Consider the following 56,516-nt stretch of genomic DNA (forward strand, 5'->3'; position numbering starts at 1 on the left):
GACTGAAGGACGCCCAGGCGCTCTTTGCGCGCAAGGCCGATGATGTCACCGACGAGATCTACGCGATGGAGCGCAAGGTCGAGGACCGGACGTAGTCTGCCACCTTGTCCGCGGACGTTTGCCCAAAACCGAACCCGTCACGCAGCCTGATTGCGCTTCTGTTTCGGGGGATAGCCGAAACGCCGCGAAAACGCCCTGGAAAACGCGGCCGGACTGGAAAACCCGCATAGCGTCGCAACCGACTTGACCTGCCGGCCGGATTCAAGCTCCGCCCGTGCGATGTCGAGACGCCAGTTGGAGAGGTAACCCATCGGTGTTGCACCGACGAGTTCCTTGAACGTCACCGCAAACTGTGTTCGAGACATGCCGGCCGTTTCTGCAAGCCGTTCGAGCGTCCAGGATTCTTCCGGTGCCTCGTGGATCGCGACCAGAGCGGCGGCGATACGCGGATGCGCAAGACCGTTCAGGAGCCCGGTATCCGCTTTGCCCTCCTCCATGGCATGACGCAACAAACGGATCACCACGACCTCGCACAGGCGCTGGAAGGCCGCCTGGCCTCCACATCTGGGCGTGGTTGCCTCTTCGATCAGCGGGGTCACCACCGCGGTGAGGTACGGTTCTTCCGAAAGCGGGACGGAAATGCAGGCAGGCAAGGCATTGATCAACTGCCTGCCGATCCCCGAGATGGAAATATGGGCTGCAACAAGCGGCGTTTCCCCGCTCAAAGGTGCGATCTCCGGGTAGGCCTGGTCTTCTTCAGACATCGACGGACAGAAGATCAGCCGGTTGGCACCGCTGGGATCGGCGTAGATCACGAGATTGGCAAACCCGTTGGCGGGCTGATCCACCAGCGCATTTTCCACATGAACCCTCAGACGATCTATCAGCGAGGACAGCCGGTCGAGCTTTCCGCTGAACGAAGTTCGATAGGCAACCGGCAAATTCGTACTCCTGATCATCTTTTTAGGATGTTTATTCTCGTTGCGTTCGCTATTTTAAGCTCATCAAAAGGCAAAAGTGAAGCCTTGCCACCAAAGTCATGAGGAAAAAATGCTAATTCCACGTCAACAGGTACCCGCCCTGACGGTAGACACGCTTGGCTCGGGCGCCTTCGACCTTGCAGCCGACGGAGCCGATTTTGCGACACTCGTCGTGTTTTACCGCGGTCTCCACTGCCCGATCTGCGCAACATATCTGAAAGAACTCGGCCGCCTGACCCCGGACTTCGCGGAAAAGGGCGTCAAAACCATTGCGATCTCGTCCGACGACAAGGACAGGGCACAGCAGATGGCCGACAAGGTCGGACACGAAGCCCTTCGTTTCGGTTATGGCCTGCCGCTCACCGTGGCACGGGAATGGGGCCTTTACGTCTCCACCAGTCGCGGCACCACCTCCATCGGGATCGAAGAGCCGGCCCTGTTCTCCGAACCCGGCGTCTTTCTCGTGAAAGGTGACGGCAGCCTCTACTTTGCTTCCGTCCAGACAATGCCGTTCGTGCGCCCGCATTTCCAGGAAATGATCGGTGCGCTCGATTTCGTGCAGAAGAACGACTACCCGGCCCGCGGCGAATATACCGGCGCGGTCTGAGGGTCGTGCTTCCGGGCCGGGATCCCACTCCCGGCCTGGGGCGATCCCCTTTGCGGTTGACGGCCGCACGCGATTATACTCCCTGCGTCCTCGTTCCCGGTGCATGGAGACAGAAATGCGGAACGCCCATATCCTCCCTTCAGTCCCCCGCCCTTTGATCAAAACGCCCCGCGCATGAACGAGATCGACCGTGTCCGGGACTTTTACGATCGCACCGTCGAAGACGAATGGCTCCGGCTGGAAAAGAACTGGCTCGAATACGGCGTCACCAGTGCCTTTCTGAGCCGCTTTCTGCCGGCAAAGGCGCACATTCTCGACTGCGGGTCCGGACCGGGCCGCTATGCGCTCGACCTGACAGCCGCCGGCCACAGTGTCGATCTGCGCGATCTTTCACCGGAAAACATTGCCCGCGCCCGGGAGGAAGCGCATAAACGGGGCCTGACGTACAACGCGGCACAAGCTGGCGATGCGCGCGACCTGTCAGACCTGCCCGATGCCAGATATGACGCCGTTCTGGTACTCGGGCCCCTCTACCATCTGACCTTGGAAGACGACCGCAACCGCGTCATCTCCGAGACGGTCAGGGTCCTGAAACCCGGGGGCATCGCCGCCTTCGCCTTCATTTCGCGGTTCGCCGCCGCCCACTACCAGCTGAAGACCGATCCCGCGGCCATCGGCAAGCGCCGCGCCGTGATCGACGAGTTTCTGTACGAGCGTCGGCACAGGCTGGCACCCGAAACCGATTTTTTCGTCGACGCGCATTTCGTCGACCCTTCGGAAGTCGCGTCGGTCTTCCACGGAACGGGGCTGGAACAGCGTGCACTCTTCGGCGCCGAGAGCATGATGGCGCAAAGCGAGTGGCGGCTTGCCGATCTGCCGGTTGCAGCGCGGCAGCAATGGCTCGATTTCGCGGTATCCGTGGCCGAAACACCCGCCGCGCTGTACGGCAGCGAACACGTCGTGTTCATCAGCGTGAAACGCGGCTGAACAAGGTCAAATAAGCGGCCCTGCATCAAGCGGAATTAACCGTCAGCGCATTTACGTCCGATTTCAGTTAAACTTTTAGTTATATTGTCACTGTCTATCTTTACAACCCCATCACAACCCATTAATCTACGCGAAGTTGTTTCTGATTTCCTTTTATGCCGACAAATCTCAGCAAAAAATGCGTGATTCCGATGGAACTAAACGATGAAGTGATTGTTGTTTTTAAAAAAATTCTTGAGTCTCAAGGAATTAATACCAGAAAGCACGAATATATTATGCAGACCGATAGCCACATTGATACGAGTAAAGAGTTGACGGCTGAACGTTTACTTCTGCGCATCATGAAACTTGAGCATACGGTCCAGGAGCTCAGGCAGGAAAACACGTTCAAGGACAAGGAAATCAAGCGGCTCGAAGGCCAGATGCGTGACTGGCAGCAAGTCACTTTGAAGCTGCAGTCAAGGGTCGCCAAGCGCGTCTGATACCTTCTCCGTTCGCCGGTCTTTTTCTCCCTGGTGGCGCCTGTCCTTCCCGGCACCTGGATGTGGCGCGTTTCCCGCAAACAAAGTTCGTCGTTCCCCTCCCCTTTCCGGACGCAATCTGCTAAACGGCGGCAACATTGCGCGACCGCGGCTGCCCGGTCCAACCAGGGCGGCCCCAAGAAACTGGAACGACATGATCCCGAACGACATTAAGATCACGCCCGACCTGATTGCCTCTCACGGGCTGAAGCCGGATGAATACGAGCGTATCCTTGAACTGATCGGGCGCGAGCCGACCTTTACCGAACTCGGCATCTTCTCGGCGATGTGGAACGAGCACTGCTCCTACAAGTCTTCCAAGAAATGGCTGAAAACCTTGCCAACCGAAGGCCCACGCGTTCTGCAGGGACCCGGTGAAAATGCGGGCGTCGTCGATATCGGTGATGGCCAGACCGTCGTCTTCAAGATGGAAAGCCACAATCACCCGTCCTACATCGAACCCTACCAGGGAGCTGCAACGGGTGTCGGCGGCATCCTGCGCGACGTGTTCACAATGGGCGCCCGTCCCGTTGCCGCCATGAATGCGCTGCGATTCGGAGAACCCGATCATCCGCGCACGCGCCATCTCGTGTCCGGTGTCGTTTCCGGCGTCGGCGGCTACGGAAACTCCTTCGGCGTTCCGACCGTCGGCGGAGAAGTTGAATTCCACGCCCGCTACAACGGCAACTGTCTCGTCAACGCCTTTGCGGCCGGCCTTGCAAATGCGAATGCGATCTTCCTGTCCAAGGCGGAAGGCGTTGGCCTCCCCGTCGTCTATCTCGGCGCGAAAACCGGCCGGGACGGCGTCGGCGGCGCGACGATGGCGTCTGCCGAATTCGACGATACGATCGAGGAAAAGCGCCCGACGGTTCAGGTCGGCGACCCCTTCACCGAAAAGTGCCTGCTCGAGGCCTGCCTTGAACTCATGGATACCGGCGCCGTCATCGCCATTCAGGACATGGGCGCAGCCGGGCTCACCTGCTCCGCAGTCGAGATGGGCGCGAAGGGTGATCTGGGCATCGAGCTAGACCTCGACAAGGTGCCTGTTCGCGAAGAACGCATGAGCGCCTACGAAATGATGCTTTCGGAAAGCCAGGAGCGCATGCTGATGGTCCTGCGTCCGGCCATGGAGCAGGAAGCCGAAGCGATCTTCCGCAAATGGGGCCTCGATTTCGCGATTGTCGGCGTCACCACGGACACGCTGCGCTTTGTCGTCAAGCATCAGGGCGACGTCGTTGCCGACCTGCCGATCAAGGATCTGGGCGACGAAGCTCCCGAATACGACCGTCCCTGGGCCGAACCGGTGAAACTGCCGCTGCTATCGGCCGCCGACGTTGAAGAACCGGGCGACTACGCCGAAGCTCTGACCACATTGCTGGGCGGCGCCAACGGGTCCTCTCGGCGCTGGGTCTATGAGCAGTATGACACGCTGATCCAGAGCAACACGGCAGCCTCCCCTGGCGGCGATGCCGGCGTGATCCGTGTCGACGGCACACGCAAGGGTCTCGCCTTTTCCGTTGACGTCACGCCCCGCTATTGCGAGGCGGACCCGTTCGAAGGCGGCAAGCAGGCCGTTGCCGAGGTCTGGCGCAATCTGACCGCCGTCGGCTCGGAGCCGCTGGCTGCAACGGACAACCTGAATTTCGGCAACCCGGAAAAGCCGGAAATCATGGGTCAGTTTGTCGGCTGCATTAAGGGAATCGGCGAGGCCTGCCGCGCTCTGGATTTCCCGATCGTCTCCGGAAACGTCTCGCTCTACAACGAAACCCACGGCGAAGCGATCCTGCCGACGCCCGCGATCGGCGGGGTGGGGCTTCTTCCGGACGTGACCGTCCGCGCCGGAGCCTCCTTCGCAAATGAAGGTGACGCCGTGCTGCTTGTCGGCGGTTTCGGCACCCATCTTGGAGCCACGCAGTATCTTGCCGAGGTGCTGGGCCGCGAAGAAGGCGCGCCGCCACCCGTCGATCTTGCCGCCGAAAAGCGCCGCGGGACGATCGTGCGCCAGCTCATCGGAGCGGCACGGCTGACGGGCGTTCACGATGTTTCCTCCGGCGGGCTCGCCGTTGCATTGGCGGAAATGGCGATTGCCGGCGGCATCGGGGCGACGGTCAAGGTCGAGGGTCCCGCGCATGCGGCGCTTTTCGGGGAAGACCAGGGACGTTATGTGCTGACGGTTTCCCGGGACCGGGTCGATGCGGTTCTCGAAGACCTGCTGGACGCCGGAATCGACGCCCAGCAAATCGGCAAAACAGGTGGTCAGGATTTGACTGTTGAGGGCATTCTCACCATATCCGTTGCAAACTTGAAAAAAGCACACGAAGATTGGTTCCCGAACTACATGGCAGGCGCTTGAGCCGTTTGCCTTTCAGGAGCTTGACATGAGGACTGATGCACGATGCCGATGAACGCGAACGAGATCGAAACCCTGATCAAGGAGGCGCTGCCCGACGCTCAGGTGGAGATCCGGGATTTGGCCGGCGACGGAGATCACTACGCGGCAAATGTCGTGTCGGAGCATTTTCGCGGCAAGAGCCGCGTTCAGCAGCATCAGATGGTTTACGAGGCCCTGAAGGGCAATATGGGCGGCGCGCTGCATGCGCTTGCGCTGCAGACCAAGGCACCCGATTGAACTGAGAGGTATTCGTCAATTCGGGGCATTTCCTGCCCTTCCCCTTGAATTTCCGGCGTTTCGAAACACATATGCGGACAAAGTAAGGGAAATCGAATGGTTTGGCTTCTTCTCGCGGTGTTGCTCGTCATGGTCCTGATGGAACTGCGCATCTGGAGAGCGGTGGCAAAACTGATCTATCGGACCGGCCGTGACCGCCTCACGCCCGCCAATCAAAAGGACTGACATCCATGAGCATCCAGGACTGGATCAAGAACGAAGTCGACACCAACGATGTGGTGCTGTTCATGAAGGGCACGCCGAACTTCCCGCAATGCGGGTTCTCCGGCCAGGTCGTTCAGATCCTCGATTATGTCGGCGCGCCCTACAAGGGCATCAACGTTCTGGAAGACGATGAACTGCGTCACGGAATCAAGGAATTCACCAACTGGCCGACGATTCCGCAACTCTACATCAAGGGCGAATTCATCGGCGGCTGCGACATCATCCGTGAAATGTTCCAGAACCAGGAACTCCAGGGCATGCTCTCCGACAAGGGCATCGAAACGACGCAACAGCCCGCCTGATCCGGATTCAATATCTGAACTGACGACGTCAAGGGGCGGTTTTTCCGCCCCTTTTTGCGGTTGAACACCGTCCCAACAACTTTCCATCGTCGCCCCGGACGAACACCGTGAGATCCGGGGCCGGTGAGTCCCGGCGTGCCGATGGGTAACCGAAACAGCGACGAGTCAGTGCCTCCCCGATCCCGGCTCTGCGCTTCGCTCCGTCCGGGATGACGATGAACGAAAAGGCGCAACCCAGGGCCCGCGGCAATCACCCCCTCCTTCGTTACCCCGGGCGAACGATGTGAGACCCGGTGCTCACTCGCCTGTCTGCGCGCGCATGAGATGACACGGACCTCCTCTTTGCTTTTTTGATCGCTCTGCAAACGAGTAGGTCCCGGCTCTGCGCCCCGCTTGGCCGGGATGACGACGAACGAAAAGGCGAAACCCAGGGCCCGCAGCAATCACCCCCTCCTTCGTCACCCCGGGCGAACACCGTGAGATCCGGGGCCGGTGAGCCCGAAGGTGATCGGGAAGACAAACAAGAAAAATTCCTGTTATCCAAAGCAAACCCGAATCAAATCTGGCCGAAATCGGGCGCGGGCTCGGCAAATCTTGGCGAATCACCTAACATGAACCCTAGGTGAATGCGGATTTCAGGGTAAGTATAGGTGCGTTCCGCCATTCTCCGTCCATATCGAAAGGTCCGGCATGATGCCGACCGGGAAATGGGATCGGGGACAATGAACAAGTTTGCAATCGCAACCACCTCTACCTTCGTGATCGCTCTGGCCGGACTCGGCATCGTCCTGTCCGACAGCCCGGCGACCGACCGCGAGTTGCGGCGTGTCGACTGCCAGGCGATAACGATGTTCACGCCCGCGCAGAACAAAAGTCCGGAAGATCTTTGCGCCAACTATGGCGGTGTTGCCGAAACGGGCACCGAGCCGAGCAAGTCCGGACTGGTCATCCTGGTTCGCAATCAGCCGATGGGTGGTTTCGCGGGGGAAAACACGGTGCGCTGATCCGCGGCCATACAGAACCGCTTAATCCTTCCCCTTGGAACCCGTCTTGATCGCAAAGGATTCCAGGGGCTCCGCGACATTGTGCAGATCGAGACTGCCGAGCGCTTCCAGGGCAAAGCCGGATTCGCGTGCAACCTCCCCGGATGCGACGATTTCCTTCCCGTTGACCTTGCCATGCTCACCCAGACGCGCTGCCAGGTTCGCGGCGCTGCCGATGACCGTGAAATCCAGCCGTTCCTTTGATCCCACATTGCCGTAGGTCACATCTCCATAGGCAATGCCGATGGCGCAGGAGAGCGGCATGCCGCCATTCTCCTTGCATGGTTCGGCCAGGGCCTTGACGATTTCATCGGCGCTGGCCGCGGCCTGGCGGCAGGCCTGTGCATGACCGGCGCCAGCCGGAAAAATCGCCAGAACCGCATCGCCGATGAACTTGAGCACTTCGCCCTCATGCGCATTGACGATATCCGTCGCGGTTTCGAAAAACTGGTTCAGCACCGCGACGTAGTCATCGCGCCCAAGTTCGGTTTCGAGCCGCGTCGAGTGCCTGAGGTCGCAGAACAGGATCGCGGCATCGATCACGTCGCCATCGCCGCGGCGGATCTCACCGCCCAGAACGCGCGCGCCTGTGCGTTTGCCGAGGTAGGTCTCCAGCAGCGTCGTCGCGTTCGAAGTCAGCGCGAACACTTCGAACAGGCGGCTGATCAGCGCGGAACACTCGAAAATCAGTCCCAGATTTGCGGTCGTGAACCCGTTCGGATGATCGGAGGCAAGTGTCAGCACGTTGATCCGGCCATCTGAGAACGGCAGAGGCATCGCGACGTAGTCCGTCACCCCCTGTTCCTTCAGATCTTCCATGATCGGAAAGTCGAACTCGTCCGGATTGGTGTCGAGTTTCTGGCGGATACCGCCCAGCCCGTTTGCGACGTGCTGAAACGGACTGTCCCTGAAAACGGGACTTTCCAGGATCTCGTAGGACGGGTAGCGGCTGGTCACCTCGTCCTCGCCGCGGACCCAGATGCAGTTCTGCCCGGCCACCATCGGATGCAGCGACCAGATCAGGATGCTCATCCGGCTGACGGCTATTCCGTCGGCAACCAGCTTGTTGCCCAGTGCGGCGAGCAACTCTTCGGGGGTCTTGGCGAGCCAGGCCTCGCGCAGCAGCCAGTCGACGACAGGCCCGGAGATGTTGCCGGTCGGCATTTCGGCGACCGGGTCTCCGTCGTGGTCGATACTGGTGGTGACACCGGGCATGAAACCGACGCATCCATCAACCGCCTGCCCTTCGGGCAACGCCTTGGGATAGTGCCAGGCCCCGTATTGGATCGTCTCGCCGCCCACCGTCACGTGGCTGTAGGAGGCTGTTCCCTTGAAAGGACAGAAGGTCTTGTGCGCGGGCGCGGGCTCCAGATCGGCGAGCACGTCCTCGAACGGGAAATAGACAACCGGCGACAGCCGGGTCTCGTACATCACCCGGGCTTTCCTGGAACGCGCGACAATATGGGTGCCGCGCCGGGCGATCACCTCGCCGGACAGCTGTTCGACCACGATGCCGTAGTCATTCGAAGTCTGTTGAACGCGAACGGTCATTGACCATGAGATAGGTGAGCGGACAGGAACTGTCCAGACAAACGTGTCTCGCGGACGCGCGCCAAATCCCCACAGACGCCAGGCTATTGGTCCTCGAACCACGCGTTCCAGGCGGGCCAGTTGTCGACCAGGTTCGCGATCATGGCATATCCGGTCCCGTCGCAGTGGATCCTGTCGCCCCGTGTCAGGCTGGCCATGTAGTCTCGGTTGGCAAGCAGGGGCGTCTGCAGGTCGAAATAGGGAACCTCGAGCGTTTCCGCCAGCGTCTTGAACCGCGCGTTGAGTGCTGCCGCGTCCTTTTGAAAGAATGACACCTCCAGGCCTTCGCTCGGATGCATCGGGGAACAGGCTTCATTTGCAGGCGGCAGCCCGACCCACAGCGTCGGATAGGCCTCGGCGACTTCCTTCACGAAGGCCTCGGCTTCCTCGACGGAGGCATCTTCTTCGATCTGACGGCCGCTCCCGGTGATGTCGCCAATGTCGTTCATTCCGAATTGAAGAACCACCCTGTTGTCCGCGCCTTCCGGAAACCGGGCTTCGCAATCCCGCCGCCAGCGCGCGTGGATCTGGGACGTCGTTTCAGCGCGGATTCCGAGATCATAGAAGGACAGCTGCATGTCCCGGGTGAACCGGCGTTCGCACAAGCGCCCGATCCACCCCAGACAGCGTTCGTCGCCGGTCCCGTTGACGTAGCTGTCACCGACGAAGCAGATACGCAGATCGCGCATAAAGTCCTCCCAGAATTCAGAAAGACTAACCTCGCCCGATAAGTGCGGCAGGTCCAGCCCCGTTTCATCAAGGAAACCACGCCTGAACAGCAACGCCCCACTTGCGTGATCCACACCGTCAGGATTTCCGGTCAGTTTGACGAAACAAAGGTAACCGGTCTCGACGGTTCACCGGACCGGTGAACACAGCGGCTGATCACCAGTGCTCGGTGCCGGGAGCCCCCTTCGGCACTCCCCTGAGATTCGCCGTGATCCATCCGCCGTAGAAGTTGCCTGCCTGGGCGTCGACGGTCAGGTCACCGACCTGGCAGCCGTCCATCTTGTCCGCATAAAAGGCCAGGTGATGCCGGATCTGCACAAAGGTCCGCGTCGGCTCGTCGTAGCACCAGGCCGCCTTCCTGCTGACACGGTTCCCGACCCGCACATCAAAATAGCGCGCAAAGCCTTTCCATTCACAAAAGCTCCTGCCGGATGCCGGCACCAGGTCACAGACAACGTCTTCCGGCGGGATGTAGTAGGTGGGAGGATGATGCGTCTCCAGGACCCGGTAGGCCCGGAAACTGTCCACGATCAACGTGTCGGCAAAGACGATGCGGATCCGCTGCGGCACGGCCTCGACGAGCGGCGGCCGCGGATAGGACTGCACGTTTTCAACCGGCAGTGCGGGACCATCGCTGCTCATACGAACCTCGCAAGAACATAGGCGGCTGCGGCGATGTGGGCGAGCGTGATCAGAACGGACAGGCCGTGCAGGATCTTGAACCGTCCCTTGCTGCCCTCATCCGTCGCCTTGTTGATCGCCGGCATCAGGACCTGGCGTGTCGGGATGGTCGAAAGCGCGACCGCCGCCATGATCGATGCCGACACAAGGTCTCCGGAAAACAGACATAGCGCCGCAAGCGCCGAAACGCCGAGAACAAACAGATAGAAATACGGAAAGGCGCGCCGGATGGTGGGACTGGCGACGTCCGGCGGCAGGGCCGTGAACACGAAGGCTGCAAACCCGAACGCGTAAAGGACCATGCCCCCGAACAGCAGCGCACACAAAAGAAGTGCAAGTGTTTCCATCAATCAGCTTCCCTTTTTCGCGCGATGTGTCTGCCCTTGAAAGACGCGGTGCCGTCATGCCTCCGCACGGCACGGCCTGCCGCTGCCAGGCGCGGCAGCATGTAAGGCACCTGCGCACGGTAAAGCGCAAACCGCGCGCCGTAGACTGCTTGAAATCTCCGCTCCTTTAGCCTTGGGGCGAAGACGCAATAGGCTGTCAGGACCGTCGCGAGCACCAGTTGATCGGGGGTCCACACGGGCACCGCCCACAGTGTCAGCGCGAAGGCAACATAGATCGGTTGGCGTATCAGCCGGAACAGTCCCTTGTCCGGCATGTCGGGAAAGACGGGTCTGACTTTCGCCATGAGCGACATCCAACCCAGCGCTCCGGATTGGACCTCCGCCCCGGCATCGAAACTCGCCTTCATGAGGAGCAGCCAGGCGGCACCGTAGGCAGCGCTGGAAAACCAGAAAAGCACCCCTTCCGCCTGCCACCAGACAATCCCGGACGGTGTCCAGAGCGCGAACAGCGCGAGCAACTGTGCCGAGGCAATCGTGGCATAGGTCGTTGTCGACAAAACGCTGCCGTGAGGCCCCGGCACGAGGCGCTCCAGCAGTCGGCGGCCAGGCCCGGTCAAAAGGAAGGAATGCACGAGGGGAAACTGGAGGATCAACATAAGATTGACGAGCGCAGCCCAGGGCCAGGCAACCGTCCCGAAGCCGAGTTGCATGCCGCTGAACATGACGGTCATCATCGCGATCACCGCCATCGCAAAGACAAGATGACAGAGCACGCCGGAGAAAAGCGCAAGCAAGATGCGCGCGCGGCCCGGTGCGGGCTTGACTGCCCCCAGAACAAGCCGTGTGAGACCGGCGATGCGCGGATCATCAAGCATTCAGCTCCCCCAGCAGATCCTCTGCAATCGCCTTGCCGCTCATCCAGGCCGCTTCCACACGGGCATCGAGACACCAGTCACCGCCGAGATACAGCGTACCGGCCACATTGCGGCAGAACGGTTTGCCGAGCGGTTCCTCGACCTGCGCATAGCGCCAGCGGTGTGCACGTCTGTGCAGCACGCTCGACGGGTCCACCCGCAAGACACCGCAGAGACGCAGCAGCATTTCCTGCGCAACGTCTTCCGGCTCACGCTCCAGGTTCCTCTCGCTCCATTCGGCACTGGCCTGAACGACCCAGCTGTTCGTATCGGGCCGCTCCGGTTTGGAGCTGTTGAGCGCGATCCAGGCAAGATAGCTGTCTGGCGCGGAACGGCTCGTAAAGGGAATGTCATGCTGATCCGCAAAGGTCACCATCAGCGTCCAGCAGGGCGACATGCGGACACCGGCAACCGCCTTCGACAGCGGATGCTCCTCGCCGATCAGGTCGACCGTCTGCGGTTGCGGAGCCGTGATGATGATCCGGTCAAACTCAAGAACGCTGTCCAGATTGGTCGCCGCGCGCCAGTTGCCTTTGCCGGCGCTGAGTTCCGTAACGCGCGTGTTGCGCCTGATATCGAGCCCTTCGGCGAGCGCCTTGGCGATAGCGTTCATCGACGGGGTCCCGACAATGATCTCGCGGTCCATGCCTGACCAGACCGCGGCCGCACCTTCCCTGCTCAGGCTTGCAATCACGTCGCGAAAGTCGAGGCTTCTGGCAGTGATGAATTGCGCGCCGTGGTCAAACTGGAACCCCTCATCGGTCCGGCGCGTGGCAACGCGCCCGCCGACACCGCGCCCCTTCTCCAGGAGGACGGGAGTGTATCCGTGCTTTTGCAGAATGCGCGCGCAGGAGAGCCCGGCGATACCCGCGCCAATAATCCCGATCGCGTTTCTTTCCATCAGCGCACCGCCAACGCCGATTGCAAGGCAGCGTTGCGGCAAAGACGCGCCACGGGACGCGTTGCAATTGCGATCGTACGGGATCCGGATGACTTCATGGCACCACCAACCTGATTGCTTGTGTTGGTGTTACGCCTCACAAGCCGAATTGGATGGCGGCAATCGGACGCAGAAAAGCGCGCATGCAGCGAACCGGCGATCCGGTCGGCTTCACCCGGTGATCGCCTTTAGTTCCAGAAAGTCCTCGAGACCGAATTCGCCGTATTCGCGGCCATTGCCGGATTGCTTGTAGCCGCCGAACGGAACGTCCCAGTCCGGGCTCGCGCCATTGATATAGACGCTGCCTGCCCTGAGTTGCCGGGAGACGCGTCCAGCCCGTTCCGGGTCACCGGTCTGGATATAGGCGGCGAGGCCATAGGGCGTGTCGTTGGCCATCTGAATGGCTTCTTCTTCAGTTTCGAACGGGATCATCACCAGGACGGGTCCGAAGATTTCGTTGCGGGCGATCGACATCTGGTTGGTGACGCCTGCGAAGACCGTGGGCTTGACGAAATACCCCGTCTCGTAGCCTTCCGGCTTTCCCGGACCGCCCGCCACCAGCCGCGCACCGTCTGCGACACCGCGTTCGATATGCCCCTGGATGCGTTCATACTGGAGTTCGCTGATCACCGGTCCGATGTGGTCGCCGGGCTCGGACGGGTCGCCGACCCTGGTTTCCGGCGCGATTTTCTCCGCAAGCGCCACGACCTGCTCATAAACGCTGTTTTCGACGAGCAGCCGCGTCGGCGCATCACAGGACTGCCCCGTGTTGGAAAAGCAGCTTTCCAGCGAGAAGCGGACCGCCGTCTCCAGATCCGCATCCGCGAATACAAGGTTTGGTGATTTTCCGCCAAGTTCCAGGGCGACACGTTTGACGGTCGGTGCCGCGCTCTGCGTCACCGCGACCCCGGCCCGGGTCGACCCGGTGAAGGACATCATGTCGATACCCGGATGCGCGGACATCGCCGCCCCGACCCCGGGCCCATCTCCGTTGACGAGATTGAAGACACCGGCCGGACAACCGGCCTCATCCAGGATCTCCGCAAACAGCAATCCGGAAAGCGGGGCGATTTCGCTCGGTTTCAGCACCATCGTGCACCCTGCCGCGAGCGCGGGAGCGACCTTGGCGGCAATCTGGTTGATTGGCCAGTTCCACGGGGTGATGAGACCGCAGACACCGATCGGCTCATGTCTGAGAACGCTGCCGCCCCGCGGGCTCGGACGCTCGAACCGGTGCGACGTCAGAGCCTCCAGGGTCGCCTGCAAGTGCCCCGTACCGGCGGGTGTCTGCTGTTCGCGCACGAAGTCCGCCGGTGCTCCCATTTCCAGCCGGATGGCCTCGTCCATGTCCGCAGACCGGCGCTCATAGATGTCGATGATCCGCTGCAACAACGACGCCCGTTCTGCAACGCTTGTCCCTGACCAGGAAACGAAGGCGCGCTTTGCGGCCGCGACCGCGCGCTCGACGTCTGCAGCGGCACCGAGAGAGATGACGGCGACAGGCTTCTCGGTCGCCGGGTTGATCACCGCAAGGTCCCTCGCCTCTGCCGGATCAACCCATTTGCCGTCGATATAGAACTGCCGCTTTTCGATCATCAGCCTGCCGCTTTCCGCAAAAACTCTTCGCTCCCGGTGCCGCGAGTCGGCACGACCTCATATCCGGCTTCTTCAGGCTCGTCGTCAAGCATTTCCGCGGGGAAGCCCGGTGCGGTTATGTCCAGCCCCGTCGCGTCTTCAAGCCGTCGTATGATGTTGGGCGAGAGTTCCCTCGGTCCGTAGCGCCCGATGGCGTCGGCAAACAGCGTGTTGAGCAGCGGAGACAATTCCAGCGGCACGTCATGCGCGTCGGCGATCGACTGGAAGAGGCCGATATCCTTGGCCACCAGGTCCATGGTGAAGGAAATGTCGCGGGACCCGTTCAGGATCACCTGGCTCTCGGTCTCGTGGACAAAGGAATTTCCGGAAGAAATGCGGATCGCCTCGTAGGAGGTGTTCAGGTCCATGCCGGCCGCCTTGCACGTGACCAGCGCCTCGGCAAGCGAGACGAGGTTGGCGGTGGCAAGGTAGTTGGTCACCACCTTCAGGACGGAGGCGCTGCCGATCCCGCCTGTGTGCAGGACGCGCCGGCCGAGCACCGTCAGAAGCGGCAGGACCTTTTCAAACGTATCCCTTTCGCACCCGGCGAAGATGGAGATGTTCCCGGTCGCCGCGCGGTGGCATCCCCCCGAAACCGGGCATTCGATCGCCTCGCCGCCCCGGGCAATGACAAGATCGGCGAGACGACGCGTTTCGCCGGCATCGGTGGTCGACATTTCCGCCCAGACCGTGCCGGGTCCGATGCCCTGAAGAATCCCATCCGGGCCTTCGACAACAGTGGCACAGGCCGCCGGGCTCGGCAGGCACGTGATGACAATGTCGCAGGTTTCCGCCAGTTGCTTCGGACTGTCACCCCGCTTTGCGCCCGAGGCCACAAACTGTTCCATGAGATCACCGTTCAGATCCAGAACCGTGAGAGCGTGGCCGTTGCGCAGGATGCTGCCCGCAAGTTTGCCGCCGACATTGCCCAGACCGATGAAGCCGATATGCATGTTCTGCTCCTTGCCGTGTTGAAGTGCACTCAGCAAGCAGGTTGCGCCACCCCCAACCAAAAGAGAAACGATATAATCAGTGGACATTGCCTGTAATTTTTTATCAAATAACGCATGCAAGCCCTCCCGAACCTGCTCTGGCTCAGAAGTTTCGAAGCTGCCAGCCGCCTGCGCAGCTTCACCGCGGCGGGCAACGAACTCGGACTGACGCAGGCTGCGATCAGCACGCACATAAGCGCGCTCGAAACCCAGCTCGGACATCAGCTGCTTGAACGTACGACACGCAAGATCGAATTGACCGCGAGCGGCAGGGCCTATTTGCCGGCCGTACGCAAGGCGTTCCAGGAATTGGCGGTCTCGACCGAAGGCCTCTTCGGCAACCGGACGACCGGTTCCGTGACCATCCGTGCCCCCATTTCCGAAGGCGTGCTGCTGATCGCGCCCGCATTGCCGGCTTTTCGCGAAACGCACCCGGACATCGAGATCCGGCTCCTGTCCGCGATCTGGGCAAATACGGTGCTTGAGACCGGCATTGATATCGAAATCCGCCTCGGCGACGGCAACTGGCCCGGCATGCGTGCAGACTCCCTGGGTACGGAGTTCATTGTCCCCGTTTGCCACCCGGACCTAAAAACAAAGATTAACAAACCATCAGATCTTATTGAAATTGATAGAATTCACACGCTTGGATTTGACGACCACTGGTCTCGCTATTTCGACGCTGTCGGCCTTGACACTCCTCCGGACACCTCGACAATCACTGTCGACACGTCACTGACTGCGGTGGAACTGGCGGCCGCGCAAAGCGGAGTCGCATTGCTGCTGGAACGCGTCGCCATGAGCCTTGTCGCGAGCGGCCGGCTCGTCATCCCGTTCGAGGCGAAGATACCTTCCGTCCAGACCCACTACCTGCTGCAGCGTGACGCGGACCGGCCCCGCAAACCGGCTGCCCGAACCGTCGAGAACTGGCTGCGAAGGCTGTTTGCCGGGAACGGGTAGACCTAGGGCACGTCACCTGCCCGCGATCACTCGGCGGCAAACAGCTTTGCCGTCATGGCGAGACTGGCGCCGCAGGGTTCTTCCGCCTCTCCGGCCTCGTCCCCTGCCGCGCGATCCGACGGGCGCAGATTGACGAAGTCGTAGAGGGCACGATCGAGCAAATGCGAAGGACGCGTACGGCCGAGTGCTCTCGCCATGACACCAAGGCGGCCCGGTGACTGCTTTTCCCAGCCCTGCAGCATCCGCTTCACCTCTTCGCGCTGCAGCCCGTCCTGGGAGCCGCACAGGTTGCACGGTATGATCGGAAACTGCATGCCCGAGGCGAACTTCGCGATGTCGCGCTCGGCGCAATAGGCAAGCGGACGCAGGACCAGCAGATCGCCTTCATCATTGACAAGCTTCGGCGGCATGGACGCCAGACGGCCACCGTGGAAAAGGTTCATGAAGAAGGTTTCGAGAATGTCTTCCCGGTGATGACCGAGAACGATTGCCTCGCAGCCCTGCTCGCGGGCGATGCGGTAGAGAATGCCGCGCCGCAGACGCGAGCACAGCGAACAATAGGTCTGATGTGCAGGGATCTTGTCGGTCACGATGGAGTAGGTATCCTCGCGCACGATGATGTGCTCGATCCCGTTTTCCTCGAAGAACTTCGGCAGAATATCGGTCGGGAACCCCGGCTGCGCCTGGTCCAGGTTGCAGGCGACCAGATCCACCGGCAGCAATCCGCGCCAGTGGAGTTCGATCAGCACCGCCAGCAGCGTGTAGCTGTCCTTGCCGCCGGACAGGCAAACCAGCCACTTGGGTCTTTTCTGCTGCGAGGCATCCTTGGGCAGCATGCCGAAATCGTCTATCGCCTCGCGCGCCTGCCGCAGCAGACGCTTGCGCAGCTTCTTGAACTCCACGCTGGACGGCACGTTTCGCAGGAGCGCCGGCACATCCGTGGTGTTGGTATCGGTTATGTCATTCATCGCAAGGGCCCGGGCAGCAGGACGTGTCAGGTGTCGCGCTGATTTAGCCGAACAGGCCGGACTTGAAAAGACCTGTCCGAAGGCAGGCCTTCTCTTGTGCGATGGGTGATGCCGGCGGCACCGCCTTGCTGTGGGTCCGGGCAGCGCCGCCTTCTCGGCTCAGACCGCGCGGTAACGCTGGGCGACGGTGTCGAAGGCAAAACGCGTGTCGACACCCCTGATCTCGGCGATCAGGTCGAAATTGTCGCTTCCGGTGGATGAATAGCCTTCATCGACGAAAATGCGGCCAAGAGCGTCCGACGCGATACTGCCCCACCAGCGATACCGCGACCCGCCAACGGGACCCGCGATTTCGACCGCCTGGCCGGCAAGCGACGAGACCCGGAACAGGATCGCCATTTTCGACAGGATGCCGTCCGCATCGGCCCGCAGCGGCTGCGCCGACACAAGCGCCTGCTGCATAACGAAGGTCGAATGGGCAGCCACCAGCTGCGGGCTGATATCAATCAGTGCGCGCACTTCCAGAGGCCGCCAACGTTCGACCTCGCGGCGGAAGGCGACGGAACGCCGATTGCCGCCGACGCCGAAGAGCGCACCCGCAAGCGCCGGAATGTCAGGCCTGTTGCCGATACGCTGCGTTGCCGGACGTCCGGGCGCATCCTGCTGCGGACTGCCGGTCGTGCGAAGCGCGTTTCTGAGCTCGTCAGGCGTGAACACGGGCCTGTTTCTGGCACGCGCCATGCCCTGCACGCAGGCAAGCGCACCGGTGACGATCGGCGATGCACTTGATGTTCCGGAGAACGTATCCGTGTACCAGAGATCCTCGTCGGTGCCGCCCTGCAGATCGCCGTAGCCGCAGGTCGTGACCTCCCGGCCCCAGCCCTGCGCGTCCACAAGTGCACCGTAGTTGGAGAAGCCCAGCCGCGACCGGTCGGGCCCGTGGTTGCGGCCATGGGTACCGGGAGGCGGCGCACCCGCCCCCACGACGATCGCTCCCGAATCCCGGTTGGTCCTCCGGAACGGGTTGGTCCATCCGGCCGGAAAACCGAAGCCCGGTGTTTCGTAGAGGGCGTCGTCGAGATCTTCGGCGCCGTTTCCGGCAGCTTCCACCACGATGATGCCCCGCCGCGCAGCGTTCAGAATGGCAGCGAAATCATCCGGCCACCATTCAACAGCGATGTAACCGCGCTGGTCCGGCCTCAGTTGAAAATTGTGCCGTGGCCCCGGCCGGTGCATTTCCAGGAGCAGGATGTCGCCCGCACCCAGCCGCGCGGCCGCATGGTTGATCGCCCCGGCCGACCCGAGCGTGCGGTGGGAAACCGCCGTGCAGATTGCCTCGGGAGAAATTCCGGTGACACCGAACGGGTTCTCGTCACCGCCGTATTCGCCCAGGACCGCGGTCCCGTGATTGCGCCAACTCACGTCGTTGAACTCCACCCCGCCGACAACGCCGCCCTGGCGCTCGATCAGGTCTTCGTGGCTGAAGCGCCACGCCCCTTCGATGTCGGTGATGTGGATGCCGGTGCCGCGCCCTCCGGCCTGGCTCCATGCCCAGCGCGCGTCGACGCCCGCCGGTGCCGGGTCCAGATAGATCTGCCGGGCGATGAAGTCAGGCGTTGCCGGCGGCGGAACGTCCGGCACCGCAACCATCGCATTCATGGCGCCGGAGACGTCAGGTGCCTCCTCGGGCAATTCCGCGGGCGGCTTGATATAGACGGCTTCGAATATGTCATTGTCGAGAAGCTCTTTCTGCAGATCCTCAAGATCCGCATCCGGCGCGGACAGCTTGTAGAAGCCGGAGAGATTTTCCAGCGGTGCCATCGCGGACGGCGCCTGTGCCGCAACGGCCGCATCCACGCGTTCTTCGGACGGGCCGAACAGGGGTGTTGCGACACAATTGTGTTTCTTGAACGCCTTTTCCGCTTTTGTTGTCTTCGAGCCGCCGAGGGACCGCAGACTCGCGCCCGCAACGCGCAATCCGACATCCGGCTTGGCAAGCGCGATCAGTTCAGGGTGGCGCCCCTGTGGTGCAGATACTTTCCGTGTCTTCCTGGCCATGGTGTTTCCTCCTGCATGGAAGACGAACCGGCCGGCAGAATTACGGAAGCCCGATATCAGGCTTCACATAGACGGATAAAACTCCGTCGAATTTCTTGATGCTTTCAGCAAAATCACCGGCCTGTTCGTCCAGAAAAAATGTGACGAAATAACTGTCACCCGCCTCCGGATTGGGCGTTGCCAGATCAAAATTGGAACGCGCATTGCGCTGTTTGCTTTCCGACGCGATTTCAATCGCGTCAGCCCTGGTCAGCCTTTCTCCTTGCAAATCCGAGAAAAGCGCGGCGGACATCAGAACGACGACTTCTGCCAAGGGAGCGACCCGCAATACGACAAGTGACAAATAAACCACGTCAGGCTATGCCCAAAAATCAGTCAATTCAACGAACAAATGCCGATAAATTAAATTCAACCTAATGAACAACCAGAAGATGACCTAAGGTAATTTATTTAATTTAATGAAGTAATTAAGATATTAAAGCAATTAATCAAGTGATTTGTAAATACATACACTCAACCATCTAGCGATTCAGGAAAAATTGTCTTTCCTGCGCGGTTTTCTCATTCAGGTTGTATGTAAAGTTGCATCTGTTCAGGCAGTGCAGTGGCGGTGTACGCTTTTCGCAGCCTGCCCGTGAAGAAACATTTCCGGTTCGGGCAGTGCGGTACGGGAGGGTTTCGAAATGACGGTTACACTCGACATTCAGCAGCCACAGCCTTTCGATCTTGTCGGTTCGACGATCATGATAGCGGGCAACGCCGCTGCATTCGAAGGGACACTCACCATCCGCGTGTCCGAAGGGCATGATGAATATTCCTCCTTCACCAATGTCGGCTCGCTTGGCCTCCGGCAGTTCCAGGCCTCGATCGACATACCCGACACGAACACGTTCCAGCTCAACAGGCTCTTCCTGACGCTGGCGGACGACACCGGCAACGAAAACGGTCCATCCGTCGTCATTCCTGTGCTGTTCGGACCGAAGATCCTACCCGGTTACGGAGGCTGGCAGCCTTACACGGTCCAGTCGGGTGACACCCTTTCCCAGATTGCGCAGCAACAATATGGAAACTCGAATTTTCAGCCGATCTTCGAAGCGAACCGGCACATCCTGAGCGATCCGAACGTGATCTTTCCGGGCCAGCTGTTGAGAATACCGCGCAACGACATCTGACGGCACGCAGGCACCGGGGCGGCCAGCCCACTGTGTGCGCCTTCAATCGCGGACGCTGAGACGAAACCCGGCAGGCTTCACGCCTGCCGTTTTTCATGCAACGCCGCGTGGCATTCACGCTGCACGAGTTTCCTTTCACTTCAAGTTACTGACTTACTTAATTTTTTCACCCCAACCCTTCAGCTTTCACGAATTCTCGAACCGCCCGCGGCCTCGCTGCGTATCAGGAGGGAATTGAAAACAGGAACCGAGATGACCGAAAGAGGAAGGGATCAGATGAACTTCAGAGGAACGATCACGCGAAGCACGGGATGTGTCGCCGCATGTGTGTTCACGGCATTCATGACCACATCCGCCGTTGCCGACATATCCATCCGCTTCGACGAAGGCGCACCGAAGGACAGGTTCACGTTCGAAAACGTCGGGAGCTGCCCGATCAGCGCTTCAAAGCTTGTCCTGGACATCTCCGGGTCAAAAGCGGGTCTTATCTTTGACACAACCGGTTCCGGCGCCGGTGTGGAGGTCTTTCAGCCGTTCGAAATCGTCAACGGGTCGAAGTCGTTGGCAGCCGTCACGCCCGTGAAGGATGGTGACAGCGAGATCACCCTGTCCATCGCCGACCTGCAGCCCGGCGCAAAAATCGCCTTCACGATCGACGTCGACGACACGGCCGGCGGGCGCGAGATCACCGTTTCCGGATCGGAAATCGAAGGCGCCCTGGTGACCTTCAGCAACAAGGGTAAAACGGCGACCGCAGCTCTATCCTCCAGCGCAACGGCGCTGATAAAGACGGGCGCTTGCTGACACAGCGGAGTGCCGCGCCTTCGAACGCGAATATCCCCTTGAAAGGCGCGTATGTCTTCGGTGACGGAAGACGGTAGGCATTGGCGGGAAACGTTCCGCCTCCCCGAGAAACAGTGACCGGACCGCCAGACGAAACATCTTGTGCGGCCGGTTACCGCAGGGCATCCTTGCCCGGTCAGGACAAAGATCGCCGCAGCATGCCACTTCCGAAAATCGCCACCCTCACCCTCAACGTTGCAGATCCGGCCGGCCTCGCCGCATTCTACTGCGAGGTTCTTGGCATGACGTGCATTGAGACTGTCCCTTCCCTTGCCGTCGGCTATGGCGGCGAAGGTGCGCGGCTGGAGTTCCTGCCATGTTCCGGCGCTGCACCCTTTCAGCCAGGTCAAAGCGACCGCTACTGGAAGATCGCCATCACGCTTCCGGACCTGGACTGCGCTTACCGGCAACTCAGTGCAAGGGGGATACAGGTCACCGCTCCGAACCAGTTTCGGGACATCGCCTATATGAGCCATCTGGCCGATCCGGAAGGCCACACGATCGAACTGATCCAGCACACGTTCGACGGCAACGACCTGACCTGCCCGGGCAACGATGCTCTGCCCCTTGGCGGCGGGGCACGCCTTGGCCTCATCACGCTGCGCACCGACGATCTGGACACGGATTTCAGAACCTGCCGGGACGAACTCGGTATGCGTTATCTGTCACGCCAGGATGTGCCCGATCTCGATTTCTGCCTGTATTTCTTCGCATTCACCGAAGAGACCCTGCCCGTTCCGGATGTCGATGCGGTCGAAAACCGCGAGTGGCTGTGGCAGCGCCCCTATACGGTGCTGGAGTTTCAGCACAGGAACGAGGGGCATATCATTCACCGGTCCGGCGACAAACGGGGGGCTGCCACCGTCGCGATCGAAACCCTCGACGGGCAGAAAACCGCGCTGCATTGAACGGCTGCCCGGCGGACAAGGTGAAAAAAGAAAAAGCCCGCCAAACGGCGGGCTTCTCTTGAACCGTATTCGGCGCTGATCAGCGCGAATAGAACTCGACAACCAGGTTCGGTTCCATCTGCACCGGATACGGTACGTCAGCGAACGCGGGAACGCGGCTGTAGGTTGCGGTCATCTTGGCATGGTCGGCATCGACATAGTCCGGAACGTCACGCTCTGCGGACTGCACGGCTTCCAGAACCAGTGCAAGCTGCTTGGAGCGCTCACGGATCTCGACAACATCACCCGGACGCAGCTGGTAGCTCGGGATGTTGACGCGCTTGCCGTTGACCTTGATGTGGCCGTGGTTGATGAACTGACGGGCAGCAAAAACGGTCGGAACGAACTTGGCGCGGTAGATGATCGCGTCGAGACGGCGCTCCAGCAGGCCGATCAGGTTTTCCGAGGTATCGCCCTTCAGACGGGACGCTTCGGCATAGACCTTGCGGAACTGCTTTTCGGAAATGTTGCCGTAGTAGCCTTTCAGCTTCTGCTTGGCGCGGAGCTGAACACCGAAGTCGGACAGTTTGCCTTTGCGGCGCTGGCCGTGCTGGCCGGGGCCGTATTCACGCTTGTTGGCCGGGCTCTTCGGACGACCCCAGATGTTTTCGCCCATCCGGCGGTCGAGTTTGTATTTAACGCTGTGGCGCTTTGACATCGCGGTTTCCTTTGAATTCGCGTTGTTGTTCTAAAAGGAAACGCGCCCTCCTTTATCCTGACCCAAGGCATACGCCTTTTGGCCCGGATCGACAGGGGTTCAACAAGCGGCGCCAGCTGAACACCCACGGGTGCGTAGATCCGGAAGGCAAAACCCGCCGGACCGCGCGGGAGATACAGCGATCACCCGCAAATGTCAACGCCGATGCTTCGCCTGCGCCGTCCTTACCTCGACGAAGGTCGCTCCGTATGGGCCAGGGATCGCCGAAGCGCGTTGGCATCAGCGCCGTGCACATGCGCTCCGGCATCGCGCAAATCGCAGCACAGCACACAGATTCGCCGCAAATTTAACGCCGGACAGCACGCAAACGAGGCACTTTTCTGCCAGATGGCCAGAAAAAAATTCAACGAAAGACAATCGATATCAAACGCTTGAATTAACTTAATTTAAACGCGAACCGCCGTTACGGAAAAACAATGCATACATTTAGGAAAAATTAATTGCAATTTTTCACTATGCAATCAGCCCTGCAACCATGGATATTAATATCAGTGACAATTGAGGGCATGACATTACGAAAATTAGGGCTCTTGCGCCTCTGGCCTGTTTCCAGGATCCGACATGCACGCCAATATCAACCCTCCGCAGGACAAGGACCTGGGCAGCTCGGCAAGCGAATTGCAATCCGCTGACGACTGCTGCAACCAGGTCAATTTCCTGCTTCAGCCGATTGCCGACATAGGTACGGGCGTCGTCTACGGTTATGATGCCCAGCCGCAGATCGTCGACGGACCCCATGTCGGAACCTACGAAGAGCTGACTGAAATCGCGTTCAGGAAGGGTTTGCTGCCCGAACTGAACACGTTGCTCTTCGAAAAGGTTCTGACCAGCTTCAAGAAACTCCGCATTGCGCAAGGGACAAAACTCTTCTTCAAGCTGGACGGACGGGATCTCGGACACCAGCAGCATCCTGGAAGCACGTTTTCCGCCAAGGTTGTCGCCGCCGGTCTGCAAACCCACCAGATCTGCATTGCCTTTTCCGAACGTCACCGGCAGACGGTGGCGGACGGCGTCGAACATGCCATCGATGATCTGCGCGACTCAGGCTTCATGATCGCCCTGGTGGAGTTCGGCCAGGCATCCTCCGAGCTGCGCATGCTGCATGATCTGTCGCCCGATTACGTCAAGATCGACCGGTTTTTTCTCGCCAATGTCGACAGCGATCCGCGCCGGAAACTCTTCGTGACGACGGTGGCGAACCTCGCCCACGTGCTCGGCGCGCGCGTCATTGCCGAGGGCGCGGAAACAGAGCGGGAATTCAAGGCCTGCCGTGAAATCGGCTGCGACCTGGTTCAAGGCGCATTCGTGGCCGGTCCGATTTCCAGACCCGCCTCCGTGAAGCTGTTTTACGAGCATTTGAGACGGCCCGAGGCCGGTCTGAAAAAGCGCAGCGAGCAAGACAGGATACGCAGCGAACTGATCCAGCTGCCGACAATCAATCTGCATGCCTCCATGGGTGAACTGCTGGACATGGTTGTTCACAACCAGGAGGGAAACGCGATCCCGGTCGTCGACGACAACCAGGAGCCGCGGGGATTTGTTCACGAACGGGATCTGAAGAAATACCTCTATTCCGGCGCGGCCACCGACGAAAAGCCGCAGCTTGATCTGGAGGCGCCGATAAGACCCTTCGTCCGCGCCTGCCCGATCGCCGACATCAATTCCAACGCCGACATGCTGCTCGTAACATTTGCCTCGTCGATCAACTCCGACGGCATCATCCTGACCGAGAACTTTCACTATGCCGGTTTCCTGTCGGCAACGTCGCTCCTGAAGATCATTCACGAAAAGCGCCTTCAGGAAGCCCAGGACCAGAACCCGCTGAGCCGCCTTCCCGGCAACAGCGCTGTCACGCGCTATATTGCCGAAGCTGCCCGCAAGGGGGCCCACGAGCGTCATCTCTGTTACCTCGACTTCGACAACTTCAAGCCCTTCAACGATACCTACGGCTACAAGCAGGGTGACCGCGCGATCATCCTGTTCAGCGAGTTGCTGCAGCGGCACGTCTCCGGCACCGGCACGTTTCACGGCCACGTCGGCGGAGACGATTTCTTTGCCGGGTTTCAGCAGATGGACCAGACGGATGTCGCGTCCCGACTGCTCGCCCTCAAGCGCGCTTTCCGGGACGACGTGGAGAGTTTTTACGAACCCGTTCACCGGGAACAGGGTTTCATGGAAGCACAGGACCGTTTCGGCACGACCCGGCAATTCCCGCTGCTGCAGTGTTCCATCTCGATCCTCAGCCTGTCCAGGGGACTGACCATGCATCCCGATGCGCTGAACGACGAGATCAGCAGTCTCAAGCTTGCGGCCAAACGCTCCGACGACGGCATCGCCGTGAAGAGCCTTGCCGCCTAGCGCACGGACTCATCAATGCAGCCGTCCCCTAGAGCGTCAGCCCGAATCCCGCCAGCAGGCGCATCAGCGCCGGATCTTTTGGGGCGGAGGTAAACACGGCCCGGTCCAGCGCACCGGACGGCGCATGCGCGGCGTTTCCCTCCAGGACCCGGACAAGCTGACGCGCAATGGCTTCAGCCGGATCCAGCCAGTCGACCGGCCAGGGGGCAATCTTGCGGAAACGGTTCGTCAGAAACGGGTAGTGCGTGCATGCGAGCACCACGACGTCCGTCCTTTTGCCGTCCCGTTCCAGAAAACAATCGGAGATCTCGGCAACGAGCTCCTGGTCCGCGACCTCCTGGCCGCGCAGGTGCCGTTCGGACAGTTCCGCCAGCTTGTCGGAACCGACCAGACGCACGTGGCACTGGCTGGCAAAGCTGTCGATCAGGCTGCGCGTGTAGGTTCTGCGTACCGTCCCGGGGGTCGCCAGCACCGAAATCAGGCCTGAGGACGTCTGTTCCGCAGCCGGCTTGATCGCAGGGACGGTCCCGACGAAGGGTGTTTCCGGATGGGCCTTGCGCAGAGCCTCGCCGGCAAGCGTAAACGCCGTGTTGCAGGCGATCACGACCGCCTTCGGCCGGTGGTGCGCAATCAGTTCCTGAAACAGCGACAGCAAACGCGCCTTGAGATCGTCTTCGGCCCAGCGGCCGATCGGAAAGGCGGCGTCATCGGCTACATAGAGGAGGGTTTCGTAGGGCAGCAGGTAGCGCGCCTCACGCAGGACCGTCAGGCCGCCGAGACCGGAATCGAAGATCAGCACCGGGCGATCGCGGCGCGGGAGTGTATCTTCAGTCTCCACGTCCCTCACCGCCACGATCCTTGCGCGGCCGCGGCTCGCGCTTTTCCAGCGACGCGACGATGCCGCGCAGCGCCCGCACTTCCTGCTCGGTCAGCTCCGCCTTCTGGAAAATGTTGCGAAGCGTGCGCACCATGTGCGGCCTTCTCTCCGGCGGCCGGAAGAATGTCACCTCGTCGAGCGCTCCTTCCAGGTGCTCGAAAAAGCGCAGGACATCTTCCTTCTTCGCCGGCGGATGCTCCTCTTCCGACAGGATGAAGGGAAGCGCGCCGGACGTTGCCGTCTTGCGCCACTCATAGGCGCAGACAAGAACGGCCTGGGCAATGTTCAGCGATGCGAAATCCGGGTCGACCGGCAGGGTGACGATCTCGTCGGCCAGCGCCACCTCGTCATTGTTGAGGCCCCAGCGCTCCCGGCCGAAAAGATACCCTGTCGCATGGCCCTTTTCGCCGAATTCCACCGACTTCTGTGCCGCTTCGCCTGGGCCGCGAACGGGCTTTGGCACCTCCCGCGACCGCGCCGTCGTTGCATAGACGAATTGCAGATCGGCAATGGCAGCCTCAACGCTTTCGAACACCTGGACATTGTCAATCACATGGTCTGCCCGGCTGGCGGCGGCCCGCGCCTTTTCGCTCGGCCAGCCGTCACGCGGATTGACGATCCGCAAGTCGACAAGGCCGAAATTCGCCATTGCCCGCGCCGCCGTGCCGATGTTTTCCCCGAGTTGGGGTTCGCACAGGATCACGGCGGGAGGCCTGGCCGTGACGGCCCGGGCTTCGTCTCTGATTTTTGCATTCTTGCTCATGACGCGGGGTTTAGCGCCTCCTTGGAAAAATGAAAAGCACAAGCAGGAAAGATCATCGGCGAAAGGCCCGCCTGGCAACCTCGTGAAAGGCCTTGGTCTTGCGGCCAGACCGGCTTTCGGCTGCAAACACAAACCACACGGGCGCTTCCGGCGCATGCAGGCATCCCGGCAGGACTTCGACAAGCGTGCCTTTTTCCAGTTCGTCCTTGACGGCCATGCGCGATTTCACGGCGATGCCAAGCCCTTCCACCGCCCCGGCTGTCAACATGTCGGAATTCGACACCGCTATGCTTCTGCTGACCGTGAATGGACGCTTGCGGCCCTTCGCGTCATTGACGTCGAAACGGGTCTGCCAGGGAAGACAGACCCAGGGGCAGTCCCTGAGATCGTCCACCGATCGCGGTTCGCCCGTCGTTTCCAGGAGAGACGGCGATGCACAGACGATCCGGTCATTGTCGCTGAGCTTCCGGGCGACCAGCGCGCTGTCCGCCAACTGTCCGACCCGGATCGCGCAATCCTGCGCCTCCTCGACCAGCGGCACGAAGCGGTCGACGGCCAGGAACTCGATGGTGAGGTCGGGATTGGCCCGCCGAAACTCGCCCAGAACCGGCATGATGAACCGGGACAGGATCCAGGGGGACATCGTCACCCGCAAATGACCGCGCAGGCGCGCCGTGCCGCTGCCGACTTCCATCTCTGCCTGCTGCAGGTCATCGAGAATGACATCGACCCGTTCGAGAAAAATCTGCCCTTCGTCCGTCAGCCGGAAGGTCCGGCTATTGCGGTGGAACAGGGTGATGCCGAGCGCCTGCTCCAGTTTTGCGATCCGGTGGCTGGTGGTCGCCGTCGAAATGCCGAGCTGGCCGGCTGCCGAGGTGATGCCGCCGGTTCTCGCGACAGTGACGAAGGTTTGCAGGTCCGCGATGCTGTACATTCGATTTTTTCTAACGCTGCTTTTGAAAATCAGGGAGTTCTGTTCGAAATCTAGAACAATTAAACCCTCCACATCAACATATGGAGGAGCCCATGAAACGCTTTTTGGCAGCCGCCGGTCTCAGCGCAGCCCTGATCATCCCGGCCGCAGCGGACGGTATCGAAACCTATCTCGACTTCGACAAATCCATGCCGCCGGGCAACCTGGCGATCGGACCGGACGGCCGCATGTTCATGTCGGTTCACGAGTTCTACGGCCCGGAACTGCGTGTCGTCGAGGTGATGAAGGACGGCTCAACCAAGCCCTATCCGAGCGAAGCCTGGGCGCGCGCGCCGCAGGAAGACGGTGACGGCCTCAAGGGTGTTCTCGGATTGCGCGCGGACCGGGACGGCATCCTTTGGATGCTGGACGGTCAGGGCGAGAACCAGACGGGCCGCGTCGTCGGCTGGAACACGAAAACCGAGCAGTTGCATGCGATCCACTATATCGGCGCACCGGTCGCCCGGCCGACATCGTTCCTGAACGACCTCGCCGTCGACCGCGATCACGAGGCCATCTACATTTCCGACACGGGCGACGGGGCGAATTCGGCCCTGATCGTCGTCGACCTTGAAACCGGCCGGTCGCGCCGCGTTCTGGAAGGCTCGAAATTCACGACCCCGGAAGACACGCCCATGGTGATCGACGGGCGCGAGATCCTGCTCGGCGGCAATCCGGCCAAGATCGGCGTCAACCCGATCACGGTCGACCCGACCAACACCTGGGTCTATTTCGCCCCGATGACGGCCAGCGCCATGTACCGCGTCCGTACCGCGGATCTTCTGAACGAAGAGCTGACCGACGAGGACCTTGCCGAGCGGGTCGAACGGTACGGCGACAAGCCGATCTCGGACGGCTCGACAGTCGACACCGGCGGCAATGTCTACATCACCGCCATGACGGACAACGCGATCGGTGTCACCAGGCCCGACGGCAGCTACGAGGTCCTGTTCCAGTCCGATGAGGATCTGCCCTGGCCGGACGGTTTCTCGATCGGCGCGGACGGCTACGTCTATGCGACCATCAACGAACTGCACCGCTCTCCGGTTCTGAACGGCGGTGAGGATGCATCCCTCGGCACCTACAAGATCGTGCGTTTCCCGGCCCTTGCCGACGCCGTCAGCGGCCGCTAGGCACCTGAATCTGAAGTTCGACTCCTGTTGCGGCGGGCTTCGAACGAACTTCAGATTCAAGAAGGTGACTAGCAAGTCTATGTTTCTAGTGCGGTTTACGAATTTGAAGTTCGCTTCGCAGACTGCTGCAGCAATGATGCGAACTTCAAATTCACCGCACTAGGCACCTCACCTTCAATTCCGGATCACCCGGCAGGACACACAGTTGTCTTGCCGGGTTTTCTGTTTCGCGAGACGGAATGCAATATCCACCATGGACATGGTCGTGCCAATACCTGGCGAAAAAACTGCGCCGTTTTTTTGCAGCCCATCCTTGGAGGACAATAGGAGCAAAGCTCCGTCATTCCGGACAAGTGTGGCCCTGCCGAATGCAGATCCGGAACCTGCGCCCGGCTTGAACGGGTTATCAGAGATCAGCGTGAGCGAAGCGAACTCCTAAATCTGTTTTTTGGAAGATGCCGCGCCACGGGCGCGAGATGATTTCGGGATTCCGGATCGGCGTGCAGCTTTTGCTGCACTTGTCCGGAATGACGTAGAGGCGATTGCGTTGCCTGGCCCCTCTCCCATTTTGTCATCCCTGCACCCGCTTTCGCGGGCGTAAACTCCGGCAGGGATCCAGTAAACGCAAGACTTTGAACAAACCCGAGGCGCTGCAGTGTACTGGCTCCCGGATCTCCGCTGCGCTCCGCCGGGGATGACGACGGGACTTCACAACTCGTGGCTTTGCTCCGTAGACTGACGTCCCAGCACCGGCCGGGCGCAATAACCACTGCTCCCCGGCAGAAACCATTCCGGAGGCCTCGCATGTTCAAACCGCAGTTTCTGGCCCTCTTCTGTCTGAGCACCGCGTGGGCCTTGAGCGCTGAGGCGCAGGACGTCAGGTATTCAGACCAACCGCTTGAAGCCTGTCTTCAGGCGTCAACAACCGCGCGTGAGGACCAGGGCTGCATCGGTCTTGCCTCGCAGGCCTGCCAGAACGCCAATGACCTCGGCGGCACCACGGTCGGGATGGTCGCCTGCGGCGGCAGGGAGGCCGAGTTCTGGGACAGGAAGCTCAACGAAGTCTACGGAACACTCGTCAAGAAGGCCGAGGCCAACGACAGGGAAATGAAGGAAATCGGTGCGACCGTCCCGCTGATCCTGCCGGCTCTGCGCGACATGCAAAGGGCCTGGATCACCTATCGCGACAGGACATGCGACTACGAATACTCGCAATGGGGCGGCGGCACTGGAGGCGGCCCGGCAATCGTGGCTTGCCAGTCCAGAATGACGGCGCTGCAATACATCTACCTGAAACACTCCTGGCCTTTCGACAACTGACCTCGCAGGCGCGTAACGCCCACACCCCCGCCTTGTCATCCCTGCGCAAGCCGGGAACCTGTAAACGCAAGACTTTGTAAAGACCTGAGGCGCTGCGGTGTGCTGGTTCCCGGATCTCCGCTGCGCTGCGCCCGGGATGACGGTGGAGTGTGCGACGTTCCCCTGCCGTCATTCCGGACAAGTGAGGCGAAGCCGAGCGCGGATCCGGAATCCAGAATTCTGCGTGAGCGAAGCGAACACCCTTCTCAAGACCACTATGATAAGCCGCGCCTTCGGCGCGAAGTACATCTGGATTCCGGATCGGCGCGCAGCTGTCGCTGCACTGGTCCGGAATGACGACGATGCGATTGCAGAGCCTGCCTCCCCCAGCCTTGTCATCCCTGCACCCGCTTTCGCGGGCGTAAACTCAGGCAGGGAACCAGTAAACGCAGATCTTGCCTGGAACTGAAGCTTTGCGGTGTACTGGCTCTCGGATCTCCGCTGCGCTGCGTCAGGGATGACGAAGGAGTGTGCGACGTTCCCCCGCCGTCATTCCGGACAAGTGAGGCGAAGCCGAGCGCGGATCCGGAATCCAGAATTCTGCGTGAGCGAAGCGAACACCCTTCTCAAGACCACTATGATAAGCCGCGCCTTCGGCGCGAAATACGTCTGGATTCCGGATCGGCGCGCAGCTGTTGCTGCGCTGGTCCGGAATGACGTCCAGGTGGTTGGAATGCCTGCCCCTCCCCAATTGCCTTTTCCCGCCTGTTTGCTAGAACGTGGCCGATCAACAGCCTTTGTCTTTCGAAGGGCTGGCTTTTGATTGCGTACAATTGTATACGCTAGGCGAAATTCCGATCCCGGGGGCCCGATCCCGCCCCTGGCGAGCACCCGTCGAACACATCGAACACTGGGAAATGTGAGCACCATGGCCGATATCATCTACACCAAGGTCGACGAAGCGCCCGAGCTGGCAAGCGCCTCGTTTTTGCCCATCATCCGCACCTTCACCAAGGCAGCGGGGCTTACCATCGGCACCAGGGACATATCGCTTGCAGGCCGTGTCCTGGCGAATTTCCCCGAATACCTGACCGACGACCAGAAGCAGTCCGACGACCTTGCCGAACTCGGCCAGATGGTCAAGCAGCCGGATGCCAACGTGATCAAGCTGCCGAACATCTCCGCCTCCCAGCCGCAACTCAATGCCGCGATCGCGGAACTGCAGGCGCAGGGATACAAGCTGCCCGATTATCCGGCAGACCCGGCAACCGAGGAAGAAAAGGCCGTCAAGGCGAAATACGACGCGATCAAGGGCTCCGCCGTGAACCCGGTGCTGCGCGAAGGCAACTCCGACCGCCGCGCGCCCAAGGCAGTCAAGGAATACGCCAAGAAGAATCCGCACCGCATGGGCGCTTGGTCCAATGCGTCCAAGACCCACGTGGCAACGATGGGCGAGAACGACTTCTTCTCCAACGAAAAGTCGGTCACCGTCCCGGCTGTCTCCACGGGCACCGCGAAGATCGAGTTTGACGCCAAGGGTGGTGACCTCACCGTGCTGAAAGCCGACTGGCCGCTGGAAGAAGGCGACGTCATCGACGCGACCTTCATGAGCGTCAAGGCGCTGAAGACCTTCCTGGAGAAGGAAATAGAGGACGCCAGGACCCAGGGTGTGCTGTTCTCGCTGCACCTGAAAGCCACCATGATGAAGGTCTCCGACCCGATCCTGTTCGGCCACTGCGTCAGAGCGTTTCTGAAGGATGTCTTTGAAAAACATGCCGCGACCTTTGCCGAACTCGGCGTCAACCCGGATCTCGGCCTCGGCGACCTGGAAGCCAAGGTCGCGAGCCTTGCCGCCGACAAGCGCGCGGAAGTGGAAGCCGACATCAAGGCAGCGCTCGAGAGCGGCCCGGACCTTTACATGGTGAACTCCGACAAGGGCATCACCAACCTGCATGTTTCCTCCGACGTCATCATCGACGCCTCCATGCCGGCCCTGATCCGCGCAGGCGGCAAGGGCTGGGGTCCGGACGGCAAGGAACACGATGCCAAATGCGTCATTCCGGACAGCTCCTATGCCGGCGTTTATTCCGCCGTGATCGATTTCTGCCGCGAGAACGGGGCGCTTGACCCTGCCAAGATGGGCACGGTGCCGAATGTCGGCCTGATGGCCCAGAAGGCCGAGGAATACGGTTCTCACCCGCAGACCTTCAAGGCCCCGGCTGACGGCGTCATGCGCATCGTTGACGAAGCCGGCAACACGCTGCTCTCGCACGAGGTCGAGGAAGGCGATATCTGGCGCGCCTGCCGCACCAAGGACGCCCCGATCCGCGACTGGGTCAAGCTCGGTGTCACCCGTTCGCGCCTCTCCGGCATGCCGGGCGTCTTCTGGCTGAACGAGAAGCGCGCCCACGATGCGGAGCTGATCAAGAAGGTCAATGCCTACCTGCCCGAGCACGACACGTCCGGTCTCGATCTGAAGATCATGGCGCCGACCGAGGCGGCCAGGTACTCCACCGAGCGGATTGCCCGTGGCGAGGACACCATCGCGATCACCGGCAACGTCCTGCGCGACTACCTGACCGACCTTTACCCGATCCTGGAAGTCGGCACGTCTGCCAAGATGCTGTCCATCGTGCCGCTGATGAACGGCGGTGGCCTGTTCGAAACCGGCGCCGGCGGTTCTGCCCCGAAGCATGTTCAGCAGCTTCAGGAGGAAAATTACCTGCGCTGGGATTCGCTTGGCGAGTTCTGCGCGCTCGGCGCGTCGCTCGAGCATCTTGCCAACGCCAAGGACAACGCCAAGGCACAGGTCCTGGCCGATGCGCTCGACACGGCCATTGAAGGCCTGCTCGACAACGACAAGTCACCGGCGCGGCGCGTCGGCGGCCTCGACAACCGCGGCAGCCACTTCTACATCGCGCTCTACTGGGCACAGGCTCTGGCCGTCCAGGACAAGGACGCGGATCTGAAGGCCCACTTCACGCCGATCGCCGAGGCGCTGTCCGCCAACGAAGACAAGATCGTCGGTGAGCTCAACGGCGTTCAGGGCTCCCCGGCCGACACGGGCGGCTACTACCACGCCCCCCAGGCCAAGGTCGACGCCGTCATGCGCCCGAGCGCGACCCTGAACGACATCATCGGCTGACCCGCCGGTCACGACGCGGATCTCCAGGGGGCGGATTTTCCGCCCCCTTTTTCGTGTGTCTGGAAAGCCTCTGAAATCCCTACACCTTGCCCGGTCGCCACCAGCGTCATTCCGGACAAGCGCAGCGACGCTGCACTGGTCCGGAATCCAGACATCTTTCGCGCTGAAAGCGCGGCTATCGCTGCAGACGAAATTGAGGTCGCTCCGCTCCCGCTCATATCTGGATTCCGGATCGGCGCGCAGCTGACGCTGCACTGGTCCGGAATGACGAAACCTATGTAAAGTGGAAGATCACAGTTTCCGAACAGCCGCCCTGTGCGCTCCGGAATAACGTTGGGGCGCAAGCCACTAGACCGGCTCCGCTGCCAGAGGTGCCCCCAACCGCCGCATCTGGCCGGGTGTCTGGTTGAACTGGCGCTTGAACGCGCGGTTGAAGGCGGCCTCGGAGCTGTAGCCGATGTTTTCCGCAATATCGATCAGCGGCAGGTCCGTGTCGCGCAGGTCCCGGCGAGCCTTTTCCATGCGCCAGTGCGTGACATAGGCCAGCGGTGTCATGCCGACGAGATCGGTAAAGCGTTCCGCAAAGACGGTGCGCGACATACCAGCCTCCCGCGCCAGTGTCTCAACGGTCCAGGGCTGTTCGGGCGCTGAATGTATCCGGGACATGGAACGTCCCAGCTTCGGATTGAGCACGGCGGCGAGGCAGCCTGCCCGGTCGCCCTCCTGATCGACAAAGGTGCGCACCACCTGGATGAAGATGATCTCCGTCAGCCGGTGCACGATGGCGTCGGAGCCCGGCAGGCTCGCGCGCACTTCGCTGGCAACGAAGCGCATGACCGTCTCCAGCCAGTGGGCGTTCAATGTCTCGGTGTTGGGAACATGGATGACCGGCGGCAGCGCATCGAGGATCGGATGAACCGAGCCGTCCTCGAATTCGAAATGCCCGCAAAACAGCTTGCAGCTTTGTTCCTCTTCCGGTCCGCCATAGTAGAGCGCCCCCTCGCCCGTATACCCGGTTTCCTGAAGGACCTGATCGACACTTGTTGCCTCCCGCCCCAGGTCGTCGCACAGGACGTGTGCGGCCCCGTGCGGGATCACCACCAGATCGCCGGTTGCCAGATAGATCGGCGCTGCGTGGCCCTCGACCTTCAGCCAGCAGGCACCGCGCATCGCCATGTGGAACCGGGCGACATGGCCGAAGGACGGAACGGCGACCGCCCAGGGCGGTGAGAAGTTCGTGTGAAAGTAGATCGATCCGCGCAGCTTCAGGGCATCCAGGATCTGGCTAAGGGCATCGTTCTTCATGTCTGCTCATCTCGAATGTCGGCCTGAACCCTTTTTGCGGTTTCTGCTGCCGTACCGCAAGTCCGGCGGACGATCAGTCGATTTTGGGGGACTTTCGTGCATGGAACAATCACGACGCTCGGATCATCTTGAGGCTCATAGGGCACACGCCTCCCATCCGTCCCAATGAAGGAGCACGACATGAACATCCGCTTTGTCACCAAGACCATTCACGCCTATCTCGACTATCCGGTTGCCCTCGGCCTAATCGCACTGCCGATGCTGCTGGGTCTCGGCCAGTCCAATCCGCTCGCCTTCTGGCTTTCCGTCACGACTGGCTTCGCGGCGCTGATCCTGACCATCCTGACCGACCACGAAACCGGCCTGATCCGGATCCTGCCCTACTCGTTCCACCTGATCGTCGATTTCGCGGTCGGTGTCGTTTTCCTGGCAGCACCATTCGTGCTCGGCTTCAAGGGGATCGATTTCGCCTATTATGTCGTCAACGCGCTCGCGGTCCTCGCGGTCGTCTCCCTGCACAAACCCGAGACCGGCGCACCGCAGGCGGCTTGAAGACGACCCATTCAAGCTGCACCTGTCCCTCCCGGAACCGCGATCGGAAAGACACCGGCCATTAGCCGGTGTTTTTCATTTTGAGCCCCGTCCCGGACGATCTGCAAATTCAGACGATGTTTCGCGCATGGATCTGTCAATGCTCTGAACGCAAGGTGATCACGGCTGACACACGGACCAGCCACACAGACCTCAGATCCAGACAAGGAGAAAACAACATGCCCCTATCAAAGACACTCATTGCCGCCGCGTTGCTTGGCGTCGCCACCCTCTCCAGCCCCGGCTTTGCCGCGGACGAATACAACACGTCCAACGGCCTGACCGCTGCCGGAGCCCCGCTCGGCATGCACGGTGTCGACCCGGTCGCATTCGTCAATCTCGGCAACCGGATCGACGGCGCGGCCAATCACACCGCGGTTCACGATGGTGTTGCCTATTACTTCTCGTCGAAGGAAAGCATGGACAGGTTCACCGCCGATCCGGCGGCCTACCTGCCGCAGAACGGCGGCTTCTGCACGTTCGGTGTCTCCGTCGGCAAGAAGTTCGACGGTGATCCGCAATACGCCGCCATCGTCGACGACAAGCTCTATCTCTTCCTGAACGAGGAGATTTTCCAGGCGTTCCAGAAGGACGAAGCCGGAACCATCGCCAAGGCCGAAGAGAACTGGAAGAAGATCCGGTCGACCGCTGCAAAGGATCTCTGACGGGCGTGTCCGAGACCGGACGCAAGACGTGAAACAGGCATCAGGCGCATCCCGGGATGCGCCTGACTTTCTTTTCGGCCGGTCAGACGCAACTGACCAACAGCGCGTTGCAGCTTGGCAACAGGAACCGGCGAATGCCCGGACCATACGCGTTGGCGCTTGCATACTGACGCGGCTGCGCTTATCTACCCGCCACCGCGACACGCGGTTCGACGATTTTTGAAAACGGGACGAAGAGACATGACGATCATGTTGCGCGCGCCCAAGAGGGCGGCAAACCTGCGCTGATCCGCGACTGCGGTGCGGCGGAGGCATACCCGGGGCAAGCATGACCTTGCACCCGAGAGATCTCCTGTTTTCAAAAGGGTTCCCAAATGGGCACTTCTCAAAAGGAGGGGCCGGTTGCATCTGCGGATGCCGCGCCCGTCCATCGCTTTTTTTCAAGGACGACCTGGATCGAAGGTGCTGCCGAAGAGCAGCTCGACCTTGTGTCAAAAATGGCCGGTGTCACGCACGTGGCAGCGTTCCCGGATCTGCATCCGGGCAAATACGGCCCTGTCGGCAGTGCAATCCTGGCCGACCGCATCTATCCTCAGCTGATCGGCAACGATATCGGCTGCGGCATGAGCCTCTTTGCGCTCGATCTGCCGGCCCGCAAGCTGCGGCTCGACAAGGCCGCGCAGAAATTCCGGATACTCGAAGGACCGTGGGACGGAGACGCAGGCGCGCGTCTTGCCGCTTCCGGCCTCTCGCGCGACCTCCATCCCCAGGCGCTCGGCACCATCGGGGGCGGCAATCATTTTTGCGAGTTGCAAGTGGTCGGCGAGACAGAAAGCAGCTGTCTTACAGAGGATCTGGATCTGAAGAAAGGCGACCTCGTGCTGCTGGTCCATTCCGGATCGAGATCGCTGGGCATGTCCGTATTCGGGTCTGTGCGGGACAGCTTCTCCGGACTTGACCCGGAGAGTTCCGGGGGCACGGCCTACCTTGCCGCACATGGTGACGCGGTGCGCTGGGCCAGTCTCAACAGGCAGCTGATTGCCGAAAGGGCGGCGGATGCCCTGCGCACCGGTCTTCGCCTGGTCTGCGATGCCCCGCACAACCTGATTGAAGCTCACAAGGACTGGCTCCTGCACAGGAAAGGGGCTGCAAAAGCCGACGCACCCCTGGTGCCGCTCGCCGGGTCCCGCGATGCCTTGAGCTACCTGCTGGTTCCCCGCAAGAACAGGCCGGACGCCCTCGCCTCTCTGGCGCACGGTTCGGGCCGCAAGTACGATCGACGATCAATGACAGGCCGTGCCGGCAAGACACGTTCGGACCGGGAAAACCTCGTGCGCACATCGTTCGGCGGACAGGTGATCTGCGAGGACCGGCAGCTTCTCATCGAGGAGGCTCCGGGCGCCTACAAGGATCCCGGACAGGTGTTGGAAGATCTACGGTCCGAAGGGCTTGCAGAGCGCGCCGCAACCCTCAAACCGCTCCTCACCTTCAAGAAGGCAATCAGCGACGACCTTCTGTCCGCCCGGCTCGACAAGCGCAACCGCCTGAACAAGCGGAGGGCCGATCGATGACCGCGTCCCCTCACAGACATCTGCTCGTGACGAGCGGAGACGGGCCACGCGAATGCCGGCGGGCGGTTGCACATGCACTGCGCCGGATGAAAACGGAGGCGGAGGCACAGGGACTGCGTTTCGCGGCAGAAGTCTCCGAGCCAGCTCGTGGCGAGGATCCGTCTTCTGCCCTGGTGACGGTCTCCGGTACCAGGGCCGATCAGTTGGCGAACAGCTGGTCAGGCACGATAAAGTGGATCTGCAAGAGCCCGTTCCGTCCGCATCACAAGCGGCAGAACTGGTTCATCGGCGTGTTCGATGTGGTCTTTTCGGATTTGCCGGAGTTTGATCTGGACGCCGGATCGCTCAGGACCGAGACGTTTCGTTCCGGCGGACCCGGCGGCCAGCACCAGAACACGACGGATAGCGGTGTCCGGATCACGCATCTGCCGAGCGGACTTGTTGCCACCTCGACGGACGAGCGGTCGCAGCACAGGAACAAGCAGGTTGCGCTCGACCGGTTGAAGATGCTTTTCGTGCTCAGGCAGGAAGAGAGCCGTGCGAATGACCGGTCGGTGCAAAACCGCTTGCACCGCCAACTGGAGCGCGGCAACCCCGTGCGTGTTTTCCAGGGCGACCGGTTCGCGGAGGCCACAAATCGCATGGGGAAAGTGGCACGGGGGTAGCCCACGCGTGGAAAATCCATGTTGCCTCGCCGCCGTGGCTCGTGCGACTAGGGCATTGGACGATAAGCTTGAGCCGCAACACATCAGCAAATGATCGGGACCAGCCAATGACGTCAGAGGATCTGCTAACCAGGAAAACGGAAATTGAGGCGATCCTGTTCGACAAGGACGGCACCCTGCTTGATTTCGATGCGGCCTGGGGACCGGTCTACCGGCAAGCCGCAAGCATTGCCGCAAGAGGTGTGTCTTCCGATACCGAGCGCTTTCTTCTGGCCTCTGGCCTGGATCCGGCAACAGGCAAACCGGCCGCAGGATCACTTTTGGCCGCCGGCAACACGGAGGAAATCGCACAGGCCTGGATCGCTGACGGCGCCCGCTACGCGCTTGAGGAGCTGACGGCAGACCTCGATCGCCTTTTCATCGAGCGGATGCACGATGCCGCCCCCTTGCCGGGAATTCGCGAAGCTGTCGAAACGTTGCTGGCGCGCGGCCTCCGGCTTGGTGTCGCCTCCAGCGACAGCGAAGCGGCCATCCGGGCGTTTCTCGCCGGCACCGGTCTGGCGCCGAAATTCGCGTTCGTCACGGGTTACGACACCGGCCACGGCCCCAAGCCCGAGCCCGGAATGGTGCACGGGTTTGCCGAAGCGGTCGGCCTTCCCCCTTCCGGCATCGCGGTGATCGGCGACAACATGCACGACATCGATATGGCGCGCGCGGCCGGTGCGGGCCTGACGATCGGCGTTCTGACGGGCACCAGTCTGCGCAAAGACCTCGAACCGCATGCGGATGTGGTGCTGGAAAGCGCTGCTGACCTGCCCGCACTCCTCTTCGATCCCGGATAGACGGACGCCGAATCCGGGTTTCCTGCAGAAGATGATGTTGCAACGCAAACCTTAATTGTATACAAGCGCACACAATAAATTTCCGCTACAACAGGTGCCCGTACACCTCCTTTCCAGATCCCGGTTCCCGACAAAGCGAGGCAGACCCGTCCATGTCAAAGATCAAAGTCGACAATCCCGTTGTAGAACTCGACGGTGACGAGATGACACGCATCATCTGGGCGTTCATCAAGGACAAGCTGATCCACCCCTATCTTGATGTGGATCTGCTCTATTACGACCTTTCCATTCAGAAGCGGGACGAGACCGACGACCAGATCACCGTCGACGCCGGCAACGCGATCAAGGAACACGGGGTCGGCATCAAGTGCGCAACCATCACGCCCGACGAGGCGCGCGTTGAGGAATTCGGCCTGAAGCGCATGTACCGGTCCCCGAACGGCACCATCCGCAACATCCTTGGCGGCGTGATCTTCCGCGAACCAATCATCATGCAGAACGTGCCGCGCCTTGTGCCGGGTTGGACGCAGCCGATCATCGTCGGCCGTCACGCGTTCGGCGACCAGTACAGGGCGACCGACTTTACCTTTCCCGGCAAGGGAAAGCTGACGATCCGGTTTGTGGGCGAGGACGGGACTGAAATCGAACGCGACGTTTTTGATGCCCCCTCCTCCGGCGTCGCGATGGCTATGTACAATCTGGACGACTCGATCCGCGACTTTGCGAGGGCATCGTTGAACTACGCTCTTCAGCGCAAGGTTCCCTGTTATCTCTCCACCAAGAACACGATCCTCAAGGCCTATGACGGCCGCTTCAAGGATCTGTTCCAGGAGATCTACGATGCCGAGTTCAAGGACGATTACGCCGAAGCCGGCATCTGGTACGAGCATCGCCTGATCGATGACATGGTCGCCTCGTCCCTCAAATGGTCCGGCGGCTATGTCTGGGCCTGCAAGAACTATGACGGCGATGTCCAGTCCGACACCGTTGCGCAGGGTTTCGGGTCCCTTGGCCTGATGACCTCGGTCCTGATGACCCCGGACGGCAAGACCGTGGAGGCGGAAGCCGCCCACGGCACGGTCACCCGGCACTACCGCCAGCACCAGAAGGGCGAGAGCACGTCGACGAATTCGATCGCCTCGATCTTCGCCTGGACCCGCGGTCTGGCGCACCGCGCCAAGCTCGACGGCAACGAGGAGTTGGCACGGTTTGCAAGGACGCTGGAGAAGGTCTGTGTCGACACCGTGGAATCCGGCTTCATGACCAAGGATCTCGCCTTGCTCGTCGGTCCGGACCAGAGCTGGCTGACGACAACCGGGTTTCTCGACAAGATCGACGAAAACCTGGCCAAGGCGATGGCCGCGGCCTGACCGGCACGGCACAAACCGGCCAGGATGTGACCTGCATCCTGTTTCCAGCAAGAGAACGAGGTTAGGGTCAGGACACATTAATTTGTTTGAATTGGCGCAGCAAACGGCAATGAGCTGAAAGGAAAAGCGCGACAAGCGGGCTTCCTGCCCGGTTGAGCGGTTTGACGTAACAGATCGAAGCCGTTTTTGCGTCCCGCAGGGATAGGGTGAATTTGCCCGGCAACATCGTTGCAAACCTTTGGAAACCGGACGGTTTCCTGCAGCTTTGCGCCTCGTATCCGAACAAATTCATCCCTACCAATTCATACAAATTAATGTGTCCTGACCCTAGATTTCCGGGTCAGCTCAGGCGTCGCCGCCTGAGCACCCAACCAAAAGCGCGTGCAGACGCCTTGCACGAACGCGATTGAAGGACACCATGATCGAACTCTTTGGCGCCGACTATTCGGTTTACGTGCGTTCCGTGCGCCTCGCACTTGAAGAAAAGGGACTGGATTACACCATGTCGCCCATTGACGTTTTCGCTCCCGAAGGCGTCTCTGAGGACTATCTCTCGCTCAATCCGTTCGGCAAGATCCCGACGTTCCGGCACGGCGACTTCGTTCTCTTTGAAACGGACGCCATCCTGCGATACCTGGATGAGGCATTCGACGGCCCGCGGCTGCAGCCCTCTGTTCCCCGCGACCGGGCCGTCATGAACCAGATCCTTTCGATCCTCGATGCCTACGCCTACCGCACATGTGTGTGGGAGATCTACGTGGAACGCGTCGAAAAAACCCGCGGCGGCGCTGCCGCCGATGAGGTCAGGATTGCGTCCGCACTCGGAGAGGCCCGGAAGATCGTCGGCACACTTGAAACCCTGATCGCCAGCGAACCGTTCATGCTCGGATCAGATATTTGCCTCGCGGACTGCCACGCCGCGCCGATGCTGCACCTGTTGGAACAAGCCGAGGAAGGCGCAATGCTTTTGAAGAGAGCACCTAAACTGGCCAGGTGGCTGGAAATGATGCGGGCGCGCCAGAGCTTTCAAAAAACCGCGCCGGCCCCGCACACCAAATAGAAACTAGCCACCAAGCGCAAAATCGAGCCCGGCCTTCGCGTGCAGCGCCGTCGTGTCGAAGGCCGGCACTGAAAAGTCGTCTTGAGACACCAGAAGACCGATCTCGGTACAGCCGAATATGACACCGTCCGCACCGGCCTCTATTTCCTGCTCCACGATGTCCAGATAGGTCTGCTTGGAGTCCGCCCAGATCTCGCCCTGGCAGAGCTCTTCATAGATGATCCTGTGGATTTCGGCCCGGTCGTCTTCGCCGGGAACTTTCACGGAAATTCCGTGATTGCGCTCCAGGTGCCCTTTGTAGAAATCCTGCTCCATCGTGTAGGCCGTTGCCAGCAGCAGCGGACGGGAACACCCCGCTTCGCGGATGGCGGGCGCGGTCGCGTCCGCAATGTGAAGGAGCGGGATATCTATGGCATCCTGCACCTCTTCAGCCATCTTGTGCATGGTGTTTGTGCAAATGACGAGACAGTCCGCACCACCCTGTTCCAGCCGGCGCGCCGCCGCAACCATGGCCCCGGTTGCCTTTTGCCAGTCCCCTGCGGCCTGAAAGGCCGCGATTTCGGCAAAGTCGAAGGACCATATCAGGCACTTGGCGGAATGCAGACCACCCAGGCGCTCGCGCGCCATCCTGTTCAGATACTGATAGTAGGTGACCGTGCTTTCCCAGCTCATTCCCCCAAGCAATCCAATGGTTTTCATGTTAGCGTCTCCGGGTTTCAGAGAGTGGTTCTTTTCAATTGCAATGTCAGGGAAAACTATAATGCGCAAGACATTGAGGCGGCAGGTGTTCTCAAGAAATTTTCATGGCCTTGCGATTACGATGGTAAGCCTGTTTCTGTTGACGGCGGGTGCAGCGGCACAGTCCGTCTACGAGCCTGCGCGCGGGTCGGCGGAGCGGCGCGACATCCTTAACGCCATTCGCCCGATGGTGGAAGTGCGCGTCGGCCCGCCGGTCGAGTTCGTGGTCAGCTGGATGCGGTCCGGCGCAGGCTGGGCGTTCGTCAACGTCAATCCGCAGCGGCCGGGCGGCGGCAGGATCGATCCGTATCTGACGACGTTCGCCAGCCAGGCCGAATACATGGACGGCCTCTCCACCTATGCCCTGCTGCGCTACCAGTATGACCGCTGGAACCTGGTCGATTTCGTCATCGGCCCCACCGACGTCTTCTGGCAAGGTGATCCGCTCTACACACAGGTTCCGCCCGGTCTCACGCCCTATTGAGCGAATAAGTCTGTAGGTCAACGCGGTGGCGTCATGTTTGCTTGGGCGTGTCTGGTGCAGTGTCTTCGTCGAACGACAGCTCGGGCTCGTCGCCACCTTTGTTGGACGAAGCATAAACGCCTGCCTGGTGAAGTTCTTCCTCCGCCAGTTCCCCCAGCACTTTTTTGCCCTCGTGGACCCGCTCCCGCGCCTCGTCCATGATTTTCTTTGCCAGCGTGGCATCCTTGTCCATCAGCCGATGCAACGCATCCGATTCAAGAACAAGCAACTGGCAATCACGATAGGCCGTCACGGTTGCCGTTCGCCGGCTCTGGTTGATGAGGGCAAGTTCGCCGAAGAAGCTGCCCTCGCCGAGATAGACCGTGTCGTGCTTGAGATTGATGGCGACCTCGCCTTCCGAGATGAAATACATGCGGTCTGCAACGTCACCCTGGGCCGCAATGATCCCGCCCTTGCGCACCGTCTGGGCCTGCAGAAGTTTCGACACTTCGGCGATCTCGGTTGCCTTCAGATCCTCGAACAGCGGCACGCGCGCAACCATGGACCAGGTCACCACGAAATCGCGCGAGTGGATTTCGCGCGCGAAAGCCGATGCGATGATCCCGACAGGCAGCGCGATCAGGCCATAGCCCATCAGCATGACGAAACTACCGAGCAATTTACCCAGGTTGCTGACCGGCACCACATCCCCGTATCCCACGGTGGTGATGGTCGTGATCGCCCAGTACATGCCGTGGAGAATGCTGCGGAACTTCTCGGGCTGAATATTGTGTTCGACCAGATACATCAGCGTCGCCGACAGCAGGATCACACCGAAGATGATCATGCTTGATCCAAGCAGGGCCTTCCGCTCACCCACGACAGCGGAGATCAGCGACCTGAGCGCCGGCGAATAGCGCGCCAGCTTCAGGAACCGCAAGAGACGCAAGATAACGACGATCGTGACCGCCTGGTTGGGCAGAAACAAAACGAACAGCAGCGGCAGCGCGCCGATCAGGTCGATAATCGCATCGGGATGCACGGCATAGCGCAGACGCGACCAGAGCGGTCCGTACCGGCGCAGCGGCGGGTGGAGGTCGGCGACGTAGATCCGCAGCACATATTCGACAAGGAAAACGAAACCGCTGCCAAGCTGGACGAAGCGCAGGTGATGGCCGAACGTGGTGCGGACCTGCGGTACCGTCTCAAGAACGGCCAGCACGATATTCAGGAGGATTAGAAAAACCAGGAAGTGGCGCAGCGACCGCGCTGCAACCCGTCTTTTGCCTGTGTCTTCAAGCACTTCATAAAGTGCCCGTTTCAAGCTTTCGTCCTGCACCGCTCGCTCCGATCTGACAGCCTGCACGTTCATGAATAGCCCAACATCGGCCCGTGACAAAATCGGGCCCGCCGCCTGATCACGGCATTCGCGCAAAGCCGTGAGAATCCGGCGCTCCAATGTGATTGGGCAAAATTGTCGCAGAACCCATTTCTAGGGTGTGGGCACAACAGATTAGGAGAATGAGATGACAATTGAGACCAACAAAGCCCGTGCCGCAGAGACCTCGCCGCATCACGTCGTACTGAAAATGCTGATTATCTCGACATTTTCATCCGCCGCCGCATTGGCCCTGGCCGCGGCCCTGAACTGACAACCCTTTACCCTTTCCAATGAAAAAAGCGTGCCCATTGGCACGCTTTTTCATTTTTGAGCAGAAAGTTCGAACGTCACAGCCCGGCAAGATGGGATTCGATCGCCTCGATCGCGCTTCCTGCCTTCGCGCCGTCCGGGCCGCCTGCCTGCGCCATGTCCGGCCGGCCACCGCCACCGCGTCCGCCAAGGGCCTCGGACCCGATGCGAACCAGATCGACAGCGCTCACCTTCTCGGTCAGATCGCCGGTCACGGCTGTCACGATCGCCGCCTTGCCGTCTTCCGCCACACTGATCAGGATAACCACGCCGGAGCCCAACTGGGCCTTGGCTTCATCGGCCATGCCCTTCAGATCCTTCGGGTTGATCCCCTCGACGGCCCGCGCCATCACCTTGAACGCACCGGCCTCTTTCACTGGCGCGGCGCCGTTGCCGCCGCCGCCCATGGCAAGTTTCTTCTTGGCGTCGGCAAGTTCCTTCTCAAGCTTACGGCGCTCGTCGACAAGCTGCGCAACCCGGGCCGGGACATCGTCCGCACCGGTTTTGAGCAGCGCTGCGATTTCGCGCATGCGCTTGTCCTGTGCATCGAGATAAGTGCGGGCCTCGGCTCCGGTCAGAGCCTCGATCCGGCGCACACCTGCCGCAACCGCACTTTCCGATACCAGCGTGACAAGCCCGATATCCCCTGTCCGCTTGACATGGGTGCCACCGCACAGTTCCAGCGAATAGGGTTTGCCTTCCTTGTCGCCATGCAGCGCCGTTCCCATGGAGACAACACGCACTTCCTCGCCGTATTTCTCACCGAAAAGGGCCATGGCACCTGCCTCGATCGCATCGTCGACCGCCATCAGGCGGGTTTCGACGGGCGCGTTCTGCAGGATGATCTCATTGGCAAAGGTCTCGACTGTCGCCAGCTCACCATCATCCATCGGCTTCGGATGCGAGAAATCGAAGCGCAGCCGGTCTGGTGACACGAGTGATCCCTTCTGGACGACGTGGTTGCCGAGAACCTCGCGCAGCGCTTCGTGAACCAGGTGGGTCGCCGAGTGATTGGCCCTGACGGCGCTCCTGCGGCCATGATCGACCTTGAGTTCCAGCGCCAGGCCTGCGATCAGTTCGCCTTCCTCGACGGTCACGGAGTGAACAAACAGACCGTCGGCCTTCTTTTGCGTATTCGTCACGGACACTTTCAGCCCCGGGGCAAGCATCACACCCGTATCGCCGACCTGGCCGCCGCTTTCCCCGTAAAACGGTGTCTGGTTCAGGACGACGAAGCCGCTTTCGCCGGCCGAAAGCCTGTCGATTTCCTTGTCTTCGGACGCCAGCGCGGCAACCACGCCTTCCGCGGTTTCCGTTTCATACCCGAGAAAGTCGGTCGCCCCATGCTTTTCCTTGATCGCGAACCAGACGGCTTCCGTCGCAGCACCGCCGGATCCCGACCAGGCCGCCCGTGCCTCGGCTTTTTGCCGTTCCATGGCAGCAGCGAAGCCATCGGTATCGACGGAAATATCGCGCACGCGCAGCGCGTCCTGGGTGAGATCAAGCGGAAAGCCGTAGGTGTCGTAGAGCTTGAAGGCGGTTTCCCCGTCCAGCTGACCTCCGGCGGTCAGATCTTCCGTTGCGCTGTCGAGAAGGCCCAGCCCCCGTTCCAGAGTCTTGCGGAACCGCGTCTCTTCAAGTTTCAGCGTTTCGGTAATCAGATCTTCCGCCCGGGACAGCTCCGGATAGGCGCGCCCCATCTCCCGCACCAGAGCCGGAACAAGCTTGTGCATGAGCGGCTCGCTCGCGCCCAGAAGATGCGCATGTCGCATGCCGCGCCGCATGATCCGTCGCAGCACATATCCCCGGCCCTCGTTCGAGGGCAGAACGCCGTCCGCGATCAGGAAACTCGTTGACCGCAGGTGGTCGGCAATGACCCTGTGACTACCGAGCGCCTCGCCGGCGGCCTCCACGTTGGTCTCATGTTCGGACGCCGCGATGAGAGCCTTGAACAGATCGATATCGTAATTGTTGTGCACACCCTGCAACACGGTCGCGAGACGTTCGATCCCCATGCCGGTATCGATGGACGGGCTTGGCAGGTCCAGCCTCTCCTCGACTGTCTGCTCGTACTGCATGAAGACGAGGTTCCAGATCTCGATGAACCGGTCGCCGTCTTCTTCGGGTGTTCCCGGAGGACCGCCCCAGATGTGGTCGCCATGATCATAGAAGATCTCCGAGCACGGCCCGCACGGTCCGGTATCGCCCATCGACCAGAAATTGTCCGAGGTCGGGATGCGGATAATCTTGTCGTCGCTGAGCCCGGCGACCTTCTTCCAGAACCCTGCAGCTGCATCATCTTCCGCGTAGACCGTCACCAGCAGGCGGTCTTTCGGAAGGCCGTATTCCTTGGTGATGAGGTTCCAGGCAAGCTCGATCGCCCTTTCCTTGAAGTAATCGCCAAAGGAAAAGTTGCCGAGCATTTCGAAAAACGTGTGGTGCCTTGCGGTGTAGCCGACATTGTCCAGGTCGTTGTGCTTGCCGCCGGCGCGCACGACTTTCTGCGCCGTGACGGCGCGCGAATAGGGCCGCGTCTCCAGACCGGTAAAGACGTTCTTGAACTGGTTCATGCCCGCGTTTGCGAACATCAGCGTCGGATCGTTGCGCGGAACAAGCGGCCCGGATTCGACCACTTCATGATCGTTTTTCTTGAAGTAGTCCAGGAACGTGGAGCGGATTTCATTTACGCCGGTCATTCGGGTCTCGCATCGGTCCGGCCCGTTCTTGGGGCCAATTGAAAAAGGCAGCAGGCATTCAGTATCCGCATCGGGATCTGCGCCGGAACAGCCTTTTAGCTTTGACCTTAAATCCTGTCCAGCAATTGCGCGTTTTCAGGCCTTCGCAGGATGCATTCATTTGTACCGCTCTTGCCTACAGCACATAAGCAAAAGGCCCTCTCCCTTTCCGGAGAGGGCCTTTTCGACCTGTGTTTGTTCCCGTGTCCGGGAGCGATCAGGTTGCCGGCGGCATTTCCTGATCTTCCAAAGCGTCCTCGGAACCTTCCGGATCGATGATGGCCTCGGCGATCAGGCCCGCATTCTGGCGGATGGCCAGTTCGATTTCGTCCGCGATTTCCGGATTTTCCTTCAAAAACTGCTTGGCATTCTCCCGGCCCTGACCAAGGCGCTGGCTGTTGTAGGAGAACCACGAACCGGATTTCTCGACCACGTTGCCCTTGACCCCGAGATCGATCAGTTCTCCCATCTTGGAAACACCTTCGCCGTAGACGATGTCGAATTCGACCTGACGGAAGGGAGGCGCCAGCTTGTTCTTGACGACTTTCACCCGGGTCTGGTTACCGACCACCTCGTCACGGTCCTTGATCGATCCGATACGGCGAATGTCAAGACGGACCGAGGCGTAGAACTTGAGGGCGTTTCCGCCCGTGGTGGTCTCGGGAGACCCGAACATCACCCCGATCTTCATGCGGATCTGGTTGATGAAAATGACCATTGTATTTGACTTGGAGATGGAGGCGGTGAGCTTGCGCAGCGCCTGGCTCATGAGACGCGCCTGCATGCCCGGCAGGCTGTCGCCCATCTCGCCTTCAAGTTCCGCTTTCGGCGTCAGGGCCGCGACGGAATCGATCACGAGCACATCGATTGCCCCGGAGCGAACCAGCGTATCGGCAATTTCAAGCGCCTGTTCACCGGCATCGGGCTGCGAGATCAGAAGATTGTCGATATCGACGCCCAGCTTGCGGGCATAGACGGGATCGAGTGCGTGTTCCGCGTCCACGAACGCGCAAATGCCGCCGTCTTTCTGTGCCTCGGCGACCGTATGAAGTGCCAGCGTCGTCTTGCCCGAGGATTCAGGCCCGTAGATCTCCACGATGCGGCCACGCGGCAAGCCGCCGATCCCGAGCGCGATATCAAGACCGAGGGAACCGGTCGATACCGCCTGGATCTCCACGGCCTGCCCCTGACCCATCCGCATGATGGAGCCCTTGCCAAAGGAGCGTTCGATCTGGCTGAGCGCTGCATCCAGCGCTTTTGTCTTATCCATCTGGCTGCTTTCTACGAGACGAAGTGTACTTTGCGACATGGCTCACGCTCCTTATTCCACGATGGACGCGTTGTTTCAATATTGGGATTTGTACCCTATTTGTTCCAATAATACAAGTCACCGGAACCAATTGGTATTAATATAAGAATTAGGGTTTGTTTCCAATATGTTCCGCAGACGCCTCAGCAAAAGTCCCGTTACGTCAAACGAACATGGAAACATATCGTGATTCTCTCGATCCGCAGAATCGCCGGCCCGCAACGCGGTTGCCGATGACCGCATGATCTGTTAGCCGCATGCGTCAGTGCCGCCGGCCCGGCGGCGTCCTCAGGACGATGGTCTTCAGCTTTGCAAACTGCTGCCCCCACCCGTTTCGTTTCCATTGGCGCTGTCCATTCCGACACGGTCGCCCATGCGGAGGAGCGCATCCGGCGCGAGACGTCGACGCCCGCAAGGCTCTCCGCATCGCCCGGCGGGGTGGCGACCAACATCGCCCGCGCGGTCAATGCTCTCGGTATTCCGGCCCACCTGATCGGAGCAGTCGGGAAAGATGCTGCGGCCACCACCCTGCGTGAGCAGCTGACGCGGGAGGGTTTGAACCTCACATTCGTCCCCCGCCCGGGTCATGTGACCGGCCAGTATCTCGCCCTGCACGATCCGGACGGCTCGCTGGCCGCGGCATGCGTTGATGATCGTGTTCTCTCCGAGGCTCCGCCGGATGTTTTCGATCACGCGATTTCAGAACTGCGGCAAGTTCACGACACCAAGCTTCACTGGTTTGTCGACACCAACCTGCCGGAAGCAACTTTGGCACGCGTCATCGCCGCCATCGGTGGCGGCGTCATCTACGCGAATGCTGTCTCGGACGCCAAGGCCCCTCGCCTCAGACCCTTCCTGGCCGATCTGGCGTGTGTTTCGCTCAATCGCGGCGAAGCCGCTGCACTCCTGGAGATGCCGGTCCATACGCCCCCGGAGGACCTGGCGGCCGCCTTGCGCCTGGCCGGACTGAAACAATTCATCCTGACCGGCGGAAGCAGCGACCTGCTGGCCTGTTCCGATGGCCACACAGAGCGCATGAGCCCGCCCCCGTCCGACGTCGTCAACGTGACCGGAGCCGGCGACGCGCTCAGCGCGGGTTTTCTGGCGGCACTGCTTCAAGGCCTTGGGTTCTTCAAATCGGTCCGCTTCGGACTGGCCGCAGCATCATTGACACTTGAAAGCACGGGTGCGTTCGCGGACGGTCTGTCCTGGGACAAACTCGAGAAATTTGCCCGGACGGACAAAATTTGAACTTGGCCCGGTCCGGCCCCCTGCCTATAAGGTCCCTGCCGCGCGGCCCGGGACCTCGGACCTGGAAACACTTCATCAGGAAAGGCGTCGCAGGTGATGCAGTCTCTCGACGGAACGGAACTCAGACAATTGCTCGTTCACAGCGACGAGGTTCGCGATGCCTTGGCGTCGGGAAAGCCTGTTGTCGCGCTTGAATCGACGATCATCACCCACGGCATGCCCTTTCCGCGCAATCTGGAAACTGCACGGCAGGTCGAGGCGGATATCCGCAGCGAGGGCGCGGTGCCGGCGACCATTGCGCTGATGGACGGAAAAATTCATGTGGGCCTCAGCGATGACGATCTCGAGCGGCTTGCCCGCGCTGAAAACGTCATGAAGTGCTCCAGGGCCGATCTGACCTTTGCACTGGCGACCGGTACATACGGCGCCACCACGGTTGCCGCCACGATGATGGCAGCGGATCTTGCGGGCATCCGGGTCTTCGCAACAGGCGGTATCGGCGGTGTCCACAAGGGCGCGGAAGAGAGCTTCGATGTCTCCGCGGATCTTGACGAACTGGCGCGGACACCTGTCTGCGTCGTCTGCGCCGGGGCGAAAGCGCTTCTGGATCTGCCGAAAACGCTTGAGGTGCTGGAAACGAAGGGCGTTCCGGTGATTGGTTTCGGCACCGCCGAACTGCCCGCCTTCTGGTCGCGCGAAAGCGGGCTCGATGCCCCCTATGTTCTGAATACGCCGGCGGAAATCGGTGCCCTAATGAAGATGCGGGCGAATTTCCCCGATCACGGCGGCGTCCTGATCGCAAATCCTGTTCCCGAAGAGAATGAAATCTCGCGCGCGGAGATGGCAGGCTACATCGATGCGGCGATCCGCAAGGCAGGGTCCGCGGGTATCAGGGGCAAGGATGTGACGCCTTATGTCCTGGGCGCGATCCTGGAGCTCACGGACGGCCGCAGCCTTGATACCAACATCGCGCTTGTGCGCAACAATGCCCGCCTGGCGGCAAGGATCGCGTCCGAACTGGCGTGACCCGAGCCGATCCAGGCTTGACGCTGCGGGGGCGAGACGGTTTTCTCGGATGTCGACACGACACCGGGGAGCGCCGCCATGAAACTTGCCGTTACCGCAGCATCGGGCCAGCTCGGGCGCGCGGTTATTGACCATCTGAAAACGCTCCACCCCGCCCAGCACATTGTCGGTGTTGCGCGCACGCCCGAAAAGGCGGTGGACCTTGGCGTCGAAATCCGCACGGGCAGCTACGGCGACCGGGATGCTTTTGAAAGCGCCCTCCGGGGTATCGATGCCGTGCTTCTGATTTCGGGAAACGACGCCCCGGAAAAACGGATTGAGCAGCACAGGGCCGTGATCGACGGCGCACGCGCAGCAGGCGTCCGCCGTTTCGTCTACACAAGCGTTCAGGGCCCCGAACAGGGCGGCGGTTTTGCAGAGATCGTTGACAGCAACCGCCGGACCGAGGCCGATGTGCGGCAATCCGGCCTGGACTGGGTGATCGGTCGAAACGGCATCTATATCGAACCGGACCTCGAATATATCGACAGTTACAAGCGTCTCGGCGGCATCCGAAACTGTGCCGGCGACGGCGGCTGCGCCTATACCACCAGGGCCGAACTGGCGTTTGCCTATGCCTGCCTTCTTCGCGACAGCAGCCACGACGGCAAGACCTACAATCTGAGCGGACGCCCGATCACCCAGAGCGAGCTGGTCGGCTTCATGAACCAGGCGCTCGGCACGGAAATGACATACGAATTTGTCGATCCGGAACGTTTCAGGCAAGACCGGATAGCCGAGATTGGGGACTTCTACGGAACGGTTGTCGCCGGCATTTACGAGGCGATCGCAGCCGGAGCCTTTGACAATGAAAGCGATTTCCATGCCGCGACCGGGCGCGAGCACGTGTCCTGGTCTGACGTCTTCTCGAAAATCTAGGTTGCCTGGGATGACCGCCGGACGGCCCCCATGCCGTCTTTCATGCGCATGAAACGTTGCCGATGTATCCGGTTTCAGCACCGGTTGCCGGGCTTCACCGCCCAAAAAACCGTAAGCCGTTGACACAGCGGCGATAGCCTGCCCTTACTTGCGGCATAATATTTTGAATGGAATGGCCGGGCAGCATTTTTCCGGGCGCAACAAGCGTTCAACAACAGGCTGTTTCAAAGAGGAGGCTGAAAATGTCGGAAGCGCCATCATCAGAAAACAACACCCCCGAAACGGCGCCGGCAGGCAGCTTTTCGCCGCTTCAGTATCTCGATCGGGCCCTGTCCACCTTGCGCGACATCGGCATCACGCCTGAATCGGAAGCCGACGCTCCGATCAATGCCCTGCTCGAACAGATTTCGGACCTGTCGCCCGACAAGGTCCTGGTGATTTCGCGCACGCTCGCGCAGGCCTCCAACTTCAACGAGGTCGTCCGCACCCAGGTCCAGCAGATGGACATCGGTGAACGCTACGAAGAGATAACCAACGCGTTCAACTCCATTCGCGACGATGCCAAGACGCTGGTTGATCAGCTCGCGGACGGCAAGATCTCGTTCACGGAGAACCTGTCGAACAAATGGCGCGACATGCGCCGCGGCACGATTTCGGACCGCTTCCAGGATATCCGCGGGACCTACAAGGATGTCGCCCGGGCCACCAAGGACCAGATCGAGCGGGAACAGACGATCCTGGAAGCCTATCGGGACTTCCGGGGTGCGCTGAAGCAGGCGGAAGTTACCGCGCTCGAACTGTTGAACATGGCGACCGAGAAGCTGAACGGCAAGAAACTGGCTCTGGAAACCGCGTCCAAGGACGTTGAAGGATATGCCGGTGACGATCCGGCCCAGAAGGCCCGGCTTGAGCTGGCGCGCGACGAGCGGCTTCGCGAAATGCAGGACGAGGAAAAGCGCTACCAGATCGCCAAGGATCTCTCCGACAACCTGACCGTCGGCTACAACACATCGGAAGTGATCATGGCGCGCCTGGTTCAGACCACCAACGCCAAGGAACGCGTTTATGCGCAGTCCGTCAGCTTCTTCTCCACGAATGAATCCGTCCTGACGGCTCTGAATGCCTCCTTCACCGGATTGCAGGGCCTGCACGAGAGCACCGAGACCCTGAACGCCATGAAAGAAGGCATCAACAAGAGCCTCGAAACGCTGGCGGAAATAGGCGACGCGGTCCAGAAGGAAGCACTCAAGGCCGGTTATGGCCCGACGGTCGCGGCCGCCTCCGTGAAAAAGCTCGTCGATTCCGTCGTGAATTTCCAGGTGCAGTCCCGGGAGATCATCTCCGAGATGCGCGACATGTCGACGAAGAACTCCGAAGAGATCCGGAACGCGGTTGAAGAAGGCAAGCGGCGTCTTGCCAAATTGACCGCTCAGGGACAGGGTCTCTGATACCAGCCGATTGAAGCGGGCCGGGCCGGTGCCGGCCCGCCTATGGAAAACAGGTTCTGATGGCTAGCAGGGCAAACAAAACCGACGCACCGCTCGACGACCTCATGATGGTCATGGATGTGGTTGACACGTTGCGGCATGAGGAGAGCCAGGTTGCGCGCGAACTGAAGGCGGACGAGCGCGACGCCGCGATGGTGGACCGGCTGCGGCAGGTCTATGCCTCGCAGGGTATCGAGGTGCCCGACCACATTCTCAAGGCAGGCGTCGAAGACCTCAAGCGCGACCGCTTCGTCTATTCCCCGCCCAAGACCGGGTTCCAGCGCACGCTGGCCATGATCTATATCTCAAGGGGTACCTGGTCGAAATGGCTCGCGGCAGCCTGTGCCGTGCTCCTTGTCGTGGTGGTTGCCTGGTACTTCCTTGTCGTCATGCCGAAACAGCGCGCCGAGGCGGATCTGCTTGCACGTCTGGAGGCCCTGCCCGCTGCATATTCGGAGCTGGTCGGACGCATCGATTCCCTGACGGACGACACCGGCGTCGAAGCAACTGCTGCAACCCTTGCCGAAGACGGACGGCTGGCCCTGCAGGACGGCAAGAACGAGGCAGCATTCAAGGCGGAACAGGATCTGCGCGACCTGGCCGCGCGGCTGCAGCAAGTCTTCGAAGTCCAGATCGTCTCCCGCGAGGGAGAGCCCACCGGACTGACCCGGATCCCGGAAGCGAACCCCAACACCGAAAACTTCTACATCGTCGTCGAGGCCGTCGATCCGGACGGCAATGTTGTCGAACAATCCATTCAGTCGGAAGAGAGCGGGACTGCAGAGCGCGTAACCAAATGGGGACAGCGCGTTTCGGAAAACATCTATGACGCCGTCCGCCGCGACAAGCTGGAAGACGGCATCGTTCAAAAAGGTGTCCTCGGCCAGAAGCGCCGTGGAAAGTTGGACATCAACTGGAACAGCGGTGTTCAGGACGGAGCAATAACCAAATGGTAGCGGTGTTTTCCTCGACCCGGGCCACGGAGGTTTGCCAATGCTGACCGGACGGCAGACCCTGGGCACGATCGAGCATTCGATGGCGGATCTCAGGCGCGAGGAAGCCGAGTTGAGCAAGCGCATCGAACGCTCCACCCGCGCTGTCACCGACCTTCAGGAACGGCAGAGCGAGGCCTATCGCGATCTCGCCAGGTTCCGTCTCGATACCGATGCTGCCGGAACCCTGAACACCCGCCTGGACAGTGCCGCTCGCGAGGCAAGGCGGCTGCTCGACAAGCGCAACGACGACTACAAGGTCCTGAGCGAGCAACTGCGCCAGAGCGAGACGGAGCGCAATCAGAAACTCAAGAAACGCCAGGAGCTCGACGAGGCCCGCGACCAGGCCGAAAACCAGATGGACGAGTTGATGGACGCCGTCGACGGCCGCCTGGAAAACGACAGCGCGTATCTGGCGCAGCGCGAGGCCACGGAACAGGCCATCGCGACGGCCGAGGCCGCCGCCGACAAGGCCGGAACCTCGGAACAGGACCGGGAAAGCAAGGGCAAGGCCTATGATGCCGATCCGCTTTTCGTCTATCTCTGGGAACGCGGTTACGGCACCCCGGACTACGCCTATCGCGGCCTCACTAGGTCACTCGATCACTGGGTCGCAGGCCTGATCCGCTTTGACGACGCCCGGGCAAACTATGCCATGCTGACCGGCATTCCGGACCGGTTGGCAAGGCACGCGGAACGCTGCGCCGAGATTGCCGAGCAGGAAGAGGAAAAACTCGCCGAGTTCAGCCGCAATGCCATGACCGATGCAGCCGGGACCGATCTCGTCGGCACGATTGAAGCCCATAGCGACGAGATCGACCAGCTCGACACCGAAATCGAGAAGCTCGAGCAGCAGATAGACACCCTGTCAAATGCGCTTGCCGAGTTTTCCGGCGGTGAAGACGCCGGTTTTCAGAAGGCTGAGGAACATCTGTCGGAATCGCTCAAGTCGGACGACTTGAACGACCTCTGGCGCGCTGCCATCGATACTCCTTCGCCGGAAGACGAAAAGATCGTGCAACGCATCGAAGATTTCCGCGAACGCGTGGAACAGGTTGCGCGCGAGATTCGCCAGGATCGCGAACTGCAGCGTGACATCGGCCGCCGTCGGGCGGAACTTGCCGACGTGATCAAGCGCTTCCGCTCCAAGGGCTACGGCAGCTGGGAATCGACCTTCTCCGACGACAAGCTGACGACCGTCCTGCTCGGCGAACTGGTCAAGGGCGCAATAACGGGTGCCGACTATTGGGCGCGTGCGGAACGATCCCACAAGCGGCGCAAGCCGCGCGGCCGCAAAGTGGCGTTTCCGAACGGCACCGGCCTGCCGAAATCCATGGGTGGTTTCGGCCGAGCGGGACGCAGGTCCGGCCGGAGTGGTGGTTTCGGCGGCGGCGGTTTCAAACGCGGCGGCAGTTTCGGTGGCGGAGGTTTCAAGACCGGTGACAGTTTCTAGGAACGTCCGCACTGTTGTCCGGATTGACCCGGTCATGATCTATTGAGGCGACCCACGGTCAATGAACTTGTCGTTCCGGCTGAAGCGCAGCGGAAGGCCGGAGACCAGTAGCCACTGTTTCTCCTTCTTCTTTTAGGGTCAGGACCCTAGCCTCTCGTCATAGGGAATACTGGTTCCCGGTCTTGCCGCGTATGCGGCAAACCGGGACGACAAATCCGGGCAAAAAACACCGTATCCAGAATTGGTGACGATCGGAATTATGTCGCTTTCTTAAAGACAAAAGCTCGAAAATACTGTTGTAAACCGGACAGCGGTAGGACATTTGCAGGAAGATCAGGACCCGCCTTTTTGTCCCCGCCCGAAACAAGGAAACGTGAGAATCTCACAGTGCAGTTGTGTCGGGGATGCGACATGGACTAGAAACAGGTGACGCCACCTGTTGAAACACCTCTTCTGGATCTTGGACTGCTCAATGCGACACACTGTCATCTTCAGCCTTTGCGCCCTCGTTCTTGCCGCTTGCCAGTCCTCGTCCAACCAGTCGGCATCCCTGGGCAACCAGCCCCGGCTTGACGTCCCCGCTGGCGCACAGAGCGTCAATATCGGCGCCGACCCGGGAACCGTCAGGGCAGCGCTCGTTTCCAGCGCCAGGGAAAGAGGCACGGCCGTCCTTCAGGACCAGCCCAACATGGTCATTCTTGAACGGCCGATGGCGGGTGAAAACCCTGCACTGGACAGCGAATTCGGTCCCTCTGACAACGGCGACCGGGTGATCCGCATCCGTGTCCGCTTTACCGGAACCCAGTGCCAGACGCTCGCGGTCCAGGACCTTGCCGTCATCAACAATGTGCGCACCGCCCTGGAACAGAGCTTCGTGCTGCCCGGCAACCCGAACACGATGCAGAGCCTGCAGGGCCTGAAATCGCGCGCCGAGCAAAGCAGCAGCTGCCCGCCGGTTGCGTCCTGACCGGGCAGACTGCCGCTTCCTTGCCTCACCTCACCTGAATTGC

Annotated in this window: 54 protein-coding genes (1 of these 54 running past the window's edge); 33 read left to right on the forward strand and 21 right to left on the reverse strand. The window is 60.7% G+C overall.

What is annotated here, in order from left to right:
- Positions 1-95: the end of a DUF2164 domain-containing protein gene (locus ACO07N_RS25510; RefSeq protein WP_319382745.1), read on the forward strand. 160 nt of this gene lie to the left of the window's left edge; 95 of the gene's 255 nt are visible here — the last part of the coding sequence; its start codon lies beyond the left edge, outside the window; the stop codon is at positions 93-95.
- A 42-nt stretch (positions 96-137) separates the two neighbouring features.
- Here the strand turns inward: ACO07N_RS25510 and ACO07N_RS25515 are convergent, their stop codons facing one another.
- Positions 138-941 (reverse strand): helix-turn-helix domain-containing protein, encoded by an 804-nt coding sequence (locus tag ACO07N_RS25515; protein ID WP_421983689.1) that lies wholly within the window; start codon positions 939-941, stop codon positions 138-140.
- Between the two features lie 109 nt (positions 942-1,050).
- Here ACO07N_RS25515 and ACO07N_RS25520 point away from each other — a divergent pair, with 109 nt between their 5' ends.
- From ACO07N_RS25520 to ACO07N_RS25555, 8 genes are all read left to right on the forward strand, one after another.
- Entirely contained in the window at positions 1,051-1,587 is a 537-nt protein-coding gene (locus ACO07N_RS25520) for a peroxiredoxin-like family protein (RefSeq protein WP_421983690.1), read from the forward strand.
- A 174-nt stretch (positions 1,588-1,761) separates the two neighbouring features.
- Complete coding sequence (locus tag ACO07N_RS25525) at positions 1,762-2,574, forward strand: class I SAM-dependent methyltransferase (RefSeq protein WP_421983691.1); 813 nt, start codon at positions 1,762-1,764, stop codon at positions 2,572-2,574.
- Between the two features lie 191 nt (positions 2,575-2,765).
- On the forward strand, positions 2,766-3,056 hold the full coding sequence (locus ACO07N_RS25530; protein WP_421983692.1) for a hypothetical protein: 291 nt from the start codon (positions 2,766-2,768) through the stop codon (positions 3,054-3,056).
- A 193-nt stretch (positions 3,057-3,249) separates the two neighbouring features.
- Entirely contained in the window at positions 3,250-5,448 is a 2,199-nt protein-coding gene (gene purL, locus ACO07N_RS25535; protein ID WP_421983693.1) for a phosphoribosylformylglycinamidine synthase subunit PurL, read from the forward strand.
- A gap of 42 nt (positions 5,449-5,490) precedes the next feature.
- Positions 5,491-5,724 (forward strand): BolA family protein, encoded by a 234-nt coding sequence (locus ACO07N_RS25540; protein ID WP_306145981.1) that lies wholly within the window; start codon positions 5,491-5,493, stop codon positions 5,722-5,724.
- A gap of 96 nt (positions 5,725-5,820) precedes the next feature.
- On the forward strand, positions 5,821-5,949 hold the full coding sequence (locus tag ACO07N_RS25545) for a hypothetical protein (RefSeq protein ID WP_421983694.1): 129 nt from the start codon (positions 5,821-5,823) through the stop codon (positions 5,947-5,949).
- A 5-nt stretch (positions 5,950-5,954) separates the two neighbouring features.
- Positions 5,955-6,290, forward strand: coding sequence for a Grx4 family monothiol glutaredoxin (grxD, locus tag ACO07N_RS25550; RefSeq protein ID WP_421983695.1), 336 nt, complete (start codon positions 5,955-5,957; stop codon positions 6,288-6,290).
- 722 nt (positions 6,291-7,012) lie between these two features.
- Positions 7,013-7,294: an antitermination protein gene (locus ACO07N_RS25555; RefSeq protein ID WP_421983696.1), complete on the forward strand. Its 282-nt coding sequence runs from the start codon at positions 7,013-7,015 to the stop codon at positions 7,292-7,294.
- Positions 7,295-7,315: 21 nt separating this feature from the next.
- Here the strand turns inward: ACO07N_RS25555 and ACO07N_RS25560 are convergent, their stop codons facing one another.
- The 8 genes from ACO07N_RS25560 to ACO07N_RS25595 form a co-directional block, all read right to left on the reverse strand.
- Positions 7,316-8,884, reverse strand: a complete 1,569-nt coding sequence (locus ACO07N_RS25560) for a DUF427 domain-containing protein (RefSeq protein WP_421983697.1) — start codon at positions 8,882-8,884, stop codon at positions 7,316-7,318.
- 83 nt (positions 8,885-8,967) lie between these two features.
- The gene (locus ACO07N_RS25565; RefSeq protein WP_421983698.1) at positions 8,968-9,612 is read right to left on the reverse strand and encodes a GDSL-type esterase/lipase family protein; all 645 of its coding nucleotides are present in this window, start codon (positions 9,610-9,612) and stop codon (positions 8,968-8,970) included.
- 196 nt (positions 9,613-9,808) lie between these two features.
- Positions 9,809-10,294, reverse strand: coding sequence for a DUF427 domain-containing protein (locus tag ACO07N_RS25570; protein ID WP_421983699.1), 486 nt, complete (start codon positions 10,292-10,294; stop codon positions 9,809-9,811).
- Positions 10,291-10,680 (reverse strand): DUF4149 domain-containing protein, encoded by a 390-nt coding sequence (locus ACO07N_RS25575; protein WP_421983700.1) that lies wholly within the window; start codon positions 10,678-10,680, stop codon positions 10,291-10,293. The genes ACO07N_RS25570 and ACO07N_RS25575 overlap by 4 nt, the downstream gene beginning before the upstream one ends.
- Positions 10,680-11,555 (reverse strand): methyltransferase family protein, encoded by an 876-nt coding sequence (locus tag ACO07N_RS25580; protein ID WP_421983701.1) that lies wholly within the window; start codon positions 11,553-11,555, stop codon positions 10,680-10,682. Before ACO07N_RS25580 ends, ACO07N_RS25575 begins: the two co-directional genes overlap by 1 nt.
- Positions 11,548-12,495: an NAD(P)/FAD-dependent oxidoreductase gene (locus ACO07N_RS25585; protein ID WP_421983702.1), complete on the reverse strand. Its 948-nt coding sequence runs from the start codon at positions 12,493-12,495 to the stop codon at positions 11,548-11,550. The genes ACO07N_RS25580 and ACO07N_RS25585 overlap by 8 nt, the downstream gene beginning before the upstream one ends.
- Positions 12,496-12,705: 210 nt before the next feature.
- On the reverse strand, positions 12,706-14,130 hold the full coding sequence (locus ACO07N_RS25590; protein WP_421983703.1) for an aldehyde dehydrogenase family protein: 1,425 nt from the start codon (positions 14,128-14,130) through the stop codon (positions 12,706-12,708).
- Entirely contained in the window at positions 14,130-15,122 is a 993-nt protein-coding gene (locus ACO07N_RS25595) for an NAD(P)-dependent oxidoreductase (RefSeq protein ID WP_421983704.1), read from the reverse strand. Before ACO07N_RS25595 ends, ACO07N_RS25590 begins: the two co-directional genes overlap by 1 nt.
- Positions 15,123-15,236: 114 nt before the next feature.
- On the opposite strand from ACO07N_RS25595, the gene ACO07N_RS25600 reads away from it, so the two are divergent.
- Entirely contained in the window at positions 15,237-16,121 is an 885-nt protein-coding gene (locus ACO07N_RS25600) for a LysR substrate-binding domain-containing protein (RefSeq protein ID WP_421983705.1), read from the forward strand.
- Between the two features lie 26 nt (positions 16,122-16,147).
- Here the strand turns inward: ACO07N_RS25600 and ttcA are convergent, their stop codons facing one another.
- From ttcA to ACO07N_RS25615, 3 genes are all read right to left on the reverse strand, one after another.
- Entirely contained in the window at positions 16,148-17,089 is a 942-nt protein-coding gene (ttcA, locus tag ACO07N_RS25605; protein WP_421983706.1) for a tRNA 2-thiocytidine(32) synthetase TtcA, read from the reverse strand.
- Between the two features lie 159 nt (positions 17,090-17,248).
- Positions 17,249-19,147 carry a S8 family peptidase gene (locus ACO07N_RS25610; RefSeq protein ID WP_421983707.1) on the reverse strand — a complete coding sequence of 633 codons (1,899 nt, stop codon included), beginning with the start codon at positions 19,145-19,147 and terminating at the stop codon, positions 17,249-17,251.
- A gap of 40 nt (positions 19,148-19,187) precedes the next feature.
- On the reverse strand, positions 19,188-19,460 hold the full coding sequence (locus tag ACO07N_RS25615; protein WP_421983708.1) for a hypothetical protein: 273 nt from the start codon (positions 19,458-19,460) through the stop codon (positions 19,188-19,190).
- Between the two features lie 370 nt (positions 19,461-19,830).
- On the opposite strand from ACO07N_RS25615, the gene ACO07N_RS25620 reads away from it, so the two are divergent.
- From ACO07N_RS25620 to ACO07N_RS25630, 3 genes are all read left to right on the forward strand, one after another.
- Positions 19,831-20,319, forward strand: coding sequence for a LysM peptidoglycan-binding domain-containing protein (locus tag ACO07N_RS25620; protein ID WP_319382766.1), 489 nt, complete (start codon positions 19,831-19,833; stop codon positions 20,317-20,319).
- 276 nt (positions 20,320-20,595) lie between these two features.
- A complete protein-coding gene (locus ACO07N_RS25625) occupies positions 20,596-21,123 on the forward strand; it encodes an aggregation factor core (protein WP_421983709.1) in 528 nt (175 codons plus the stop codon).
- 197 nt (positions 21,124-21,320) lie between these two features.
- Positions 21,321-22,070 (forward strand): VOC family protein, encoded by a 750-nt coding sequence (locus ACO07N_RS25630; RefSeq protein ID WP_421983710.1) that lies wholly within the window; start codon positions 21,321-21,323, stop codon positions 22,068-22,070.
- Between the two features lie 79 nt (positions 22,071-22,149).
- Here the strand turns inward: ACO07N_RS25630 and rpsD are convergent, their stop codons facing one another.
- Complete coding sequence (gene rpsD / locus ACO07N_RS25635) at positions 22,150-22,767, reverse strand: 30S ribosomal protein S4 (protein WP_421983711.1); 618 nt, start codon at positions 22,765-22,767, stop codon at positions 22,150-22,152.
- Positions 22,768-23,388: 621 nt separating this feature from the next.
- Between rpsD and ACO07N_RS25640 the strand changes: the two genes are divergently transcribed.
- Positions 23,389-25,185: an EAL domain-containing protein gene (locus ACO07N_RS25640; RefSeq protein ID WP_421983712.1), complete on the forward strand. Its 1,797-nt coding sequence runs from the start codon at positions 23,389-23,391 to the stop codon at positions 25,183-25,185.
- Positions 25,186-25,213: 28 nt separating this feature from the next.
- Here ACO07N_RS25640 and murI read toward each other — a convergent pair whose 3' ends face one another.
- Genes murI through ACO07N_RS25655 form a run of 3 tightly spaced genes read right to left on the reverse strand, consistent with a single transcriptional unit; the run spans position 25,214 to position 27,759 of the window.
- A complete protein-coding gene (gene murI / locus ACO07N_RS25645) occupies positions 25,214-26,023 on the reverse strand; it encodes a glutamate racemase (RefSeq protein ID WP_421983713.1) in 810 nt (269 codons plus the stop codon).
- Positions 26,013-26,825: an RNA methyltransferase gene (locus ACO07N_RS25650; protein ID WP_421983714.1), complete on the reverse strand. Its 813-nt coding sequence runs from the start codon at positions 26,823-26,825 to the stop codon at positions 26,013-26,015. Before ACO07N_RS25650 ends, murI begins: the two co-directional genes overlap by 11 nt.
- A 52-nt stretch (positions 26,826-26,877) precedes the next feature.
- Entirely contained in the window at positions 26,878-27,759 is an 882-nt protein-coding gene (locus ACO07N_RS25655; protein WP_421983715.1) for a LysR family transcriptional regulator, read from the reverse strand.
- Positions 27,760-27,851: 92 nt separating this feature from the next.
- Here ACO07N_RS25655 and ACO07N_RS25660 point away from each other — a divergent pair, with 92 nt between their 5' ends.
- From ACO07N_RS25660 to ACO07N_RS25670, 3 genes are all read left to right on the forward strand, one after another.
- A complete protein-coding gene (locus ACO07N_RS25660) occupies positions 27,852-28,931 on the forward strand; it encodes an L-dopachrome tautomerase-related protein (RefSeq protein ID WP_421983716.1) in 1,080 nt (359 codons plus the stop codon).
- Positions 28,932-29,735: 804 nt separating this feature from the next.
- Positions 29,736-30,251, forward strand: a complete 516-nt coding sequence (locus tag ACO07N_RS25665) for a lysozyme inhibitor LprI family protein (RefSeq protein WP_421983717.1) — start codon at positions 29,736-29,738, stop codon at positions 30,249-30,251.
- 898 nt (positions 30,252-31,149) lie between these two features.
- The gene (locus ACO07N_RS25670; RefSeq protein ID WP_421983718.1) at positions 31,150-33,375 is read left to right on the forward strand and encodes an NADP-dependent isocitrate dehydrogenase; all 2,226 of its coding nucleotides are present in this window, start codon (positions 31,150-31,152) and stop codon (positions 33,373-33,375) included.
- 348 nt (positions 33,376-33,723) lie between these two features.
- On the opposite strand, the gene ACO07N_RS25675 is transcribed toward ACO07N_RS25670, so the two are convergent.
- Complete coding sequence (locus tag ACO07N_RS25675; RefSeq protein WP_421983719.1) at positions 33,724-34,680, reverse strand: AraC family transcriptional regulator; 957 nt, start codon at positions 34,678-34,680, stop codon at positions 33,724-33,726.
- A 180-nt stretch (positions 34,681-34,860) separates the two neighbouring features.
- Here ACO07N_RS25675 and ACO07N_RS25680 point away from each other — a divergent pair, with 180 nt between their 5' ends.
- From ACO07N_RS25680 to ACO07N_RS25710, 7 genes are all read left to right on the forward strand, one after another.
- Positions 34,861-35,232 (forward strand): SPW repeat domain-containing protein, encoded by a 372-nt coding sequence (locus ACO07N_RS25680; protein ID WP_421983720.1) that lies wholly within the window; start codon positions 34,861-34,863, stop codon positions 35,230-35,232.
- A gap of 218 nt (positions 35,233-35,450) precedes the next feature.
- Complete coding sequence (locus ACO07N_RS25685; RefSeq protein WP_421983721.1) at positions 35,451-35,936, forward strand: YHS domain-containing (seleno)protein; 486 nt, start codon at positions 35,451-35,453, stop codon at positions 35,934-35,936.
- Positions 35,937-36,310: 374 nt separating this feature from the next.
- A complete protein-coding gene (locus tag ACO07N_RS25690; RefSeq protein ID WP_421983722.1) occupies positions 36,311-37,507 on the forward strand; it encodes an RNA ligase RtcB family protein in 1,197 nt (398 codons plus the stop codon).
- Positions 37,504-38,172: a peptide chain release factor H gene (gene prfH, locus ACO07N_RS25695; protein ID WP_421983723.1), complete on the forward strand. Its 669-nt coding sequence runs from the start codon at positions 37,504-37,506 to the stop codon at positions 38,170-38,172. Before ACO07N_RS25690 ends, prfH begins: the two co-directional genes overlap by 4 nt.
- 107 nt (positions 38,173-38,279) lie before the next feature.
- The gene (locus ACO07N_RS25700; RefSeq protein ID WP_421983724.1) at positions 38,280-39,014 is read left to right on the forward strand and encodes an HAD family hydrolase; all 735 of its coding nucleotides are present in this window, start codon (positions 38,280-38,282) and stop codon (positions 39,012-39,014) included.
- Positions 39,015-39,166: 152 nt separating this feature from the next.
- Positions 39,167-40,384, forward strand: a complete 1,218-nt coding sequence (locus ACO07N_RS25705) for an NADP-dependent isocitrate dehydrogenase (protein WP_421983725.1) — start codon at positions 39,167-39,169, stop codon at positions 40,382-40,384.
- A gap of 418 nt (positions 40,385-40,802) precedes the next feature.
- Positions 40,803-41,444, forward strand: a complete 642-nt coding sequence (locus tag ACO07N_RS25710; protein ID WP_421983726.1) for a glutathione S-transferase family protein — start codon at positions 40,803-40,805, stop codon at positions 41,442-41,444.
- A gap of 3 nt (positions 41,445-41,447) precedes the next feature.
- On the opposite strand, the gene ACO07N_RS25715 is transcribed toward ACO07N_RS25710, so the two are convergent.
- Positions 41,448-42,143, reverse strand: a complete 696-nt coding sequence (locus tag ACO07N_RS25715) for an aspartate/glutamate racemase family protein (protein WP_421983727.1) — start codon at positions 42,141-42,143, stop codon at positions 41,448-41,450.
- A gap of 61 nt (positions 42,144-42,204) precedes the next feature.
- Between ACO07N_RS25715 and ACO07N_RS25720 the strand changes: the two genes are divergently transcribed.
- Positions 42,205-42,666: a hypothetical protein gene (locus ACO07N_RS25720; protein WP_421983728.1), complete on the forward strand. Its 462-nt coding sequence runs from the start codon at positions 42,205-42,207 to the stop codon at positions 42,664-42,666.
- Positions 42,667-42,697: 31 nt separating this feature from the next.
- Here ACO07N_RS25720 and ACO07N_RS25725 read toward each other — a convergent pair whose 3' ends face one another.
- Positions 42,698-43,969 carry a cyclic nucleotide-gated ion channel gene (locus ACO07N_RS25725; protein WP_421983729.1) on the reverse strand — a complete coding sequence of 424 codons (1,272 nt, stop codon included), beginning with the start codon at positions 43,967-43,969 and terminating at the stop codon, positions 42,698-42,700.
- Between the two features lie 202 nt (positions 43,970-44,171).
- Between ACO07N_RS25725 and ACO07N_RS25730 the strand changes: the two genes are divergently transcribed.
- The gene (locus ACO07N_RS25730; protein WP_319382788.1) at positions 44,172-44,297 is read left to right on the forward strand and encodes a hypothetical protein; all 126 of its coding nucleotides are present in this window, start codon (positions 44,172-44,174) and stop codon (positions 44,295-44,297) included.
- A gap of 76 nt (positions 44,298-44,373) precedes the next feature.
- Here the strand turns inward: ACO07N_RS25730 and alaS are convergent, their stop codons facing one another.
- Both alaS and recA read right to left on the reverse strand, forming a co-directional pair.
- Positions 44,374-47,031, reverse strand: a complete 2,658-nt coding sequence (gene alaS, locus ACO07N_RS25735; RefSeq protein ID WP_421983730.1) for an alanine--tRNA ligase — start codon at positions 47,029-47,031, stop codon at positions 44,374-44,376.
- A 256-nt stretch (positions 47,032-47,287) separates the two neighbouring features.
- Positions 47,288-48,379 carry a recombinase RecA gene (gene recA, locus ACO07N_RS25740; RefSeq protein WP_421983731.1) on the reverse strand — a complete coding sequence of 364 codons (1,092 nt, stop codon included), beginning with the start codon at positions 48,377-48,379 and terminating at the stop codon, positions 47,288-47,290.
- 309 nt (positions 48,380-48,688) lie between these two features.
- Here recA and ACO07N_RS25745 point away from each other — a divergent pair, with 309 nt between their 5' ends.
- The 7 genes from ACO07N_RS25745 to ACO07N_RS25775 all read left to right on the forward strand — a co-directional run bounded on the left by ACO07N_RS25745 (position 48,689) and on the right by ACO07N_RS25775 (position 56,473).
- Positions 48,689-49,630, forward strand: coding sequence for a PfkB family carbohydrate kinase (locus tag ACO07N_RS25745; protein WP_421983732.1), 942 nt, complete (start codon positions 48,689-48,691; stop codon positions 49,628-49,630).
- 96 nt (positions 49,631-49,726) lie between these two features.
- Positions 49,727-50,656, forward strand: a complete 930-nt coding sequence (locus tag ACO07N_RS25750) for a pseudouridine-5'-phosphate glycosidase (RefSeq protein ID WP_421984490.1) — start codon at positions 49,727-49,729, stop codon at positions 50,654-50,656.
- 78 nt (positions 50,657-50,734) lie between these two features.
- Entirely contained in the window at positions 50,735-51,574 is an 840-nt protein-coding gene (locus tag ACO07N_RS25755; protein ID WP_421983733.1) for an NAD(P)H-binding protein, read from the forward strand.
- Positions 51,575-51,816: 242 nt separating this feature from the next.
- Entirely contained in the window at positions 51,817-53,022 is a 1,206-nt protein-coding gene (locus ACO07N_RS25760; protein WP_421983734.1) for a cell surface protein, read from the forward strand.
- 59 nt (positions 53,023-53,081) lie between these two features.
- The gene (locus ACO07N_RS25765) at positions 53,082-54,017 is read left to right on the forward strand and encodes a DUF6384 family protein (protein WP_421983735.1); all 936 of its coding nucleotides are present in this window, start codon (positions 53,082-53,084) and stop codon (positions 54,015-54,017) included.
- Between the two features lie 37 nt (positions 54,018-54,054).
- Positions 54,055-55,506 carry a hypothetical protein gene (locus tag ACO07N_RS25770; RefSeq protein WP_421983736.1) on the forward strand — a complete coding sequence of 484 codons (1,452 nt, stop codon included), beginning with the start codon at positions 54,055-54,057 and terminating at the stop codon, positions 55,504-55,506.
- 472 nt (positions 55,507-55,978) lie between these two features.
- Complete coding sequence (locus ACO07N_RS25775) at positions 55,979-56,473, forward strand: hypothetical protein (RefSeq protein ID WP_421983737.1); 495 nt, start codon at positions 55,979-55,981, stop codon at positions 56,471-56,473.
- Positions 56,474-56,516 lie beyond the last annotated feature (43 nt).

It is taken from the genome of Roseibium sp. (assembly GCF_965229775.1).
Classification (GTDB): domain Bacteria; phylum Pseudomonadota; class Alphaproteobacteria; order Rhizobiales; family Stappiaceae; genus Roseibium.

What these genes read in the sequence shown, in the direction of transcription:
- ACO07N_RS25520 (WP_421983690.1), top strand. Translation starts at nt 1,051, where the DNA reads ATGCTAATTCCACGTCAACAGGTACCCGCCCTGACGGTAGACACGCTT.
- ACO07N_RS25710 (WP_421983726.1), top strand. Translation starts at nt 40,803, where the DNA reads ATGATCGAACTCTTTGGCGCCGACTATTCGGTTTACGTGCGTTCCGTG.
- ACO07N_RS25675 (WP_421983719.1), bottom strand. Translation starts at nt 34,680, where the DNA reads ATGAAGAACGATGCCCTTAGCCAGATCCTGGATGCCCTGAAGCTGCGC.
- ACO07N_RS25555 (WP_421983696.1), top strand. Translation starts at nt 7,013, where the DNA reads ATGAACAAGTTTGCAATCGCAACCACCTCTACCTTCGTGATCGCTCTG.
- ACO07N_RS25690 (WP_421983722.1), top strand. Translation starts at nt 36,311, where the DNA reads ATGGGCACTTCTCAAAAGGAGGGGCCGGTTGCATCTGCGGATGCCGCG.
- ACO07N_RS25575 (WP_421983700.1), bottom strand. Translation starts at nt 10,680, where the DNA reads ATGGAAACACTTGCACTTCTTTTGTGTGCGCTGCTGTTCGGGGGCATG.
- ACO07N_RS25705 (WP_421983725.1), top strand. Translation starts at nt 39,167, where the DNA reads ATGTCAAAGATCAAAGTCGACAATCCCGTTGTAGAACTCGACGGTGAC.
- ACO07N_RS25625 (WP_421983709.1), top strand. Translation starts at nt 20,596, where the DNA reads ATGAACTTCAGAGGAACGATCACGCGAAGCACGGGATGTGTCGCCGCA.
- ACO07N_RS25680 (WP_421983720.1), top strand. Translation starts at nt 34,861, where the DNA reads ATGAACATCCGCTTTGTCACCAAGACCATTCACGCCTATCTCGACTAT.
- ACO07N_RS25640 (WP_421983712.1), top strand. Translation starts at nt 23,389, where the DNA reads ATGCACGCCAATATCAACCCTCCGCAGGACAAGGACCTGGGCAGCTCG.
- ACO07N_RS25630 (WP_421983710.1), top strand. Translation starts at nt 21,321, where the DNA reads ATGCCACTTCCGAAAATCGCCACCCTCACCCTCAACGTTGCAGATCCG.
- ACO07N_RS25730 (WP_319382788.1), top strand. Translation starts at nt 44,172, where the DNA reads ATGACAATTGAGACCAACAAAGCCCGTGCCGCAGAGACCTCGCCGCAT.
- ACO07N_RS25525 (WP_421983691.1), top strand. Translation starts at nt 1,762, where the DNA reads ATGAACGAGATCGACCGTGTCCGGGACTTTTACGATCGCACCGTCGAA.
- alaS (WP_421983730.1), bottom strand. Translation starts at nt 47,031, where the DNA reads ATGACCGGCGTAAATGAAATCCGCTCCACGTTCCTGGACTACTTCAAG.
- ACO07N_RS25590 (WP_421983703.1), bottom strand. Translation starts at nt 14,130, where the DNA reads ATGATCGAAAAGCGGCAGTTCTATATCGACGGCAAATGGGTTGATCCG.
- ACO07N_RS25685 (WP_421983721.1), top strand. Translation starts at nt 35,451, where the DNA reads ATGCCCCTATCAAAGACACTCATTGCCGCCGCGTTGCTTGGCGTCGCC.
- ACO07N_RS25530 (WP_421983692.1), top strand. Translation starts at nt 2,766, where the DNA reads ATGGAACTAAACGATGAAGTGATTGTTGTTTTTAAAAAAATTCTTGAG.
- ACO07N_RS25585 (WP_421983702.1), bottom strand. Translation starts at nt 12,495, where the DNA reads ATGGAAAGAAACGCGATCGGGATTATTGGCGCGGGTATCGCCGGGCTC.
- ACO07N_RS25650 (WP_421983714.1), bottom strand. Translation starts at nt 26,825, where the DNA reads ATGAGCAAGAATGCAAAAATCAGAGACGAAGCCCGGGCCGTCACGGCC.
- ACO07N_RS25620 (WP_319382766.1), top strand. Translation starts at nt 19,831, where the DNA reads ATGACGGTTACACTCGACATTCAGCAGCCACAGCCTTTCGATCTTGTC.
- ACO07N_RS25565 (WP_421983698.1), bottom strand. Translation starts at nt 9,612, where the DNA reads ATGCGCGATCTGCGTATCTGCTTCGTCGGTGACAGCTACGTCAACGGG.
- ACO07N_RS25750 (WP_421984490.1), top strand. Translation starts at nt 49,727, where the DNA reads ATGCAGTCTCTCGACGGAACGGAACTCAGACAATTGCTCGTTCACAGC.
- ACO07N_RS25755 (WP_421983733.1), top strand. Translation starts at nt 50,735, where the DNA reads ATGAAACTTGCCGTTACCGCAGCATCGGGCCAGCTCGGGCGCGCGGTT.
- ACO07N_RS25715 (WP_421983727.1), bottom strand. Translation starts at nt 42,143, where the DNA reads ATGAAAACCATTGGATTGCTTGGGGGAATGAGCTGGGAAAGCACGGTC.
- ACO07N_RS25600 (WP_421983705.1), top strand. Translation starts at nt 15,237, where the DNA reads ATGCAAGCCCTCCCGAACCTGCTCTGGCTCAGAAGTTTCGAAGCTGCC.
- ACO07N_RS25660 (WP_421983716.1), top strand. Translation starts at nt 27,852, where the DNA reads ATGAAACGCTTTTTGGCAGCCGCCGGTCTCAGCGCAGCCCTGATCATC.
- recA (WP_421983731.1), bottom strand. Translation starts at nt 48,379, where the DNA reads ATGTCGCAAAGTACACTTCGTCTCGTAGAAAGCAGCCAGATGGATAAG.
- ACO07N_RS25765 (WP_421983735.1), top strand. Translation starts at nt 53,082, where the DNA reads ATGGCTAGCAGGGCAAACAAAACCGACGCACCGCTCGACGACCTCATG.
- rpsD (WP_421983711.1), bottom strand. Translation starts at nt 22,767, where the DNA reads ATGTCAAAGCGCCACAGCGTTAAATACAAACTCGACCGCCGGATGGGC.
- prfH (WP_421983723.1), top strand. Translation starts at nt 37,504, where the DNA reads ATGACCGCGTCCCCTCACAGACATCTGCTCGTGACGAGCGGAGACGGG.
- ACO07N_RS25560 (WP_421983697.1), bottom strand. Translation starts at nt 8,884, where the DNA reads ATGACCGTTCGCGTTCAACAGACTTCGAATGACTACGGCATCGTGGTC.
- ACO07N_RS25610 (WP_421983707.1), bottom strand. Translation starts at nt 19,147, where the DNA reads ATGGCCAGGAAGACACGGAAAGTATCTGCACCACAGGGGCGCCACCCT.
- ACO07N_RS25570 (WP_421983699.1), bottom strand. Translation starts at nt 10,294, where the DNA reads ATGAGCAGCGATGGTCCCGCACTGCCGGTTGAAAACGTGCAGTCCTAT.
- ACO07N_RS25760 (WP_421983734.1), top strand. Translation starts at nt 51,817, where the DNA reads ATGTCGGAAGCGCCATCATCAGAAAACAACACCCCCGAAACGGCGCCG.
- grxD (WP_421983695.1), top strand. Translation starts at nt 5,955, where the DNA reads ATGAGCATCCAGGACTGGATCAAGAACGAAGTCGACACCAACGATGTG.
- ACO07N_RS25770 (WP_421983736.1), top strand. Translation starts at nt 54,055, where the DNA reads ATGCTGACCGGACGGCAGACCCTGGGCACGATCGAGCATTCGATGGCG.
- ACO07N_RS25580 (WP_421983701.1), bottom strand. Translation starts at nt 11,555, where the DNA reads ATGCTTGATGATCCGCGCATCGCCGGTCTCACACGGCTTGTTCTGGGG.
- ACO07N_RS25595 (WP_421983704.1), bottom strand. Translation starts at nt 15,122, where the DNA reads ATGCATATCGGCTTCATCGGTCTGGGCAATGTCGGCGGCAAACTTGCG.
- ACO07N_RS25545 (WP_421983694.1), top strand. Translation starts at nt 5,821, where the DNA reads ATGGTTTGGCTTCTTCTCGCGGTGTTGCTCGTCATGGTCCTGATGGAA.
- ACO07N_RS25700 (WP_421983724.1), top strand. Translation starts at nt 38,280, where the DNA reads ATGACGTCAGAGGATCTGCTAACCAGGAAAACGGAAATTGAGGCGATC.
- ACO07N_RS25720 (WP_421983728.1), top strand. Translation starts at nt 42,205, where the DNA reads ATGCGCAAGACATTGAGGCGGCAGGTGTTCTCAAGAAATTTTCATGGC.
- ACO07N_RS25665 (WP_421983717.1), top strand. Translation starts at nt 29,736, where the DNA reads ATGTTCAAACCGCAGTTTCTGGCCCTCTTCTGTCTGAGCACCGCGTGG.
- ACO07N_RS25655 (WP_421983715.1), bottom strand. Translation starts at nt 27,759, where the DNA reads ATGTACAGCATCGCGGACCTGCAAACCTTCGTCACTGTCGCGAGAACC.
- ttcA (WP_421983706.1), bottom strand. Translation starts at nt 17,089, where the DNA reads ATGAATGACATAACCGATACCAACACCACGGATGTGCCGGCGCTCCTG.
- ACO07N_RS25540 (WP_306145981.1), top strand. Translation starts at nt 5,491, where the DNA reads ATGCCGATGAACGCGAACGAGATCGAAACCCTGATCAAGGAGGCGCTG.
- ACO07N_RS25775 (WP_421983737.1), top strand. Translation starts at nt 55,979, where the DNA reads ATGCGACACACTGTCATCTTCAGCCTTTGCGCCCTCGTTCTTGCCGCT.
- purL (WP_421983693.1), top strand. Translation starts at nt 3,250, where the DNA reads ATGATCCCGAACGACATTAAGATCACGCCCGACCTGATTGCCTCTCAC.